This window comes from Streptomyces jeddahensis (assembly GCF_001642995.1).
In the GTDB taxonomy this organism is placed as follows: Bacteria; Actinomycetota; Actinomycetes; order Streptomycetales; family Streptomycetaceae; genus Streptomyces; species Streptomyces jeddahensis.
This window is the reverse complement of record NZ_LOHS01000108.1, coordinates 1-56846: the sequence shown is the minus strand read 5'-3', so window position 1 is coordinate 56846 and position 56846 is coordinate 1. Positions and strand designations below refer to the sequence as shown.

Annotated in this window: 51 protein-coding genes and 6 pseudogenes (1 of these 57 running past the window's edge); 19 read left to right on the top strand and 38 right to left on the bottom strand. The window is 67.6% G+C overall.

The genetic code is table 11. The features are described 5' to 3' along the window. Window positions 1-37, bottom strand: the 5' portion of a protein-coding gene (iolM, locus tag STSP_RS25430; RefSeq protein ID WP_198547434.1) for a scyllo-inosose 3-dehydrogenase. The gene continues 1124 nt to the left of window position 1, outside the view; 37 of the gene's 1161 nt are visible here — the first part of the coding sequence; it begins with the start codon at window positions 35-37; its stop codon lies off the left edge, out of view. A gap of 122 nt (window positions 38-159) precedes the next feature. On the opposite strand from iolM, the gene STSP_RS25425 reads away from it, so the two are divergent. Then, complete coding sequence (locus STSP_RS25425; protein ID WP_232789784.1) at window positions 160-882, top strand: FadR/GntR family transcriptional regulator; 723 nt, start codon at window positions 160-162, stop codon at window positions 880-882. Window positions 883-902: 20 nt separating this feature from the next. Here the strand turns inward: STSP_RS25425 and STSP_RS25420 are convergent, their stop codons facing one another. From STSP_RS25420 to STSP_RS25375, 10 genes are read right to left on the bottom strand one after another with little or no spacing between them, the layout of a single operon-like run. Continuing rightward, window positions 903-2144, bottom strand: coding sequence for an acyl-CoA dehydrogenase family protein (locus STSP_RS25420; RefSeq protein WP_067282573.1), 1242 nt, complete (start codon window positions 2142-2144; stop codon window positions 903-905). A gap of 10 nt (window positions 2145-2154) precedes the next feature. Beyond that, entirely contained in the window at window positions 2155-3150 is a 996-nt protein-coding gene (locus STSP_RS25415; RefSeq protein ID WP_067282570.1) for an acyl-CoA dehydrogenase family protein, read from the bottom strand. Next, window positions 3147-3923 carry an enoyl-CoA hydratase-related protein gene (locus STSP_RS25410; protein WP_067282616.1) on the bottom strand — a complete coding sequence of 259 codons (777 nt, stop codon included), beginning with the start codon at window positions 3921-3923 and terminating at the stop codon, window positions 3147-3149. Before STSP_RS25410 ends, STSP_RS25415 begins: the two co-directional genes overlap by 4 nt. A gap of 5 nt (window positions 3924-3928) precedes the next feature. Then, the gene (locus STSP_RS25405; protein WP_067282568.1) at window positions 3929-4804 is read right to left on the bottom strand and encodes a 3-hydroxyacyl-CoA dehydrogenase family protein; all 876 of its coding nucleotides are present in this window, start codon (window positions 4802-4804) and stop codon (window positions 3929-3931) included. Window positions 4805-4825: 21 nt separating this feature from the next. After that, a complete protein-coding gene (locus STSP_RS25400; RefSeq protein WP_067282614.1) occupies window positions 4826-5704 on the bottom strand; it encodes a 3-hydroxyacyl-CoA dehydrogenase family protein in 879 nt (292 codons plus the stop codon). A gap of 32 nt (window positions 5705-5736) precedes the next feature. Next, window positions 5737-6495 (bottom strand): SDR family NAD(P)-dependent oxidoreductase, encoded by a 759-nt coding sequence (locus STSP_RS25395; protein ID WP_067282566.1) that lies wholly within the window; start codon window positions 6493-6495, stop codon window positions 5737-5739. After that, on the bottom strand, window positions 6495-7721 hold the full coding sequence (locus STSP_RS25390; RefSeq protein WP_067282564.1) for an acyl-CoA dehydrogenase family protein: 1227 nt from the start codon (window positions 7719-7721) through the stop codon (window positions 6495-6497). The genes STSP_RS25395 and STSP_RS25390 overlap by 1 nt, the downstream gene beginning before the upstream one ends. Continuing rightward, window positions 7721-8524, bottom strand: coding sequence for an enoyl-CoA hydratase/isomerase family protein (locus STSP_RS25385; protein ID WP_067282561.1), 804 nt, complete (start codon window positions 8522-8524; stop codon window positions 7721-7723). Before STSP_RS25385 ends, STSP_RS25390 begins: the two co-directional genes overlap by 1 nt. After that, window positions 8517-9737: a CaiB/BaiF CoA transferase family protein gene (locus tag STSP_RS25380; RefSeq protein WP_067282558.1), complete on the bottom strand. Its 1221-nt coding sequence runs from the start codon at window positions 9735-9737 to the stop codon at window positions 8517-8519. The genes STSP_RS25385 and STSP_RS25380 overlap by 8 nt, the downstream gene beginning before the upstream one ends. Then, on the bottom strand, window positions 9734-10651 hold the full coding sequence (locus tag STSP_RS25375) for a VOC family protein (RefSeq protein WP_067282556.1): 918 nt from the start codon (window positions 10649-10651) through the stop codon (window positions 9734-9736). Before STSP_RS25375 ends, STSP_RS25380 begins: the two co-directional genes overlap by 4 nt. A 145-nt stretch (window positions 10652-10796) precedes the next feature. Here STSP_RS25375 and STSP_RS25370 point away from each other — a divergent pair, with 145 nt between their 5' ends. After that, complete coding sequence (locus STSP_RS25370) at window positions 10797-12785, top strand: acetoacetate--CoA ligase (protein ID WP_067282553.1); 1989 nt, start codon at window positions 10797-10799, stop codon at window positions 12783-12785. A 164-nt stretch (window positions 12786-12949) separates the two neighbouring features. On the opposite strand, the pseudogene STSP_RS41325 reads toward STSP_RS25370, so the two are convergent. The 3 genes and pseudogenes from STSP_RS41325 to STSP_RS41430 all read right to left on the bottom strand — a co-directional run. Next, window positions 12950-12994 (bottom strand): annotated as a pseudogene (locus STSP_RS41325) (hypothetical protein); the annotation flags it as partial. A 332-nt stretch (window positions 12995-13326) separates the two neighbouring features. Further along, window positions 13327-13491, bottom strand: a pseudogene (locus STSP_RS41435) (helix-turn-helix domain-containing protein); the annotation flags it as partial. Window positions 13492-13508: 17 nt separating this feature from the next. After that, window positions 13509-13706 carry a helix-turn-helix domain-containing protein gene (locus tag STSP_RS41430; RefSeq protein WP_456300509.1) on the bottom strand — a complete coding sequence of 66 codons (198 nt, stop codon included), beginning with the start codon at window positions 13704-13706 and terminating at the stop codon, window positions 13509-13511. Here STSP_RS41430 and STSP_RS25365 point away from each other — a divergent pair. Next, window positions 13684-14945: pseudogene (locus STSP_RS25365) on the top strand (IS256 family transposase). The gene STSP_RS41430 and the pseudogene STSP_RS25365 overlap by 23 nt on opposite strands. 140 nt (window positions 14946-15085) lie before the next feature. Here the strand turns inward: STSP_RS25365 and STSP_RS25360 are convergent. The 7 genes from STSP_RS25360 to STSP_RS25325 all read right to left on the bottom strand — a co-directional run bounded on the left by STSP_RS25360 (window position 15086) and on the right by STSP_RS25325 (window position 22362). Then, window positions 15086-16552: an aldehyde dehydrogenase family protein gene (locus STSP_RS25360; RefSeq protein ID WP_067282551.1), complete on the bottom strand. Its 1467-nt coding sequence runs from the start codon at window positions 16550-16552 to the stop codon at window positions 15086-15088. A 19-nt stretch (window positions 16553-16571) separates the two neighbouring features. After that, window positions 16572-17555, bottom strand: coding sequence for a hydroxyquinol 1,2-dioxygenase (locus STSP_RS25355; protein WP_067282548.1), 984 nt, complete (start codon window positions 17553-17555; stop codon window positions 16572-16574). Between the two features lie 54 nt (window positions 17556-17609). After that, on the bottom strand, window positions 17610-18158 hold the full coding sequence (locus tag STSP_RS25350) for a cupin domain-containing protein (RefSeq protein ID WP_067282545.1): 549 nt from the start codon (window positions 18156-18158) through the stop codon (window positions 17610-17612). A 138-nt stretch (window positions 18159-18296) separates the two neighbouring features. Then, window positions 18297-18914, bottom strand: a complete 618-nt coding sequence (locus tag STSP_RS25345; protein ID WP_067282543.1) for a hypothetical protein — start codon at window positions 18912-18914, stop codon at window positions 18297-18299. Window positions 18915-18939: 25 nt separating this feature from the next. Further along, complete coding sequence (locus tag STSP_RS25340) at window positions 18940-20313, bottom strand: VWA domain-containing protein (RefSeq protein WP_157902898.1); 1374 nt, start codon at window positions 20311-20313, stop codon at window positions 18940-18942. A 31-nt stretch (window positions 20314-20344) separates the two neighbouring features. Further along, the gene (locus tag STSP_RS25335; RefSeq protein WP_067282537.1) at window positions 20345-21229 is read right to left on the bottom strand and encodes an AAA family ATPase; all 885 of its coding nucleotides are present in this window, start codon (window positions 21227-21229) and stop codon (window positions 20345-20347) included. Window positions 21230-21582: 353 nt separating this feature from the next. Continuing rightward, window positions 21583-22362: a FadR/GntR family transcriptional regulator gene (locus STSP_RS25325; RefSeq protein WP_067282531.1), complete on the bottom strand. Its 780-nt coding sequence runs from the start codon at window positions 22360-22362 to the stop codon at window positions 21583-21585. A 109-nt stretch (window positions 22363-22471) separates the two neighbouring features. Here STSP_RS25325 and STSP_RS25320 point away from each other — a divergent pair, with 109 nt between their 5' ends. The 3 genes and pseudogenes from STSP_RS25320 to STSP_RS41425 form a co-directional block, all read left to right on the top strand. Continuing rightward, window positions 22472-23413, top strand: coding sequence for an AraC family transcriptional regulator (locus STSP_RS25320; protein ID WP_067282529.1), 942 nt, complete (start codon window positions 22472-22474; stop codon window positions 23411-23413). A 196-nt stretch (window positions 23414-23609) separates the two neighbouring features. Next, entirely contained in the window at window positions 23610-25100 is a 1491-nt protein-coding gene (locus STSP_RS25315; RefSeq protein ID WP_067282526.1) for an MFS transporter, read from the top strand. Between the two features lie 17 nt (window positions 25101-25117). Further along, window positions 25118-25449, top strand: a pseudogene (locus STSP_RS41425) (IS1634 family transposase); the annotation flags it as partial. Here STSP_RS41425 and STSP_RS39285 read toward each other — a convergent pair. Next, window positions 25436-25618 (bottom strand): hypothetical protein, encoded by a 183-nt coding sequence (locus STSP_RS39285; protein WP_157902897.1) that lies wholly within the window; start codon window positions 25616-25618, stop codon window positions 25436-25438. The pseudogene STSP_RS41425 and the gene STSP_RS39285 sit on opposite strands and share 14 nt — an antisense overlap. A gap of 435 nt (window positions 25619-26053) precedes the next feature. On the opposite strand from STSP_RS39285, the gene STSP_RS25310 reads away from it, so the two are divergent. The 8 genes and pseudogenes from STSP_RS25310 (at window position 26054) to STSP_RS41320 (ending at window position 31247) form a co-directional block, all read left to right on the top strand. Beyond that, window positions 26054-27109: a maleylacetate reductase gene (locus STSP_RS25310; RefSeq protein ID WP_067282612.1), complete on the top strand. Its 1056-nt coding sequence runs from the start codon at window positions 26054-26056 to the stop codon at window positions 27107-27109. Then, window positions 27106-27993, top strand: a complete 888-nt coding sequence (locus STSP_RS25305; RefSeq protein WP_067282523.1) for an intradiol ring-cleavage dioxygenase — start codon at window positions 27106-27108, stop codon at window positions 27991-27993. The genes STSP_RS25310 and STSP_RS25305 overlap by 4 nt, the downstream gene beginning before the upstream one ends. Before the next feature lie 333 nt (window positions 27994-28326). Next, window positions 28327-28866 carry a cupin domain-containing protein gene (locus STSP_RS25300; RefSeq protein WP_067282520.1) on the top strand — a complete coding sequence of 180 codons (540 nt, stop codon included), beginning with the start codon at window positions 28327-28329 and terminating at the stop codon, window positions 28864-28866. 125 nt (window positions 28867-28991) lie between these two features. Beyond that, window positions 28992-29384 carry a hypothetical protein gene (locus STSP_RS39760; protein ID WP_067282518.1) on the top strand — a complete coding sequence of 131 codons (393 nt, stop codon included), beginning with the start codon at window positions 28992-28994 and terminating at the stop codon, window positions 29382-29384. Window positions 29385-29845: 461 nt separating this feature from the next. After that, the gene (locus tag STSP_RS39755) at window positions 29846-30031 is read left to right on the top strand and encodes a hypothetical protein (protein WP_067282515.1); all 186 of its coding nucleotides are present in this window, start codon (window positions 29846-29848) and stop codon (window positions 30029-30031) included. A 485-nt stretch (window positions 30032-30516) separates the two neighbouring features. After that, window positions 30517-30624, top strand: a pseudogene (locus STSP_RS40415) (DNA-binding response regulator); the annotation flags it as partial. Continuing rightward, window positions 30621-31110, top strand: a pseudogene (locus STSP_RS25285) (DUF7134 domain-containing protein); the annotation flags it as partial. The pseudogenes STSP_RS40415 and STSP_RS25285, both read left to right, overlap by 4 nt. Before the next feature lie 5 nt (window positions 31111-31115). Continuing rightward, window positions 31116-31247: an acyl-CoA dehydrogenase family protein gene (locus STSP_RS41320; RefSeq protein WP_408646357.1), complete on the top strand. Its 132-nt coding sequence runs from the start codon at window positions 31116-31118 to the stop codon at window positions 31245-31247. Between the two features lie 8 nt (window positions 31248-31255). Here STSP_RS41320 and STSP_RS25280 read toward each other — a convergent pair whose 3' ends face one another. The 12 genes from STSP_RS25280 to STSP_RS25230 all read right to left on the bottom strand — a co-directional run bounded on the left by STSP_RS25280 (window position 31256) and on the right by STSP_RS25230 (window position 45613). Beyond that, complete coding sequence (locus STSP_RS25280; protein ID WP_067282508.1) at window positions 31256-32068, bottom strand: nuclear transport factor 2 family protein; 813 nt, start codon at window positions 32066-32068, stop codon at window positions 31256-31258. 23 nt (window positions 32069-32091) lie between these two features. Then, entirely contained in the window at window positions 32092-32403 is a 312-nt protein-coding gene (locus STSP_RS41315; protein ID WP_408646356.1) for an oligopeptide/dipeptide ABC transporter ATP-binding protein, read from the bottom strand. Between the two features lie 672 nt (window positions 32404-33075). Then, window positions 33076-34611, bottom strand: coding sequence for a sensor histidine kinase (locus tag STSP_RS25275; protein ID WP_067282505.1), 1536 nt, complete (start codon window positions 34609-34611; stop codon window positions 33076-33078). Then, entirely contained in the window at window positions 34608-35351 is a 744-nt protein-coding gene (locus tag STSP_RS25270) for a response regulator transcription factor (RefSeq protein WP_031480891.1), read from the bottom strand. The genes STSP_RS25275 and STSP_RS25270 overlap by 4 nt, the downstream gene beginning before the upstream one ends. A gap of 51 nt (window positions 35352-35402) precedes the next feature. Then, the gene (locus tag STSP_RS25265; protein WP_067282503.1) at window positions 35403-37649 is read right to left on the bottom strand and encodes an ArnT family glycosyltransferase; all 2247 of its coding nucleotides are present in this window, start codon (window positions 37647-37649) and stop codon (window positions 35403-35405) included. Between the two features lie 17 nt (window positions 37650-37666). Further along, window positions 37667-38956: a bifunctional glycosyltransferase family 2/GtrA family protein gene (locus tag STSP_RS25260; protein WP_078067489.1), complete on the bottom strand. Its 1290-nt coding sequence runs from the start codon at window positions 38954-38956 to the stop codon at window positions 37667-37669. 152 nt (window positions 38957-39108) lie between these two features. Beyond that, entirely contained in the window at window positions 39109-39579 is a 471-nt protein-coding gene (locus STSP_RS25255) for a fumarylacetoacetate hydrolase family protein (RefSeq protein ID WP_157902895.1), read from the bottom strand. 398 nt (window positions 39580-39977) lie between these two features. After that, entirely contained in the window at window positions 39978-41549 is a 1572-nt protein-coding gene (locus tag STSP_RS25250; protein ID WP_067282497.1) for a sensor histidine kinase, read from the bottom strand. Beyond that, window positions 41546-42292 (bottom strand): response regulator transcription factor, encoded by a 747-nt coding sequence (locus tag STSP_RS25245; protein WP_067282495.1) that lies wholly within the window; start codon window positions 42290-42292, stop codon window positions 41546-41548. The genes STSP_RS25250 and STSP_RS25245 overlap by 4 nt, the downstream gene beginning before the upstream one ends. A gap of 86 nt (window positions 42293-42378) precedes the next feature. Next, window positions 42379-44118, bottom strand: coding sequence for a CotH kinase family protein (locus tag STSP_RS25240; protein WP_067282493.1), 1740 nt, complete (start codon window positions 44116-44118; stop codon window positions 42379-42381). After that, entirely contained in the window at window positions 44118-44795 is a 678-nt protein-coding gene (locus tag STSP_RS25235; RefSeq protein ID WP_031480877.1) for a DUF4956 domain-containing protein, read from the bottom strand. The genes STSP_RS25240 and STSP_RS25235 overlap by 1 nt, the downstream gene beginning before the upstream one ends. Continuing rightward, a complete protein-coding gene (locus STSP_RS25230; protein WP_107441394.1) occupies window positions 44792-45613 on the bottom strand; it encodes a polyphosphate polymerase domain-containing protein in 822 nt (273 codons plus the stop codon). Before STSP_RS25230 ends, STSP_RS25235 begins: the two co-directional genes overlap by 4 nt. A 384-nt stretch (window positions 45614-45997) precedes the next feature. Here STSP_RS25230 and STSP_RS39275 point away from each other — a divergent pair, with 384 nt between their 5' ends. Beyond that, window positions 45998-46171 carry a hypothetical protein gene (locus STSP_RS39275; protein ID WP_157902894.1) on the top strand — a complete coding sequence of 58 codons (174 nt, stop codon included), beginning with the start codon at window positions 45998-46000 and terminating at the stop codon, window positions 46169-46171. A gap of 1509 nt (window positions 46172-47680) precedes the next feature. After that, on the top strand, window positions 47681-47917 hold the full coding sequence (locus STSP_RS25225; RefSeq protein ID WP_157902893.1) for a hypothetical protein: 237 nt from the start codon (window positions 47681-47683) through the stop codon (window positions 47915-47917). A 63-nt stretch (window positions 47918-47980) separates the two neighbouring features. On the opposite strand, the gene STSP_RS25220 is transcribed toward STSP_RS25225, so the two are convergent. Together STSP_RS25220 and STSP_RS25215 are read right to left on the bottom strand one after the other, a co-directional pair. Then, window positions 47981-48406, bottom strand: coding sequence for a carboxymuconolactone decarboxylase family protein (locus STSP_RS25220; RefSeq protein ID WP_198547432.1), 426 nt, complete (start codon window positions 48404-48406; stop codon window positions 47981-47983). Then, complete coding sequence (locus STSP_RS25215; RefSeq protein WP_078067486.1) at window positions 48391-50031, bottom strand: FAD-dependent monooxygenase; 1641 nt, start codon at window positions 50029-50031, stop codon at window positions 48391-48393. The genes STSP_RS25220 and STSP_RS25215 overlap by 16 nt, the downstream gene beginning before the upstream one ends. Window positions 50032-50211: 180 nt before the next feature. On the opposite strand from STSP_RS25215, the gene STSP_RS25210 reads away from it, so the two are divergent. Beyond that, a complete protein-coding gene (locus STSP_RS25210) occupies window positions 50212-51735 on the top strand; it encodes an FAD-binding oxidoreductase (RefSeq protein WP_067282490.1) in 1524 nt (507 codons plus the stop codon). Window positions 51736-51805: 70 nt separating this feature from the next. On the opposite strand, the gene STSP_RS25205 is transcribed toward STSP_RS25210, so the two are convergent. Next, entirely contained in the window at window positions 51806-53329 is a 1524-nt protein-coding gene (locus STSP_RS25205; protein WP_067282490.1) for an FAD-binding oxidoreductase, read from the bottom strand. A 180-nt stretch (window positions 53330-53509) separates the two neighbouring features. Between STSP_RS25205 and STSP_RS25200 the strand changes: the two genes are divergently transcribed. Together STSP_RS25200 and STSP_RS25195 are read left to right on the top strand one after the other, a co-directional pair. Then, window positions 53510-55150, top strand: coding sequence for an FAD-dependent monooxygenase (locus STSP_RS25200; RefSeq protein WP_078067486.1), 1641 nt, complete (start codon window positions 53510-53512; stop codon window positions 55148-55150). After that, complete coding sequence (locus tag STSP_RS25195) at window positions 55135-55560, top strand: carboxymuconolactone decarboxylase family protein (protein ID WP_198547432.1); 426 nt, start codon at window positions 55135-55137, stop codon at window positions 55558-55560. The genes STSP_RS25200 and STSP_RS25195 overlap by 16 nt, the downstream gene beginning before the upstream one ends. A gap of 63 nt (window positions 55561-55623) precedes the next feature. On the opposite strand, the gene STSP_RS25190 is transcribed toward STSP_RS25195, so the two are convergent. After that, entirely contained in the window at window positions 55624-55860 is a 237-nt protein-coding gene (locus tag STSP_RS25190) for a hypothetical protein (RefSeq protein ID WP_157902893.1), read from the bottom strand. Between the last annotated feature and the right edge of the window lie 986 nt (window positions 55861-56846).

The following is a 56846-nucleotide window of genomic DNA, read 5'->3' as shown; positions in this document are numbered from 1 at the left end:
TTGGAGACCACTCCCCATTCACTACCAGGGCACGCATCGCACCTCTCCTTGGATGTCTGACAAAAGACCGTCTGATAGCATGCGGAGAGCCCGGGGTTGGATGGCGGAAGACCAGACCATCCACAGACATGAAGTCCGATGTTGGATAGTATGAGGGCCATGTCGTTTACCCCTGAGCCGGTGCGCCGACCGCGCGAGCAGGTCGAGAAGCAACTCCGCGACGCGATCGTGTCCTCCTCGTTCAAGGGGGGCGATCGCCTTCCGAGCGAAGCCGAGTTGGCACGAGAGTTCCAGGTCAGCCGCTCCACGGTACGCGAGGCACTTCGCGTCCTCGTTTCGGAAGGCCTGATCTCCAAAGTGCCCGGGGCGGGTGGCGGCAGTTTCGTCCAGAGCGTTGACCACGACTCGCTCAAGAGCCTTCTCTCCGGGTCGCTCGAGACGATCCTGAAGTTCGGCAAAATCTCGATCGACGAGGTCAACGCCGTACGCCGCATGCTTGAGGTTCCCGCGGCCCGGGAGGCTGCGGAACACCGCACCGACGCCCAGGCCGCGGAGCTGGAGCGTCTCGTCCAGCGGCAGGACGAGATGGCCCGCGCTGTAACCGACCGCAGGGATCCGGCACTCTACGAGCTCGGCCAGTCGATCTACAGCCTCGTCGCCGAGGCGAGCGGCAACCGCCTGCTGGCTTCTTTCGTCTCGGCGATGGCCGGCGTGACGATCCCTGTCTACATGCGCGACCTGCCGCTGGAGGACGCCGAAGCGGCGCGCGAGGGTACGCGTGCCCTCGTCGCGGCGATCGTCGCTCGCGATGCGGAAGGTGCGGAGGCGGCCATGACCGCCCAACTCGACATGGTTCAGCGCCATCTGTCGCCGGCCGGCTAGGCCGGCCGGCGACGCAAGGCTCATGCCAGCGTCTGACTGGACCACGCGCGTGCCATGGAGTCCTCGATGATCATGTTGACGTGTCCCCACGCCTGCGAGAGGTCGCGGTAGGCGCGCTCCATGCGCTCCCCGTTGACCGCCGCGGACGAGCCGGCCGTTCGGTAGATGATGTCCTGGACCGCGCTCCACGCGAGACGCGTCGCCTCGCGGCACATCATGTTGAGCATCATGTCGTCGGCCGTGCCGAAGGGCTCTCCTCCGGCGGCAACGCGGTGGCAGATCTCCATCCAGCGCTCGGCCGTGTCGAAGACAATGGCTTGGGCCGCGTTGAGGCGCGCCGTCGCCAGACCGAACCAACGCTGGTAGTCCGGGTCGTGCAGGCGTGCGCGCGGGGCACTGCCGGCGTCTCCCGCGGTCTTCCGCTCACGCATCAGGCGCTCGTACTCGTCGAGTGCGCCGAAGGCTCCACCGACGAATACCGTGGAGAGGTCCAGACCGAAGAAGCCCTGGCCTGGCGCGAGGTGCATGGGGTTGCCGTGCAGTTCGAACCCGGGAGAGGTGTGGGAGCTGCGGATGTCGACCTGCATCGTCCCCTCGAGGACGTGGTCGGCGGGCAGGAACGAGTCCTTGAACACGATCGTGTTCGAACCGCTGCCCTTGAGGCCGAGTGTGTGCCCCCAGTCGTCCTGGATCTCGTAGGCCCTGCGAGGAGCAACGAAGAGCATCTGCTGCAGCGGGGCACCCCCCTCGGGGCCGTACTCAAAGGCCTGCCCGACGTAGTGGGTGGAGTACGGCGAGCCGGAGGAGTAGGGGTGGGTCGTATTCAGAACCCAGCCCCCGTCGGCTCGAAGTGCCGGCCCTCCCGGACGTGCGGTCGAAGGGATCACCACATGCCCGCCGTCGGCGAAGACAGCGTCCTGGACGCTCTTCGGCCACAGCGAACTGACCAGCAGAGCATGGCTCGCGCCCAGCGTGAGGCACCATCCGGTGGACATACAGCCCCGCGAGACCTCTCCCATGAGCCTGATGAAGTCGGGCATCGTCCATGCGAGCCCCCCGTACATCTCAGGCACGAGCAGACGGTAGAAGCCGGCGGCCTTGAAGGTCTCGTGCAACTCCGGCGAGTACGTCGTGCGGCGCTCCACCTCGGCTTGCTCGGCGACCAGCTGCGGCCGCAAGGAGCGGGCGATATCGATCGCCTCGGCCAGGGTGAGGTCCGTCGAGGGAGCCGAGGCCAACAGAGTGGCAGTGGTGTCAGACATTATGCGCTCACTATATTTGTAGGATCGATACCAGGCTAGAGGTGCCGAGGGAGGCGCCCAGGGAGACCGCATCGCGGACGAAGCGCTCGACGGGGTACTCCTTGAGGTAGCCGTAGCCGCCGTGGACCTGCAGAGCAGCGTCGGCGACGCTGAGCGCCGCGTCGCATCCCTCACGGGCGATCGCTGTCGCGCCGAGCGGGTCGGGCGCGTCGGCGAAGAGGGCTCGCAGGAGGTTGGCGGTTCGCAGGGCTTGGTCCTCCAGCAGCCTGCGTACGGCGGGCAGCGCGCTGATCGGGCCACCGAACTGGTGCCGGCTGCGCGCGTACGCCGCGGCTGCGTCAAAGGCCGCACCGGCGATGCCGGCTGCGACAGCGGCAGTTCCGCCGAGCATCTGCGCTCTGACGAGGCTTGCGGGCGCTGAGAGCGTCACGACGTCGTCTCCCGGGCGCCCGTCGACCGCGACGGCCGCCGTCTGGAAGCTGTCGAGACCGGTGGTGCGCTGCCGGGATTCGACGCGTAGCGCCGAAGGCGCCAGCAGCACAGCGGAGTCCCCCAGAACCACGACACCGGCCTCGTCGAGGGTGAAGGCGTCGAGCCGGTCGATCCGCCCGTCGACTCGCGTCGCCTGCCGTCGAAGGACTACGTGCGGAGCGGCGGACTCCACGATGACGAGTTCCGTGTCGGCTGTGTGCAGTCCGGCGAGCAATTCGCCGTGGGCTGAGCCGCCGAGCGCGAGAGCCGCAGCATGGGCGTGGGCGCAGGCGATCCCCAGCTCGGGGGCGGTGCGGCTCAAGCGCTCGATGACGAGAGCCGTCGTCGACCACCCAGCGCCGCCGCCTCCGAGTTCCTCGGGGACACCGACCGTCCACAGCCCCAGGTCGGCCAGGTTCTTGCGGGCCAGAGCCAGCGCGTCCGTATCCCCCGGCGAGACGTCGGCGAGCACTCTGGCGACTACCTCGACCACGTCGCGCTGGTCCTGGTCCAGCGGGGGTCCAAGCCAGCTCATGACCAGAACCTCGAAGGATCCGGAGCCCTTCGCTCCGCGAATGCGGCACCTGTCTCATGGGCTTCCTCTGTGCCCAGATACAGCGTCAGAAGCTGGTCGTGGGCAAGGCGGGCCTGCCCGGCGACTCCGTTGTGCCGTCCGGAGAAGGCGGCCTTGAGCCCGGCGATCGCCATGGGGCTCCGGCTGGCGATCTCGGCAGCCACTTCGTGCGCGGCCTCAAGCAGGTCGTCTTTCGGGACGACCTCGTTGACAAGACCCATCGCAAGGGCCTGCGCTGCGTCGTACTTGCGGTTGAGGTACCACATCTCCTTGGCCCGCTTGCGACCGATCGTGTCCTCGAGGTACCAGGTGCCGTAGCCTGCGTCGAAACTTCCGACCATCGGACCGACCTGCCGGAAGACCGCGTTCTCGCCTGCGATCGTGAGGTCGCAGACAGTGTGGAGCACGTTGCCGCCGCCCACGGCGAAGCCGTTGACCGCCGCCACGACCGGCTTCATCGTCGTGTCGATCGCCTGGTAAAGATCGATGATGGGCAGGACCTGAGACTGGTCGAGACCTTTGAGCGGCTCGTGCTCCCCGCCGATGCAGAAGAACTTGTCTCCCGCGCCCGTCAGCACAGCCGCCCGCAATGCGGGATCCAGCCGAAGGCGCTGGAGAGCGTCCGTCAGCTCCAGACACGTCTGAGCCCGGAGCTTGTTTCCCGAGGAAGCGCGGTTGATCGTCAGTGTGAGAACCGGGCCGTCGATCGTTGCGACAATGTCCTCGTAGTCCATCTTCGTCATCGAGATCCCGCCTCTCCGACCCGGAATCCGCGGCCGTTCTTGTTGCCGAGGAAACCCGCAGCGACCATCTGCCGGAGCAAAGGCGGTGAGGCGTAGCAGGGGTCCTGCGTGGCTTCGTAGGCACAGGTCGTGGCGTGATCGTGAACGTCGAGACCGATCAGGTCGAGCAGTTCGAGCGGGCCGAGCTTGTAGCCGAGACCCAGCTTGAGAGCAGTATCGATGTCATCGGCCGAAGCCAGGCCATCGTCGTACTCCCGGACGACGTCATTCAGGTACGGCATCAGCAGGTGGTTGACCAGGAACCCGGGCCGGTCCTTGACGACGACCGGGTCCTTGCCGAAGGAGGCGACCAGTCCCGCGAGCCGGTCGACCACTGCCTCGTCGGTCTGCAGAGCGGCGACGATCTCGACCACGCGCATCAACTGCGCCGGGTTGAAGAAGTGCAGACCGGCGAACCGGGTCGGGTTGGTGACCGCGGTCGCCAGATCCGTGACCGAGAGCGCCGAGGTGTTGGTGACGATGACTGCGGCTTCGCCGACCACTTCGGCCACCTCGGCGAGGATCGAGCGCTTGATCGCCTGGTTCTCGGTAGCGGCCTCGATCACCAGGTCGGCACCCGCGAGGTCTCCGACGTCGGTGACACCTTTGATTCTGCCGAGGATGGCGTCTCGCTCGGCGGTGTCGATCTTGCCGCGAGTGACGCTTCCGTCCAGGAATGCCGCAGTGGCGCCGATCCCTCGCGCGACTCGGTCGGCGTCCACGTCCAGGACGGTCACTTGCCGACCGGACTGTGCAGCCACCTGCGCGATCCCTGAGCCCATCGTGCCGGCACCGACGACGGCGACGTGGGCGAAGTCGACCTTGTTGGTCATCTCATTCTCCTGACATGTGGCTCACGAGCCGAACAGACGGGTGTCGTCGTAGGTGTAGAAGCCCCGGCCCGTTTTGCGGCCCAGGTCACCCGCGGCGACCATCCGCTCGACCATCGGCGGAGGAAAGAAGCGTGGGTCCCTCAACTGCTCGTAGAGCCGGGTCGCCACCTGCTGATGGATGTCCAGGCCGACCACGTCGAGCAGCCGGAAGGGGCCCATCGGATGGCCGAGCGCGCCGGTGACCGCGGTGTCGATCGACTCCTTGGTGCCGAGGCCCGATTCCAGTGCCGCGATGCACCGGTTCTCCCAGGGAATGAGGAAGCGATTCACGATGAACCCAGGCCGGTCCTTGGTGACGACCGTCGTCTTACCGACCGATCCGAGAAAGTCCAGGGTTGCCTTGTGCGCCCAGTCGGCGGTGTGGCGGCCGTGGGCGACCTCGACGAGCTTCATCAGCGGCGCCGGGTTGCAGTAGTGCGTGCCGACGACTCGCTCAGGGAGGCGCGAGCCCGAGGCAATGCCCGTGACCGAGAGCGTGGACGTGTTGGTGTGGAAGAGCGTGCTCGGCGAGACGATGTCGTCGAGTCTGCCGAAGAGATCCTTCTTGAGCGCAAGGTCCTCGTAGACCGCTTCGACCACGACCTCGGCCGAGGCCAGGTCGCTCAGCGCGGTCACTCCGACGAGACGAGACTTCGCGTTCTCTGCGGTGGCCGCGTCGAGCTTGCCAAGGCTCACACTCTTGTCGAAGAACCCGTGAACGGTCGCGATGCCCCGCGACAGGCCGTCCTCGTCGACGTCGAACAGCAGGGTTCGATGGCCGCCGCGGGCGATCACGGTCGCGATACCGGAGCCCATGGTGCCGGCGCCGAGGACGGCGACGGTCTTCGGTGTGGTGGTCATGAGGGCGCTCTCTTCTGCGGCGGTCGTCGTGATCACTGGATGGACTGGCCGCCGTCGATGACGACGACCGAGCCGGTGGTGTAATCAGAGCCTGGTCCGACGAGGGTCAGCACCCACGGCGCCAGCTCCGCGGGGTCGCCCATGCGTCGGGCCGGAATGGTCTTGAGGACCTTGGCTGTGAACGCGTCGCTGGCTCGCACCTCCGCGTTGATGTCGGTGACGAAGTATCCGGGAGCGATGGCGTTGACCTGGACGTTGTAACGCGCCCATTCCACCGCCACTGACGTCGTGAAGGCCATGACCGCAGCCTTCGACGAGCAATAGGCCGCGTGGTGAGGGGTGCCCTTGAGCGCGAAGCTCGAGGCGACGTTCAGCACCTTTCCCGAGCGCTGCGCGACGAAGTGCTTGCCTGCGGCCTTGGTGGCGAGGAACGTGCCACGAAGGTTGGTGTCGAGAATGCGGTCCCAGTCGTCAGCAGGCTGATCGAGCAGCGGCGTGGTGGTGAGCACACCCGAGTTGTTGACCAGGATGTCGATCCGGCCGAAGGTCTCCACCGTGGCTGTGATCATGTGTTCGACGGCGGCCTCGTCCGTGACGTCGGTCGGGCAGACCAGTGCCCGTGCGCCGGCGGTCTTGACCTCAGTGGCGACGCCTTCGAGGTCTGACCGGGTACGGCCGGCCACCGTGACATCGGCTCCGGCTCCGGCCAGTGCCAGCGCGATGGCCCGGCCCAGACCACGCCCCGCTCCCGTCACGACGGCCACCTTGCCGTCGAGGTGGTGCTCGAACATCACATCTCCTTCAACGAAGTGCTGATCTCGCGGCCGATCAGCATGCTCTGGATCTCGTTGGTGCCGTCATAGATTCGGGTGACCCGGGCGTCCCTCATGCATCGCTCGACGCCCAGTACCGAGAGGTCTCCGTAGGGACCGAGCAGGCGCACTGCCTCGACGGAGATGTCCCAGCCGAGATCTGTGCACGACTGCTTCATCAGACCGATCTGGCCCGGGCTCACCGCGGCGTCCCCGTCGACCTGCCGGGCGACGGCGTGGAGCAGCAGGCGCCCTTGGAGGATCCGGCCGCGCCATCCCGCGAGTACTTGCAGATACTCGGCCGGGATGAGATTGCCGTAGAGCCGCTGGAGCACGGAGAGTGTGCGCGCGTATGCCGAGCGGGCAAGTCCGACACCCTGGGCTCCGGCGCTGATCCGTGACTTGATCACCGAACTCATCACGATCGGCCAACCAGCTCCCTCTGTCCCGACCCTGTTGCCGACGGGAACGGCAACCTCATCGAAGAACAGCTCAGCTGTCGAGGAGCCGTGCATACCGAGCTTCTCGAACGCTGTGCCACGTCCGACTCCAGGCCAATTGCCCTCGACAACGAAGGCACTGACTCCCTCTCGCTTCGATGTCCGGTCCGTGGTGGCGAAGCACACGATCGTGTCGACCCGGTCACCGGTCGTGATGAAGGTCTTGCTGCCGGAGAGCCGGTAGAACTCCCCGGCAGGGGCGGCCGTGGTGCGCAGGCTCGACACGTCGCTGCCGGCGTCCGGCTCGGTGATGGCCATGGACCCGTACGCACTGCCCGAGAGCAACGGCGGAATGTAGCGCTGCTTGAGGTCCTCACTGCCTGCCAGGTAGATCGGGTATGCCGCATGCGTCTGCGTCATGAAGACGAGGCTCGTCGCCGCACAACCTGCCGTGATCTCCTCCATCACCACGGCGTAGGCCACATGCGAGTCAGCGCTGCCTCCCAACTCGGTGGGGAAGATGATTCCCGTGAGTCCTGCCGACGCGAGGGCCATGTAGCCGGCCCCGGCGAACTCGTGGCTCGCATCCAGCTCCGGCGCTGCCGGCGCTACCTCTCGGGCGACGACATCGCGGGTGTAAGCCCTGAGTTCACGTTCCCGCTCCGTGAGCGCCTGGTCGGCGGCCTGTTCATCGAGCAGCCCGTGAAGACCGACGTACTCGGCGGGATCGAGATCGAGAGGCAGCGGGTCCAGGGCACGGCTCATTAGAGGACCTCCCGTGCGAAAGCCGGGGGGCGCTTGGCAAGGAATGCCTCGACACCCTCCGTTCCCTCGTGCCCGGTGACGGCGATGGCCGCCAGGCCGGACTCGATGGCGAGCGCGGAGTCCAGTGGAGCGTCAGGCCCCAGGTCGAGCGCAGTGAGGATCGACCTGATGGCGAGCGGGCCGCGGGCGGCCACGCGCTCGGCCAGCGCCATGGCCTCCTGGAGGAGCCGATCGCCGGGGACCGGGGGGACGGGTGTGAGGCCGAGTTCGTGTGCTCGCACCGCGTTCACCCGCTCTCCGGTGAGCATCAGGTACGCCGCCGAAGCACGGCCGATCACGCGTGCCAACCGCTGCGTGCCTCCGTACCCCGGAATGAGGCCGAGCCCGGCCTCAGGAAGGGCCATGCTCGCGTGGTCGGCAACCACACTGAAGGTCGACGCCAGCAGGAGCTCGAACCCGCCGCCCAACGCGAGTCCGTTGACCGCAGCGATCACCGGCACGCCGGCTGTCTCGATCGACCGCATCACTGACTGGCCTTCAGCCAACGCCGCGTAGGCGCCGGCAGGGTCATGGCGGGCGAGCTCCTTGAGGTCGGCACCTGCGCAGAAGGCCTTCGTGCCCGTGCCGGTGACGACGACGGCCCGCACGCCTTCGTCGCCCGCAGGCACGATCGCCTGGCGCAGCCCTCGCAGGACTTCGCTGTTGAGGGCGTTGTGCGCTTCGGGGCGGTTGATGCGGACGACGCGGAGCGGTCCGTGGTTCTCCACGACGACTGCGGGTCCGGAGCCGGAGGTCTCAGGCATGAGCCACGTCCTGCTGGGCCCTCGCAGCGCCTGTCCTGAGGAGATCGGCGCGATCGTCGTCGGAGTAGCCGAGTTCCGCCAGGATCTCGACTGTGTGCTCACCTACGTCCGGGAACCGGACGTTCACCGGATCCGCAATCGAAGTGAGCCGGAACGGGCTGCGGATGGAGACGAGTTGACCGTTCGAGCCGGGGACCGGCAGCAAGGAGCCACGATGCGCGACCTGGGGATCGGCCACAACCGAGGAGAGGGACTGGACAGGGGCCGCGGGCACCTGCGCAGCGGCCAGCACGCCCAGCCAGTGTTCGACCGGACGGGTCCGCAGAACGTCGGCGATGCGGCCAGCGATCTCGCTGCGCCGGGCACGACGGCCCTCGTTGTCCGACAGCGTCTCGTCGGCGGCGAGGTCGTCGAGACCCAGTGCAGCACACAGGCGCAGCCACATCTGGTCGTTTCCGACAGCGACAACCATGGAACGGTCCGCAGCTTCGAACGGCTGGTACACGGCAAGCACCGAATCGGTGCCTCCGCTTGGCCGCGGTTCAGGCTCACCGGCGTGGAAAGCGGCAAGCCTGGGTGCCATCAGGGCGAGGTCCGTGTCGAGCAGGGACACGTCGATCGTCTCTCCTTGCTTTGTGGTTGCCTGTCTGACCGCTGCCGCCGAAATCGCAAGGGCGGCACACATGCCGGTGACGATGTCCGAGAGGGCCGTTGAAACCCGCTGAGGAGTGCGGCCGGCCTCGCCGGTCACGGACATCAGTCCGGATCGGGCCTGCGCAACGAGGTCATAGCCCGGGAGGCCGGCATCAGGGCCGTCCAGTCCGAAGCCCGACAACGCGCAGTAGATGAGCCGCGGATTCCGGGACCGCACGCTCACGGGGTCGATGCCGAGCTTCTCGAGTTTCGACGGGTTGGCGTTCTGGATGAACACGTCGGCGGAGTCCAGAAGCTTCGTCAGCACCTCGCGGCCCCGAGGCAGCCGCAGATCCAAACAGATCGATCGCTTGTTGCGGTTGGCGGAAGCGAACCACGCCGAGGTCCCACTCGCGAACGGAGGACCCCACGCCCGGGCGTCGTCGCCGCCGGGACGCTCGATCTTGAGTACGTCAGCACCGAGGTCGGCCAGGTACATCGACGCCGTCGGCCCGGCGTATGAAGTGGTCAGGTCGACGACTTTCAGTCCTGCGAGCGGGCTGACGGATCGCGCGCTCACATCCCTGCCGGCATGCCGTCCGGCGGCGCACCCGGCATCCGTCGGTGTCCCCACACGTTCTCGGTCGTGTGAACGGTGGGCTCCCAGACCGAGTCGTCGATGGTGATTCCTCCGACGCCGTATTCGACCTCACACTTCGAGGGGGTCTGGCAGTAGAAGGACACCATCAGGTCATTGATGTGCTTGCCCAGCGAGCTGTTGAGCTTCGCCGCCCCGTCATTGACCTTGTCCAGCGCGTGGCCGACCGTGTCGAGGTCGTCGACCTCCACCATGAAGTGATGGAGGCCGGCCTCCAAACCGGTCTTCGTGGGCATCATCGCAAGGCTGTGGTGCCGCGGATTGCAGTGTGTGAAGAGCACGTCGAACCGCGGCGTACGCACACGGTCGGATTCGAGGAAGCCGAGCGTCTCGAGGTAGAAGTGCTCAGCCTCGGCCATGTCCGGCACGACGAGAACGGCGTGCCCGAGGCCGAGCGCCCCGGTCACGAACGTGGCTCCGGTCGGCGACTCGAACGGCGTCGCGGGCAGTTCCGGGCCGTGGAAGAACTCCAGGTGGATGCCGGCCGGGTCCACGACCCGCACGAGGTCGGCCACACGTCGCTCCTTGGCGAGGACGGAGTCACGGGCCGGCTCCGCACCAATCGACTCGAGCGCAGCCACGACGGCGTCAAGCGCCGCGGCGTCCGCCACCTCCCAGCCGATGAAGTCGCAGGTGCCGTCTCCGGGCCTGACCGAGACGCGCCAAGCGCGCTCGTCGGCACGCAGCAGAAGCTGGGCGGGCGTCGACTCGACGGCCTCAAGACCGAGCACACCGGTCCCGAACTTCTCCCATGCGGCCAGGTCCACGGCCGTCACGCCCACGTACCCCAGGGCTGAAACAAGTGGCGCAGGCTTCTGCGCGGTGGGTGCTGCCACAGCGTTCACCTCTCTTCGCGAGCATCGAACGACAATCGTGATTGTCTGATATTTAGCAGCTCTGATTTTGTCTACCATCAGGCTATGCGTCAAGAGGAGCTCGTCGTATGTTTTACATCGATCCGTCATCTGCCCTGGAGACCTGATGTCCGACACCCCGACCAGCAACCACCCGCAGCCCACGATCGAGCCGGTCTGGGTACCGGACCCGAGGGACATCGACCGGAGCCGGATCGCTGCGTTCACGAAGTACGTCGAGAAGACGCACGGTGTCTCTCTCCCCGAGTACGACGATCTGTGGGCCTGGTCGGTCGAGCACCTGGAGGATTTCTGGTCTGCGGCCTGGACCTTCTTCGACATGCGCTCCTCCACCGCGCCGACGACCGTCCTGCTCGCGGACCAGATGCCCGGCGCCAAGTGGTTCCCGGACGTCCTTGTCAACTACGTCAGCCATGTCTTCCGCGGACGTGACGCGGAATGCATGGCGATCGTCGAGGTCACCGAGCCCGGCGTAAGCCGTGCGATCACGTGGGGAGATCTGGAGGATCAGGTCGCCGCCGCGGCAGCCGGCCTCAAGGCGCTGGGAGTCGAGGCGGGCGACCGTGTCGTCGCCTATGTGCCCAACAACGCGGCGGCGGTCGTTGCCTTCCTCGCGACTGCCAGTCTCGGCGCCGTGTGGTCGTGCTGCGGTCCGGACTACGCCGCCGAGGCGGCAGCCAAGCGACTCGCGCAGTTGGAGCCCAAGGTACTGATCGCGGCAGATGGGTACTTCTTCAACGGCAGGACCTACGACCGCCGCGAGGAGGCTGTGGCACTGCTCGGCCTTCTGCCGTCAGTCGAGCAGGTGCTCCAGGTGACCCACGTCGGGCTCCCCGCACCGCACATCGATCGGCCGGCGACGGCATGGGAGCGCCTGCTGCAGACCGAGCACGGCATGCTCGAGCCGGTCCAGGTGCCGTTCGACCACCCGCTATGGGTGCTCTACTCCTCCGGCACCACAGGGATTCCGAAGGGACTCGTCCATGGGCACGGCGGTGTGACGCTGGACTACCAGAAGCACGTCGGGCTTCAACTCGACGTCACTGAGCACGACCGGATGCTCTGGTACACCTCGACGAACTGGATGATGTGGAACTTCACGGTCAACATGCTCTTGCTCGGGGCGTCGATCGTCCTGTACGACGGCAGCCCTGCCCATCCGTCGCCGGCACGGCTCTGGGAACTCGCCGCGGAGCATGACGTCACGATCCTGGGTGCGAGCCCGGGGTACCTGCACGCGTGCGAGCGGCACGGCACGAAGGTGCCCGCCGGCAACCGGCTCCGGATGGTAGGGGCGACCGGGTCACCGGTTCCGCCCAGCGCATTCCACTGGATCCGTGAGCAACTGGGCGAACGGACGCCGTTGGTGTCCATGTCCGGAGGTACCGACATCGTGTCCGCCCTGGCTACCGGCGCCCCGAACAAGCCGATCTGGCCAGGGGAAATCTCCGCACGCCCGCTCGGCGTCGCGGTCGACACATGGGACGAGAGCGGTCGACCGGTCCGCGGGAGTGTCGGCGAGCTCGTCGTCACGAAGCCCATGCCGACCATGCCGCTGCATCTGTGGAACGACCCCGACGGCGCCAAGTACCAAGCCGCCTACTTCGACGTCTTCCCGGGCGTGTGGCGACACGGTGACTGGGCGACCATCACCGAGCGTGGCAGTGTCATCATCCACGGCCGCTCCGACGCCACGCTCAACCGCCATGGAGTCCGGCTCGGCAGCGCCGACATCTACGAGGTGGTCGAGAAGATCCCAGGTGTCCACGAGGCGCTCGTGGTCGGCATCGACCTGTCCGACGGCGGCTACTGGATGCCCCTGTTCGTGACCCTCGAAGAGGGCCACGCCCTCGACGACACGTTCCGCCGCCTGATCGCGGACCGTCTCCGCACCGAGGCCTCGAAGCGGCACGTGCCCGACGCGATCCTCCAGGTGCCCGCGATTCCGCATACCCGGACCGGAAAGAAGCTCGAAGTGCCGATCAAGCGGATCCTGCAGGGTGCCGACCCGGACTCAGTCGTCAGCCGGGACGCTGTTGACGACCCTGCAGCGTTGGACGCCTTCAGGCAGTTCGTCCCGACAGGCCACCACTGACGTTCGAGGGGTGATGTCGTCAGGGTGAGACCGGTGCCGACGAGGCATCCGTCGATGATGTCGGGTCGGTACTGAGCCTGGCGAAGGCTCCGTCGGAGGGCACGCATCAGGTGGGCGGGATCAGTGAAGTCGGTGTTGGCCTGGCAACGGCGCCGGAGCACTGACCAGATCCCCTCGACCGGGTTGAGCTGCGGCGTGTACGAGGGCAGGTAGTGGACGATGAACGGTGATCCAGTCGTGGGCCGGACTTGTGGTCTGGGTGGACCATCGGCCGCCAGATCAGCCGGGAGCGTTCCCCAGGCTTGTAGCAGGCCAGGGCCGCGATGGAGATCCGTCGCTGGGAACGACCGCGGACGCGAACGACCGGCGTGACGCCGCTAGGGACCAGGTGCGGCTGGTGGGCGGCGTCATCGAGAAGCCTGCCTCGTCCTCGAAGACGAGGCAGGCATCGAGCGCCGCCGCGGCGCTTCACGGACGGCCAGGTCTCCTTCACCCATCCGGCCACCGCCTGCTCGTCCCGCTCGCGCGCAACTTTGGCCGGGACCTGATGACTTGAGCCGTGGCGGCGGAGCATCAGCGAGATGCCCGACACCGTGAACGGCTTGTGGAACCGCCGTCCGATCAGCGTCTTGATCCGGGCCAGGGTCCATGTCTGGTCCGGCCGGCCGTGCGCGACCGCGCCCTTGGCCAGCTCGATCTCCAGCACAGCGAAGAGGGTGTCACTCAGCCTCGGCCTGGAGACGGGCCCTGTGGATCGGACCCGTCAGCGCCCGCCTCCTGCCAGACCCGATGCCACCGATGCACCGAGCGCACGCTGACCCGTATGTCCTTGGCGACCTCCCCGTTGGTGGCCCCGGCGGCAAACCGCTGGGCTGCCTCCAACCGGCAACGCCGGCGGCTGGGCGGGCGGAGTGACCTCACCTCGGCGAGTCCCGACCTGCTGCGCGCGATGGTCAAGACGCTCGCCGACGCGCTGATGTCGGCCGAGGCGGACGCCCTCTGCAACGCCGAGTACGGCCAGGTCAGCGACGAGCGCGTCAACCACCGCAACGGCTACCGCCCGCGCGAGTGGGACACGCGCGCGGGAACCGTGGAACTGGCCATTCCCAAACTGCGCCAAGGCAATTACTTCCCCACCTGGCCGCTCGAGCGCCGCCGCCGGGCGCAGCAGGCCCTGATCAGCGTGGTCGCCACCGCCTACCTCCTCTGCCTCTCCACCCGACGCGTCGAGAAACTCGCCGAGTTCCTGGGCGTCACCCAACTGTCCAAGTGCCGAGTCTCGGAGACGGCCAAGCACCTGGACGCCCGCGTGGCCGAGTTCCGCAACCGGCCGCTCGACGCCAGCCCCTACACCTTCGTCCGGCTCGACGCGCTGACCCAGAAGGTCCGCGAGGGCGGCCGCGTCGTTGACATCGCCTGCCTGGTCGCCGTGGGCGTCAACAACAAGTGCCAGCGCGAGGTCCTGGGTCTGGACCTGGCCACCGTCGAGGACGGAGCCGGCTGGACCACATTCCTGCGCTCCCTGGTCGCCCGCGGCCTGACCGCAGTGCAGCTGGTCGTCTCCGACGCCCACACCGGCCTGGTCGACGCCGTCGCCGGTGTCCTCCCCGGCGCGAGCTGGCAGCGCTGCCGCACCCACTACGCCCGCAACTTGCCTTCACAGGCGCCGAAGTCGGCCCGGCCCTGGGTCGCCACCCTGCTGCGTACGGTGTTCGAGCAGCCCGACGCCGACGCAGTCCGCCACCAGATGACGCAGGTCATCAACTCGCTGCACGAGAAGTTCCCCGCCGCCGGCGAACACCTCGACGCGGCCCTCGAGGACCTGCTCGCGTGCACCGCCTTCCCCCGCACGGTCTGGAAGTCGATCTGGTCGAACAATCCGCAGGAACGGCTGAACAAGGAAATCCGGCGCCGCACCGAAGTCGTCGGCATCTTCCCCGACCGGACCTCGGTGATCCGCCTGGTCGGCGCGGTCCTGGCCGAGCAGAGCGACGAATGGGCCGAACAACGCCGCACATCGGCTCCGAGATCCCCGGCCGCTTCCGCCTCCACCCGATCGAGGGGCCATCGATACACCACTCCAGCGGACGTGACCCTCCAGCGCCAAGACCAGCCTGGGCGACTCAGTACGTACCCGTCGGGTGTATCCAGCGGAACTGAAGGAGCGGTTCGAACTGAAAGCACGCACGAAATCACCGGATCCCGAGCGGCTGCACTTGAGTCCGGACACGGCCAAGACGCGCAGCGCCTGTACCCCGCCGAGGTGCGGCTCGGCGGGGTACAGGCACTTAGGACCGCGCTCAGCCGCGCGGATAGAATGGCGGCAGCTCGGCGTCGACGTTGATCCAGGTGGCCTTGGGTTCGGTGTACTCCCGCATGGCTTCGAAGCCCATCTCGCGGCCGTATCCGGAAATCCCCACGCCGCCGAAAGGCGAACCAGGATTGACCCGCTTGTAGGAGTTCACCCAAACCATACCGGCGCGGAGCTCCCGGGCGGTCTTGTGAGCCCGCGCGAGATCCGAGGTCCACAGGCCGCCGCCGAGGCCGTAGTCGACGCTGTTGGCAATCTCCAAGGCCTCCTCGTCGGTCTTGAAGGTGTGCACGACCATGAAGGGACCGAACACTTCTTCGCGGGCCGCGCGCGCGTCAGGGGACGTCTCCACGATGGTGGGTCGGATGTAGTACCCGTCGGCCAGAGCCGGGTCGCTGGGGGCTTTGCCGCCGGCGAGGACGGTGCCGCCTTCCTGCGCCGCGACATCGAGGTAGGAGATCACTCGGTCCCAGTGCAGCTTCGAGGTGAGCGGCCCCATCTCGGTGGTCCGGTCCTTCGGGTCCCCCAGCCGGATCGAGTCGGCCAGGGTGACGAGGCGGTCCAGGAACTCGTCCTTGAGGGACTCGTGCACGATGAGCCGGCTGGCTGCAATGCAGGCCTGGCCTTGGTTGTGGAAGATGCCGAAGGCGGTGCCGTTCACAGCCGCCTCCAGCTGCGCGTCGGCGAAGACGATGTTGGCGCCCTTGCCACCCAGTTCGAGGTGGACCTGCTTGAGCGTGTCCGCAGCGCGCATGGCGATCTGCTTGCCCACATTGCTGCTGCCAGTGAAGGAAAGCTTGGTGATGTCGGGGTGCTCGACGATTCGCTGGCCGGCTGTTTGACCGTAGCCGGGCACCATGTTGATGACGCCCGGGGGGAAGCCCACCTCGGCAGCCAGCTCCGCGATCCGCAGCGCGGTCAGCGGAGTGACCTCCGACGGTTTCATCACCACGCAGTTGCCCGCAGCCAGCGCCGGCCCCAGCTTCCAGCCCACAAACATGACCGGGAAGTTCCAGGGGACGATCTGCCCGATCACTCCCAGCGGCTCGGGGACCACGTAGTCGAGGAAGCCCGCTTCGACAGGGACGACCGTGCCCTGGAACTTGTCGGCCATGCCACCGAAGTATCGGAACGTGGCGGCAGTGCGCGGGACGTCGAGGCCGAGGGTGTCGCGAAGCGGGTGCCCGGTGTCGCGGGTCTCGAGCAGCGCGAGGTTCTCGGCGTCGGCCTCGATGGCGTCGGCCAGCTTCAGCAGGAGGCGACCACGATCGGCAGCCGGCATGCGGCTCCAGTGCGGGAACGCCTTCCTCGCCGCGGCGACGGCGCGGTCGACGTCTTCCCGCCGGGCCTCGGCGACGTGGGCGAGGACAGATCCGTCGTGGGGGTCGATCGTGTCGAAGGTTGCCCCGTCGGCAGCATCGACGAAGTCGCCACCGATAAAGAGTTTGGTCTGCACGGTGATTCTCGAATCTTGCTCAGAAGTCGACCGGGTAGGTGGGGGCCTGACCCGACGCGATGGCCTCAGGGATCTTGTCGGAGTTGTTCTCCCAGACCAGCAGCATCGAGCGCTTCGGGGAGTAGCCCTGGTGGCGGATGTCGGCGGGCATGGCGCAGACGTCGCCGGCCTTCATGACGACGCGGGAGCGCACAGCCCCGGTGTCCCGGTCTTCAACCTCCCAGGTGATCTGGTCGGAGAGCTGGACGAACCATTCGACCCGGTCGTTGCCGTGGATGATCGGCAGGATGTACTCCTCGGTCGTGGGGCAGGCCAGCGAGTCCTTGCAGACACTGACCACCGAGGGGTTCCACGTGACGTCGGAGCGCGAGAGGTAGGCGAACAGGCTGAAGGCTGCGACCTCGTCCTCGAAGCCGGGCTCGACCTCGATGACCGGTTCGGCCTGGTCGACGTCGGCGAACATCCGGTTGACGGGGTAGCCCGACTCGTCGGTGCGGGGCTGCTGGTCGCCGGGCAGGCCCACCATCCGGTTGGCCGCCACGCGCTCGCGGGTCACCGCGGCGTCGTTACCGCCGTTCTTGACTCCGAACGCCGAGCCGGTCTCGTGCGGCGAGGCGAACGGGTCGAAGGACTCGTTGGTCCAGTCCGAGAGGATCGCCTTGAACGTCTCGCGGATGGCGGGGGTCTCGACGGTCTCGCTGTAGTCGAGTTCCGCCTTGCGGTAGGAGTCGTTGTAGCGGCCGGCGAAGATGTCGACGGTGCCGTAGTGGTTCACGGTGCCGAAGACGCCGTCGAAGTTGACGATGCCGTAGAAGAAGTCCCACGCCACATCGCGCTGCAGCGCACGCAGGAACGCGTCCACGCTCATCACGTGGCTGCCGGTCGGCCAGGAGATGTAGACGAAGAACTCGTCCCGGCGGAACGAGAACTCACCGAGCTTGAAGTCGTGGTAGCCGTCGGCGCTCACATCGGCGGAACGGACTATGTCGAGCGGAGTGGACATCGATGGCCTTCTTTCGCTGAAGTCGGTCGGGTCGGGCAGGACGTGCAGAGCAGGTCAGACGGTCTGGCAGATCTCGGCCCAGCGGTACTGACTGAGCGGGCCGCCGATGGTCTGCAGCAGCAGGACGCCGGGGGCGCCGTCCTTGACGAAGCGGTACGCCGAGCCCTTCGGCAGCAGCGCCTGGTGGCCGCGCTTGAGATGGATGCGGCCCATACGGCGACCGGCCGGCTCGCCTTCGAGGAGGACCGCGCCCTCGTCGCCCTCGGCGACGACCGGCGAGTCGAGCTTGACCAGTTCCACCAGCACCTCGCTGCCGGAGTCGTCCATGCACAGGGCGAACTCGTCGTGGGAGGCCGTGTACCAGGGCGAAGTGCCCTCGGCACGCACCGTTTCGAGGACGTACTCCCAGTTCTTCGCCACTGCCACGCGGTCCCAGGCAGGCATCTTCGCGGCGACCTCGAAGATGTTGGAGAAGGCGTAGTGGCGCGCGTCGTCGGCGATCAGCTCGACGCCGCCCTTCTCGTACGCTGTCAGCGACCCGAATGTGGTCGAGTAGCTGGCGTGCTGGACCGCACCGCCCTGGGCGGGACTGGTCTGGGTCATCTCAGTTGCTCCTCGAGTTCGAAATTGCGGGGGCCAAGTGCGACGGCTCGTAAAGGCTGGCCGCGACTTTGAGTCTCAAGTACTGATCACGCTCGAAGAAGGCCTCACCCCGCAGTTGGCGGATTTCCGAAGCCTTCACTACCGGGAGTGCGTGGGGCTGTAGAAGACGGTCTGCGGTGGTGCGGTCCGGCCGTTGGCCAGCGGAGCGTCGACCAGCTGCGGGGTGGCGCCGACGACCAGGGCCCGGATCTGCGCCAGGACATCGGCGACGTCCCGCTCCAGGGGCACCTCGAGCAGCAGCTCATCGGCTCCGGCGCGGGCCAACGCCAGGACCTGGTCCTGAGCTTGCTCGAAGGTTCCGAAGATCCCGACATGCCGCGGGTGCCGGTCTCCTTCGAAGCGCGGCTCGAGTGCAGCACGAGCCTCCGCCTCGCTCATCGTCCGCCCGATCGAGATCGGAACGCAGACCCGCAGTGGCCGTTCGACCCCCTCGGCATCCATCTCGGCCCGAGCCGCCGCAACCGTGACGGGGTTGTTGACCCACACGACGCCAGTGGCTCCGCTGGGCGGGGGGACCAAGACCTGGGCCGGGGCTGCTGCATGGACAAGCCGTTCGAGCTGATCCTGCGACGGAACCTCAGTCAGGTACGCGGCGGCGAACCCGAGCCGACCGGTCATGGCTGCGATATTGATCGCGGTGTCGGCGGGCAAGCTGCCTGGCAGCATGATCCCCACGCTGAGCAGCAGGCGGGTCATGGGTCCTCCTCAGGGAGTATGTGGTTCACAGGATCTGGGCCACTGCGGCGGTCAGCTGCCGGATCGTCGAGACCTCGAAGGCGCCGGTGCAGTGCGCGGTGTATTCCGTGGCGCGCGAGTCGAGGGTGTCCCACTCGCCGCGGGGCTCGGGATTGAGCCAGTACAGCCGTCGCGCGCGGTGGCGCAGTTCGGCAATGAGGGAGGTGGCAGGCTCACGGTCATGCGAACGGGCGTCCCCGGCGATGATCACGGTCGTCTTCGCGGTGACCGCGGATCCCCACGTCGCCAAAAAGGTCGTCAGTGCGCGGGCATAGTCACTACGGCCGTCCTTGGCCACCAACCCGCGCTTGGCAAGCAAGTGATGGGCGTCGATCACCCCCGGGCTCGACTCCAGAAGCTCAGTGATCTCGACGATGCCGTCGATGAAGACGAACGAGCGGACCCGGCGGAACTCCTCGTGCAGTGCATGCAGCAGCGTGAGGGTGAAGGGCGCGAACTGCGCGGTGGAGCCCGAAACGTCGCAGAGGATCACCAGGTCCGGTTTGCTCGGTCGGCGGCGGCGGACCACTGGAGTGACTGGCACACCGCCGTAGCCCATCGAGGCGCGGATCGTCCGGCGCATGTCCACCCCCGAGCCGCCCCGTCGGCGCAGCGCGCCGAGCTTCGAGGCCAAGTGCCGGGCCAGTGGCCGCATCGCCGTTCGCATCGCTGCCAGCTCGTCGGCTCCGGCCCGCAGCAAAGGACGGTCCTGCAGGTCCTCAAGCTGCTGGGCCGCGACGCCGTCTCCCTCACGCAGGCGACCGGACAGCATATCGGTGAGCCGACGGCTCATCTGCTCGATGGCGGCACGGGCTTCGGCGGCGCCGACGCCTCGACCGAATTCGGTGCTGTCGCGGTCGGCTTCGAGGTAGCGCCGGTACAGGTCGGGCACATTCATGCGACGCAGGACCCGCTGGGCGTGGTGCCCCGCCGATCGTCCGTCGTCGTGGTCGCCGGCGAACCGGTTGATCGCCTCGTCGAGGGCGTGGTCGATGTCGTCGGCCTCGTCTGCCTGTAGGGCCCGGACGACGGAGTCGAGCAGTTGCTCCTCGTCATCGGCTCGGCCGGCCGTGGTCGTCGATGCTGACGGCGCGTCGTCAGGGCGCGGGCGAAACAGGGGGAGGACCGCGTCGAATGACCGTCGGAACAGCACGTCGTGTGAGGCGTCCTTGACGAGCGTTGCGCGCAGCGCCGCTCGCATCTTCGACCGTGAGGTGAGATCGGTGTGCACCAAGGCCGAGAGTGCGTCGAGCACCTCGCTGGTCGATACCGAGACGCCACCCGCCCGTAGCCGGGCGACGATTGCGACCACGAGCAGCGGGCCGACGTCGCTCAGCGACGGCTTGTCGTTCTGTGGCATGGGGTTCTCCGCCGGTTTCATGGGGAGTGCCTCAGGCCGGGCGGGCGGCGAGGTGGAGCTGATCGCGGACCTTCGCCTTGTCCTGGTCGTTCTTGAGCACGACGCCGAGTGTCTGCCGTGCCACGGTGTCGCCGAGTTCGTGGTGACCGAGGGCCGCAACCGCCCGCGCCCAATCGATGGTCTCGGCGACGCTGGGGGGCTTGCGCAGGTCGAGCGCTCGCATGGCGCGGGTGGCTTTCACGATCTGCCCGGCAAGCTCCTCGCTGACCTCGGGTATGCGGCTGCGCACGATAGCGCGCTCCCGGGCCGCGTCCGGGTACTCCACCTGGGCGTGCAGGCACCGCCGGCGCAGTGCTTCGGACAAGTCCCGGGTGGCGTTGGAGGTCAGGACGACGAACGGTCGCTGGACGGCGGTGATCGTGCCGAGTTCGGGGATGCTCACCTGGTAGTCGCTCAGCAGCTCCAGCAGCAGCCCCTCCACCTCGACGTCCGCCTTGTCGGTCTCGTCGATGAGCAGCACCAGCGGCCCGTCGTGCCGGATTGCCGCGAGCAACGGACGCTCAAGGAGGAACTCCTCGCTGAAGATGTCGTCGTGCAAGTCGCTCCAGGCATGCCCTTCGTCTCCGGTGGCCTGTGCCGACTGAATCCGCAGGAGCTGCTTGCGGTAGTTCCACTCGTACAGGGCCCGGGCCTCGTCCAGTCCCTCGTAGCACTGCAACCGCACAAGCTTGGCACCCGTGCCGGCAGCGACCGCCTTGGCCAGTTCGGTCTTGCCCGTACCAGCCGGGCCCTCGAGCAGCAGGGGCTTGCCGAGGGCGTCGCCGAGGAAGACGACGGTCGCCAGCTCCTCGTCCACGAGGTAGCCAGTGGCGGCCAGGGAGTCTCGCGCGTGCTCGACGGAGGTGAAGAAGGCCATGGCATGTCTCTCTTGTTCGGGATCTGTCGGTGCGGGTGCTCAGCGGTTCGGCGCTGAGTGGTCCGAGGGAGCCAACACGATGTCGAACGTCGTCCGTGACCAGCTCTCGTCGACGACCCGCCCACCCGGAGTGGGGGTGCCCGCCGGCTGCCGCTCGAAGTCGCGAATCAGGGAGTGCTTGACTCCGAACACCGCGTCAGAAACGCAGCAGCTCGTCGCCCCGCACGACTTCAGCGCGGCGGGCGCCGGGTGCGTGAAGGAGAGCACGTAGGACAGCACCGTGGCATGAGCATCGTCCAGCTCCTTGTCTCAGACTGACCGGCTACGCCGACGCCTGGCCTGACCTCATGGAATCAGATCTTTGGCAGATGCGTCAATGTCAGACAATTAAGAAGTTGGAGATACCAAGAAGCCGCCCAGCCAGCGACGCCGGCTGGGCGGCAGGAGCTCTCCGTGATCGGACGGCTCGACGACTCGGTCTGCCCCATCTCTCCGAAGTAGGAGATGTGCGACGCCATCACCGTGCCTGCGGTGTCCACCTCGCCCCCGCTGCCGTGGTACTTGATGGGAGGCGGAGGGGCGCTTCCCCGCAGGGCGCGAGCAAGCCCCGTGAACAAGGCGTGCAGAACCCGGTTTCCGCTGGCAGCCGCGATCTTGCTGTGGAACTCGAGGTCGAAGGCGCCGACATGCGGATCGTCCGGGTCGAGCCCCCGCTCGCCTTCGAGCAACCACTCCAGCCCCGCGATCTGCTCGGCCATGCGATTCTTGGCGGCCAGCTCAGCCGCTGGCACCTCGAGGGCCTGACGCACGTACTCGGTCTCTGCCTCGATGATCCTTCCGAGCCGGAGGATCGCGTCCATTGACACCGACGGGCCTGCGGCCGGCGACTCATGGTCGAAGGTCTCCACGAAGCTGCCACCGCTCGACCCCCGCCGCTTCGAGATCAGTCCGTTGCCTCCGAGGGCGCGCAGCGCCTCACGCACCGTGGCTCGACCAACCTTGGAGTCGCTGGACAGCTGCGCCTCACTCGAAGGCCGTGCACCGGGCTTCAGCGAAGACGACATGATCACCTCGCGCAGTTGCTGCTCGCCCTGCCCTCGAGGACGGCTGAGCGGCTCGGCTTTGAAGCCCATGGCTATCTGGCATTTGCCGCCCCACAGCGGTTGATCGTGCAGCGTCAGTCTCCTCTCGACGGGCAGGCAATTGCTAGACAGAATCAGGTTACGGTGTTATGTCTGACGTATGACGGCAGCCACCCTTCCCCGTCCTGAGGTCTTCTCCACAGAAGCGGCTGGCCCCGAGCGCGTCAAAGCGTGGGAGGCCCACAATGCGGCTCAGCTCATCGCCCTGAGCTGTGATGTCCCATGCAATGCGGAGTTCGAGGCCGCCGAGGTCAACCTGGAGTTGACAAAGGCCCACCTCGCCCGTGTGAGCGGGTCCAAGCACAAGGTGATCCGCACACGCGATCTGATCGAGTCCGACCCGGCTCACGCTTACGCGGTATATGCGACCCTGCGTGGCAACGCGACGTTGGAGTACTCCGGACACACACGTGTCCTCCATCCCGGTCAGGTGATGGTGTGCGACGCGGATCTGCCGATCGCTCGCGGCTTCGCCCATGGGTTGGAGGAACTGGCGATCAGGGTCCCGAAGGAACTCATCCACACAACCACCGGGCTGGATCTCCTCGCCGAGCCTCTCATCTTCGACGCCCGCGCGGACGGTCACGCTCGAGCACTCATGCACATGCTCGGGACCGCGCTCGATGCCGGGATTCCTGTCCCGCCGGACGAGCAGGGATTGATCGAGCTCGTCTCCGTGCTGGCCGCAGGCCCCCGGACCAGCAGCGCCCTGCGCCATCGGGTGGCCGCACGCACTTACATCGCGCAACGCCTCCACGATCCGTCGCTCTCTGCTGCCGGTGTGGCTGCCGCAGTCGGGCTGAGCGAACGAACACTTTCCCGCGTCTTCGCGGCCAGCGGGATGAGCGTGCCGCAACAGATATTGGGCCGCCGGCTCGACGTTGCCTACGCCCTGCTGAGGGCACGACCTGAGCTCACCACAGCCGCGGCCGCGGCCAGGTGCGGGTTCTGGTCGTACGGTTACTTCAGCCAGACGTTTCAACGGCGCTTCGGTGTGACTGCCGGCGAGGTCAGGCGTCTGGCCCACGGTTCATCTGTATGAGGCACTTCCCGACGGTTGGCCGCAGCCCGCGGAGAAAGGCTGCATCGATCCGGAGACCAACCTTCCGAAATCCGCCACCCGGGTCGGGGCTCTTGGATTTGGGGACGTGCGGGGATCACCCTCGGACCTCAACCAATGAGGCACAGGCCGCTGGCCTCACCGTTCACGGCATCCAGGTCCTCAAAGGAGTGGTCCCATGTCCGTCCCACCCGCTGCCCGAACCGACACATCCAGCCCGAACCAGGGCAACCCAGGGAAGTGGATCGCCGCCACCGGCTTCCTGGTGCTCCTGACCGAGCTGACCGCGCTGGGCCTGTCCCTCGTCTCCCCCGCCCTCGGCGCATTCGCGGCGAAATACAACACCACACAGATCTCCTGGATGATCGCGATCTTCCTGCTGGTCGGCGCCGTCCTCACCCCGGTGCTCGGCAAGCTCGGCGACCGCGTCGGCAAGAAGAAGATCCTGGTCGCCACCGCCTTCGCCGGCGTCGTGGGATCCGTGGTCTGCGCGCTGGCCCCCAACTACGGCATCATGCTGCTGGGACGCGCCCTGATGGGCGCCTCGGGAACCTTCGTCCCCCTGACCTTCTCCCTGGTGCGCGACGTCTTCCCCAAGAAGTACCGCAGCCTCAGCATCGGCCTCGCCACCAACGGCGCCGGCGTGGTCACCATCCTCGGCCCCTTCCTCGCCGGCTTCCTCATCGACCAGATCGCCCCCGAGGCCATCTTCTGGTTTTACGCCGCCCTGTCCCTGCTCGGCGCGATCGGAACCATCCTCTTCGTCCCCGAGACCCCGATCCGCAACCGCTCCGCATTCGACGTGCCCGGCATCATCGGCCTCGCCGTCGGACTGCTCGCCCTCATGTACGGACTGACCAACATCAGCACCTGGCACCTTCTCAGCGGCCGCACCCTGACCTACGTCGGCGGCGGCGCCGTCATCCTCCTCGCCTGGTGGATGTGGGAACGACGCGCCGCGGCACCCTTCCTCGACACCCGGATCATGGCCAGCCGCCCGGTCGCCACCGTCGTCCTGTCCTCCAGCCTCATCGTCTCCACCACGATGCTCGCCACCAGCTATCTGCCCACGATGCTGCAGACATCCCGCAGCCTCGGCGGCGACTACGGCTTCGGCCTCGACGCGACCGGCGTCGCCGTCTACTGCATCGCCGGCGGCATCACCACCGTCCTGGCCGGCGTGGTCGTCGGTATCGGCTCCAAGCGCTACGGCCTCCGCCCCTTCCTGCTCCTGTCCGGCGTCTTCGCCGTCGCCGGCACAGTCACCCTCGCTCTTCTGCGCACCCAGCCGTGGATGCCCATCGTCGGATTCGCACTCGTCGGAGCAGCATCCATGTCCATGGCCGCGGGAGCCGCCCTGATCATGCAGCTCGCCCCCGCCAAGAGCCGCGGCGTCTCCGCCGGCATCCAATTCGCGGTCCAAGGTGTCCTCGGCAGCGCCATCATCCAAGCCGGCGGCCTCATCCTCGCCGGACACGTCAAGGCCGTCGCCCCCACCGGAGCCCCTGTCTACAGCAGCACCGGATGGATCCTCGCTATCGGCGCCCTCGGCGCCCTGATAGCACTCGCCGGCATCGCCATCGCCGCCCTCATCCCCAAACAACCAAAGGAAGCCGAAGCCGCCACCGAGACGAACGAACTCGTGGCCCAACCCCAACCCAGCTTCTGATCCGTTTACCCCGCGCGGAGCGTGACGGCATCCCGTTCCGCGTCTGGTCGTGGCCCGGGTCGACCGCCGATTCCGGGCTGATCCGGCAGGTCAAGCGCGATCTGCGGGAGTGGTCGTGGTCCGCGTGGTGTGGATCGCCGACCGCGGCTTCACCTCCGCCGCCAACCGCCGCGCGCTCATGCGAGGAGGCGGCTACATCATCGGCGGGAAGCTCCGCTCCGGCTCCGACGAGGCCAAGGCCGCTCTCGCCCGCGCCGGCCGCTGCCAGGTCGTCCGCGACAACATGCAGGTCAAAGAGGTCAATATCGGATCCGACGACCGGCTCATCATCTGCTTCAACCCCGACCATTGCCGTCCAGCTTCTCCTCTGCGGCGAACTTCTTCTGGTCCCGTTTCAGGCCGGGCTTGGTGGACAACTGCCCGGCCAGGTGAGCGCGTTCGGCCGCGTTCAGCTTGTCGCTGCCGGTGATGGCCTCAGTACCTTCTGCGCTCCAGCGACCCACACCTGTCCGGCGCATCGCCCTGGGGTACAAGCAGCTCCTTGAGGTGGAGCGAGGCTGGAGGGGGCATGAAGCAACTGCTGGCAGCCGTAGGCGGGCTGCCCAAGGGGGTGGTAGCGCGGGGGGCGGCACGGATTCACAGCCCGCCAGGCCTCCCGCAGCTTCACGTCGGTCGCGTACTTCTCCCGCGCCTTCCGCGAGCGGTTCGGCGTCACCGCAGGCGAGGTCCGAGCCGGGTCCGCCTGACCGGGCCGCGGCCCGCCATCCTCCTTTCCGCCATCTCGGCCCGGATCTCTGGGTCCGCCCGGGCATGACCGCCGACACTCGTACGCACCAACCCGGTGCCCTTGTCCGGGACGAAGAAAGGTGTGGCACATGCCCGCGTTCGACGATCGTCAGCCCGAGACCCGTCCGCCCGCGTCGTCGGTGGTCGAGAGGCAGGGCGTGAAGGGCGTGCGCTTCGACCACGACACACTCGCGCAGCGCGTGCGGTTCGCCTCGGCCTCGGCGGCGGAGATCCTCGCGGACGAGATCAAGGAGCTCGGCGCGGCCCGGGTCATGGTGATCGCCGCCGAGGCCGAACGGGAACTGGCGCACCGGATCGCCGCGCAGCTGCCCGTGGCGCACTGGCACCACGAAGTGGCCATGCATGTGCCGGTCGAGGTCGCCGAGCGGGCCAGAGAACAGGCCGCGGCCCATCGCGCCGACGCCCTTGTCTGTATCGGCGGCGGCTCGACGACCGGCCTGGCCAAGGCCGTGGCACTCACCACCGGTCTGCCCATCGTCGCGGTGCCGACCACCTACGCGGGCTCGGAGGCCACCAACGTCTGGGGACTCACCGAGCACGCCCGCAAGACCACCGGCACCGACCCCCGGGTGCTCCCGCGAACGATCGTGTACGACGCGACGCTCATGCTCACCCTGCCGGTCGACCTGAGCGTGGCATCCGGACTCAACGCCCTGGCACACTGCGTCGATTCGATGTGGGCCCCACGAGCCGACCCGATCGACCGGGCACTGGCCGGCGAGGGCATCCGGGCCCTGCGCATCGGACTGCCGCTGGTCGCCGCCGAGCCGGACGGCCTCGATGGGCGTGAACACGCCTTGTACGGCGCCTACCTCTCCGCGGTGGCGTTCGCCTCAGCGGGCTCAGGGCTGCACCACAAGATCTGTCACGTACTCGGCGGCATGTTCGACCTTCCGCACGCCCAGACCCATGCCGTCGTCCTTCCCCATGTACTCGCCTTCAACGCGCCGGCGGCGCCGGACGCCGAGCGACGTATCGCCGCCGCCTTCGACGCCGAGTCCGCGACCGGCGGCCTCGCCCGGCTGCGCACTCGGCTCGACGCGCCCCGGTCTCTTCGCGACTACGGCATGCCGGAGTCCGGCATCGGCCCCGCCGCGGAGGCGATCCTCGCCGCTGTTCCGCCGGGCAATCCGACCCCTGTGACCGCCGACAACATCACCGGGCTGCTGCACGCGGCCTGGGAAGGAGCAGAGCCCCGATGACCTACACCGTCTCCGCCGAACAGGAGCGTCGCGAGGCGGACCTGGTCGAGCGCGTCGTCCGTTCGTTCGACGGTTGTTCCGACCCGCGACTCAAGCAGCTGATGACCTCGCTGGTGCACCATCTGCACGCCTTCGCCCGCGAGGTCCGTCTGTCCGAGGAGGAGTGGACCAAGGGCATCGAGTTCCTGACCGCCGCCGGGCACATAACGGATGACAAGCGCCAGGAATTCATCCTGCTCTCCGACGTACTCGGCCTTTCCATGCAGACCATCGGCATCAACAACGAGGCGTACGGCGACGCGACCGAGGCGACCGTCTTCGGCCCGTTCTTCGTCGAGAACAGCCCCGAAATCCCCCTCGGCGGCTCCATCTCCGGCGTCGCGTCCGGGGAACCGTGCTGGGTGGAGGGCACCGTCTCCGACAGCGAAGGACAGCCGGTCGCCGGTGCGCGCATCGAGGTCTGGGAGGCCGACGAGGAGGGCCTCTACGACGTCCAGCACGACGACGGCCGGACCGCGGCCCGCGGGCATCTGTTCTCCGACGCCGAGGGACGCTACTCGTTCTGGGGCGTCACGCCGACGCCCTACCCCATCCCCTCCGACGGCCCCGTGGGCAAGATGCTCGCGGCCGTTGGGCGATCCCCCATGCGGGCCTCGCATCTGCACTTCATGGTCAGTGCCGAGGGGCAGCGCACGCTGGTCACCCACATCTTCGTCAGCGGTGACGAACTGCTCGACGCGGACACGGTGTTCGGGGTCAAGGAGTCCCTGGTGAAGAAGTTCGAACGCCAGGCCCCCGGCTCCCCGACGCCGGACGGCCGCGTGGTGGACGACTCGTGGTCACGGGTCTCCTTCGACATCGTGCTGGCACCGGCCGGTAGCTGATTGTTCGTCACAAGCTGAAGGGGTCGGGCCTCGACGCGGTAGCGGGTGCGCCCGGCCCCCTGGGCACACCAGTGCTCTCCACCCCGGCCGGTACGTGGCTCCCGAACGAGTGCGGCCGCGATTCGCGTAACCGTGCCATAGCCGTCCTGGCGGGACAGGTGGACAAGCGGCGTGTACCGGGTCGCTCAGATCCGCGCCGGGACGAGGTGCCCATTCGGCGTCGATCACCAGCGCTCGCACCCTTCCTCCCATACAGCATGACATCAGTCATTAGCCCCTAATGGGCGGGGGTGACATCTGACTTCAAACAAACGACAGGAAAGGAGCACAGTCATGCACGTGCGCCGCATAGTCACCGGGTTCGACGAGAAGGGGCGCAGTTGCGTCGTCTCCGACGGGCCGGCCCCTCGCACCCACGACTTCGTACACATCCCCGGCTTCAGCAACACCCTGGTCTGGTCCATGCAAGACGTGACGGCTCCGCGCGGCACGCCGGCGGATCTGAGCGTGACCGCGGAGTCGCTCCTCCCCGGCCCGGGCGGTTCGGGGATGACGGTGGTCAGGTTCCCGCCGTCGTCGGTGTTCGCCTCGGCCGACGTCGCCGCGGCTGAGGCGGAACAGCGCCAGGCACTTCCCGGTCTGGCGCACAGGTTCGACCCGGAACGACCGGGCTTCCACACGACGCCGACCGTCGATTACGTGATCGTGCTCGACGGCGAGTTGTGGCTTGAATTGGACCACGGCCCACAGACATTGCTACGCAAGGGCGACGTGGTGATCCAGAACGGCACGTCTCACGCATGGCACAACCGCACCTCGCAACCCGCCGTCCTCGCCGCAGTGTCGGTCGGAACACATCCGGTCTCCGACTAGGGTCCGTCTTCAAGGACGTCAGATGGTGGATCATGGTGGCTGTGATACGCCGCCATGAACTCACTGACCAGGAATGACAGTTGCTTGCCCCGCTGATACCGCGAGCCAGGACGGGCCGGCCGCGGGTGGCGAACGGCAGGTCATCAACGGGATGGTCTACAAGATCCGCACAGGAATCCCTCCTCGACGCCGACGTCCTGGTCACGCTCGCACCGACCGAGGACCGCGCCAAGGTTCAGGTGACGGTCGCGGAGCGTGACTTCGGTGTGATCAGCGCGGCGTACCTGCGGCCCGACCTGCTGCATGCCCGGTTCCTTGACGCCGGAGCCGTCCCTGCCGGCCGTACGAGTGCCGAAGGACCTGTACAGGGTCTGGGCGGCGGTGCGGTGGAGCGGGAGCTTGCCGAGGCAGCGCTTCCCTACACGTCCGTTGCCCAGCAGGGGCTGCCGGCCTCCGTCACCCACGTGCTGGCGGCGACCCCGCAGCCCTCGCGGAACTCGGGCTTTCCCTCGTTGTGACGGCTGCGGCGCCGCCGCCATTCCCGGACACTGCCGAGGGACGCCGGCCCGCCTCCGCACTGCAGGCGTACGCCACCGCCGCGTCCGCAGGCACCACTGAGCTGCCCGAAACGAAGCGGCTGTCCAGCCCACCGCTGCCCGCGGGCACATCGCGGACGTCGACGAAGAAGACGACGGGGACGGTCTGGTACCGGGGGACGAGGAGGACGAACCGGAGGGAGCGGTCTTCCCCGCGCTGCGGATCCTCAAGGACGCGGTCGCCCGCTCGAAGACGCCCCCGGTCCCGGTCATCCGCAGCGAAGAACGTGACAGCGGCCCGTGGCCCCTGATCAGCGAGGACATGGACGGCGAGCCCCGCTGGGTGCACCCCGACGTCTCCCTCACCCGCGCCCCCGCGTCAAGGCGAACGGCAAGCGCGTCCGGCGCGACCTGCTCGAGGTGCTGACTCCTTCGGTGAGGGCGTGCTGTGCTTGATCGACCGCAACGGCAGCTACCCCTCGGCCTGCTCGGCCGTTCCCCTCGCCCCGAACAAGCTCCTGCACACCGGCCCCCTGGACGCCTTCGACAAGACCCAGGCGGGCACCTACCTCATCGACATCCCGCAGTGGAACCGAACGGAAAATGAACATCCCGCGCTCGTGACATAGACCATTGAGTGTTGGTCTGCCATGCGAGACGGGCGGGAATAAACGCCGCCTGAGCGGAATGGTTCGGATCTGGTCTGGGCGAACTCGTGAAACGGCCAGATAGCGCGATAGGACCGCCCGCCCCGCCACCCGGGCGAGAGCCGGGGCGACGGCGGTTTCCGCCGCGGCCCGGTCCTGCTCGGCCAGCCGGTTCAGTCCGGCGAGCTCCTGCATACCAACGCCCTCCCCGCGTCATCCCCCTACCGCCCCGGTGACGGATGGTAAGGGCGGCACGGTCCTCGGTACGGCAGAACCCGACAACGGCAACGGCAACGGCCGCCACGGCAGACGATCTTCGCCGTGGACACCCGCCGACGACCAGCATGAGTATCCCGCTCGCCCCTCACACCAGACCCTTGACCTGCGAACTTCACGTTGCACGGGCCTCACTGGAAGTTCGCAGAATTCCCAGGAGGGCATGACGGCATCATCTCCGCCCCAGGCCCAGCGCGATCCTGACGAAGCTGCGGGTGACGAGCCGGGTGCAGGCCGCGCTGCTGGCGCAGCAGGCCGGGCTGCTCGACGAGCGCCCGCGGTCGGAAGCCGGCCGATGAGCCGTTCACGTGCCGTGTGGCAGCGGGTTCCCGCGCCGGTCGTAGACATCGTCCTGGTGGCGGTGGCGGCGGTGGACGTATGGCTGAACATGTGGGAGCACACTCGTCCCGAGGTGGCGCTGGCCGCGCTCGGCTGCGCCGCGTTGGCGTTCCGGCGCAGGTTCCCGCTCGGCGTGTTCCTGCTCACCCTGCCCATCGCGCTGATGCAGGATGTCGCCGTCGCGGTGCTCGTGGCGCTGTTCACCCTGGCCGAACGCACCCGCGACCGTCGGCTCCTCGCGGTGTGCGCCGCCCTGTCCGCCCTCGCGAGCAGCACTCCGTGGCCCCTGGCCGAGGTCGACCGGACCATGACACTGGTCTTCTTCGTGTACGGCCTGGCCACCAGCGTGGCCCGGTCCTCTTCGGCCAGCTCCTCAAGCGCAACGGGACTTGGCGCGGCGGCTTGTCGAGGTCGAGGAGGCCAAGGAGCACGAGCCGGCCCTGCACAGGCCGTGGCGGCGAAGGCGCTCCAGGTGCACGGTGGATACGGCTACACCCAGGACTTCGCCGTGGAGAGGCTGTTGCGCGGCGCGATATCCCTACGGGCCGCCACCGGGGTCACGCACGCCGCTACGGGAGCGTGATCGTCACGTCACTGCCCAGCATCGACGGAACCGGGTCTGAGCGCCGGGATGTCCCAGTGCTCCACGATCCGGCGATCGACCAGTCGGAGGATGTCGACACCGAGGCCGGTCTGATTTCCGACGCGGACGCGCTCGAGGAACCACACCAGATCGCCTTCGGCGACAGTGGCGACCACCGTGAAGCTCGGTCTGAACTCATCCGGAAGGCCGCCGGTTTCCTCCAGGGAGCGGCGGATGGCCTCAGGACCGTCGGGGATGGTCTCGTTGTGCTGGAGGTAGACCTCGCCCCAGTGATCAGCCACGACGGTGTGGTCGAACTCGATGAATCGGGCGAAGGCCGCCGACGCGACCTCGCGGTTGATCGCTGTCATAGCGGCTTCCCCGTAGCCCGTACCGTGAGTGCGCTGGTAGGCATCGCTGAACACCGACCTTCCGCTGACCGTGCTCGACGGCACGGCGACGTGGAGCTGCCAGTGCTCCGCGACCTGGTCGCCGACGAAGCGGAAGAATTCACACCAGGACTCGCCGCTGAACTCGTCACGCGGATCCGTTGAGGCGTGCCAGTGCACGGCCACGAACTCATCATCAGAGACGGTTCGCTTCACCGTTGCGACGACTCCGGGAAGGCGAGTCTGCAGCTCGAGGTAGAGCTGACGCGCTCCGGCCGGCCCGTCGCTGAGCGGCTGGGAGGAGCGGTGATGGCGGGCCTCTGGCGAGAAGATCGTCTCGAGGACATCGTCGCTCTCGACGTGGAGGCGTCCGGCGGTCAGGGCGTCGTAGATGCGCAGTACCGACTGACGTCGGCGTTCGGATTCGAGCATGAGCTGTGATTCTCCGGTCGTAATCAGAGGTGCGGCACGAGGACTCCCGCAGTTGTGTCCGCGGCGGCGTCATAGCGGTGGCATGCAACGTGTCCGTCGTCGGCCGCGAGGTGGACCGGCGGCTGCTCGACCCAACACCGGTCTTCCGCGAACCCACACATGGGTGCGAAGGGGCAGCCTCCGCCCCGCGGTGGCTCGGGGCGAGGATCGCGCGCGGGGCGCAGCTGATCTGGCTTCGCCAGCCGGTCGAGCTCGGGCGACGCCGCGACCAGGGCTTGGGTGTGAGGATGGCGTGGGTGGCGGGCAACCGTCTGCGCGGGCCCGTCCTCGAGCACCTGGCCACGGTAGGGCACCACGATCCCAGTCAGACATGTAGCGCACGACGTCGAGGTCGTGACCGATGAAGCAGTAGCTGTGAGGACGCCGCACGGTGCCGGGTGATTTTGACGGACAAGCGGCACCTCTGTCTAATATTGGAGGTTTAGCGATCGCCAAAGTAACCTCGCTTGCAACCCGCGTCAATGGTCCGCGCATCAAGCCCAGGCCCACGCCCAGGTGACACTGTTCGCCCACCTGGAGGACCGTGCTGGACATTCGATCTCTTGTGAATGTCTGACAGATCACCGCCCAGCTGCTCAGCATCGCCGCACGCAGGACGGAATAGATCGAATCCGACCGCGACGGCGACCTCCTGCCCCCTGTACGAGGACGCCGCACTGATCACCGACAACGTCGGGCAGCGCCTGAACTGGGCTGCCCGCTCCCTCGACCCGTAAGGAGCCCCCGCATGACGTCGCTGCCGTATCCGAACCTGGACGAGAGCTCTGCACCAGCCCCGGCGGCAGGAGCCCAGCCGACGGCGGACCCGCCCGGGCCGCCCGCCGTCGGCGCCTGACAACCCTCGGCGCAGCCATGACGCGGCGCGGCCGACGGTCTGTCGGAACGTCGGCCGCCCGTACCGGCGCGAGCACCGCGCATCACCTCTGGCATCCGAAGACACCGACTCATCAACGGCCCTGCCCGAAGTCGGCTGCGGGGAGGACCAGGCGGAAGGTGCAGCCCTCGCCCGGGACGGTATCGAGTTCGAGACGGCCGCCGTGGCCCTGGGCGATGGCCGCGGCGATGGCGAGGCCGAGGCCGCTCCCGCCGTGGCTGCGGGAACGGGCGGGGTCGGCCCGGTAGAAGCGCTCGAAGACGTGCTCGGCGTCGATGGGGGCGAGGCCCGGTCCTTCGTCCGCCACCTCGATCACGCTGACCGGGAGGCGCTCCGGGAGCGGCGGCGAGGCGGAGGTGCGTCCCGGCCGGTCGGTGCCGCCGGTTCCGGGTCCGGTCTCTGTCGTGCCCACCCGTACGTGGACACGGGTGCCCGGCGGCGTGTGGATGCGGGCGTTGGACAGCAGGTTCTCCAGGATCTGGCCCAGTCGGCGCGGGTCGCCGACGGTCTCGGCCACGTCGAGTTCCTCGGTGCCGCCCGGATCTGCCGGAGTGGGCAGCGGGCCGAGGTCGACGGGGTGGGAGTGGCTGTGGACGGCGGCCGCGCTCACCGCGTCCGCCGCGAGCGAGAGCAGGTCGACCCGTTCTCTGCGGTAGGAGGGTTCGCGGTCCAGGGTGGCGAGCAGTTGGAGGTCGTCGACGAGCAGGCTCATGCGCTCCGCGTTCTGCGCGATGAACCGGTTGGCCTCCCGCAGCTCACGCTCCGGGCGCCGCTCCGGACGCAGCGCGAGCTGGGCGTACCCCTGGATGGCGGTGAGCGGAGTGCGCAGTTCGTGCCCGGCGTCCGCGACGAACCGGCGCAGCCGTGCCTCAGAGGTCTCGCGGGCCAGCAGGGCGGTCTGCAGTCTGTCGAGCATGGAGTTCAACACCCGGCCCAGTCGTCCGATCTCGGTGCGCGGGTCGGTGTCCGGCAGTCGCAGGTCGAGCCGGCCCGCGGTGATGTCCTGGGCAGTTCGTTCCGTCCTGGTCAGTGGCAGCAGCCCCAGCCTCACCACCCACCGGCCCAGGGCGAGCAGGCCGGCGATCGTGACAGCGAGCAGCACGGCGTTCAGCCACAACAGCTTCGAGGTGGCGCCGTCGACGGTGTCGAGCGGCAGGGTCACCACCGCGCTCATGCCGTCCGGGCCAGGGCTGAGCAGTACCCGCCAGCGGCCGTCACCGCTGATGGCGGACACGGTTTCCGGGTGCCCGTCCCTCAGGTCGAGGTCCTGCGCCTGATCGGCCAGCCGAGGCCCCGGCTTTGCCTCCATGCCGAGGGAGTTGTTCAGGCGCTGCCCGGAGGAGTCGTAGAAGTAGACGTGGAAATCCGACGGCAGTGCGTCCAGGTGTTCGGTCGGCGCGGGGAAAGCATTCCGGAGGGCGTCGCGGAAGGCCGGGGTCGGGGGGTGGAACTCCACCAGCTGCTGGTCGACGCGATCGAGCAGCCAGGAGCGGAGCACCACGTAGCCGATGGCCTGGGAGGTCAGTACCGCCGCCGTGGCGAGGACGGTGACGCCGAGGATCAGTCGTTGTCGCAGTGAGCCGGGTGGCCTGGGCAGGCGGGGGATCACTGCTCCGGCGTCCCCTCGTGGTCGCGGGGCAGCCGCAGGCAGTAGCCGACGCCGCGCACGGTCTGGATGAGCGGCGGCTCGAAGGAGTCGATCTTCCTGCGCAGGTAGCGGACGTACGTCTCGATGATCCTGGCGTCACCGGCGAAGTCGTAGCTCCAGACGTGGTCGAGGATCTGGACCTTGCTCACCACCTGGCCGGCGTTGGACAGGAGGTAGGCCAGGAGCTTGAACTCGGTCGGGGACAGGGCGATGTACTGTCCCGCGCGGTGCACCTCGTGAGCGCCCTCGTCGAGTTCGAGGTCGGCGTAGCGCAGGACGCTCGGTGGTGGGAGTGCCGCGTCCACCGGTGCCGTGCGGCGCAGGATGGCCTCGATACGCAGCAGCACCTCCTCGATGCTGAACGGTTTGGAGACGTAGTCGTCGCCGCCGACGCTCAGGCCCTGGATACGGTCGTCGGTGCCGGTGCGGGCGGTCAGGAACAGGATCGGACATTCGTCCCCCGCCGCCCGCAGCCTGCGGGTCACCTCGAAGCCGTCCAGGTCGGGCAGCATCACGTCGAGCAGCACCAGGTGCGGTCGCAGGCGTTCGACCTCGACGAGGGCGGACTGTCCGGTGTCGGTGCTGCTCACCTCGTATCCGGTCAGGCGGAGCGTCGCCTCCAGCAGGGTGCGGATGCTGGGCTCATCCTCGACCACGAGAAGCCGATGTCGCGGACGAGTCGTTGCGGACTGCTCGGTCATGACGTGATGCTGGTCCGTTCTCCCGGGTGGTACCCGTTGCTCCGGCGTCGCCTACTTGGCGGCGCAGTCGTAGAGCACGTCGGCTCCTGCTCCGAAGCCCATCGCACTACCGCTGCTCTTCGACGACGTGCCGCCGTACGCCGATACCGGAACCTTGGTGCAGTTGTCGGCGATCCAGTCGGAACGCTGCTTGCTGTAGTTGGCCGACCCGGTCATGGCCGGCCTGCCGCCGCTGTTCGTGTCGGAGCCCAGGACGTAGCGTAGTTCCCCGCTCTTCGTCCACTCCTTCAACTGGTCCACCGACGGCGCGTTGTCGCTGCCCATGAAACCACCCATGCCGATGACGGTCTCGTCCGAGCCCAGGATGAAGGAACTGGCGGCCATGGCACCGCCTTCGACGGAGAGCTTGATGCGGGCTTGAGGTGCGTGCTCCACGGCGTAGTCGAGGATCTTGCGCTGCTCGCTGGTGAGTTCCGCGCCGCCGCCGAAGCCGCCGCGTCCGCTCGGGGCCTTCCCGGAACCGCCGCCGGGAAATGACGGCATGTCGCTGTCTCCCGAAGTCGAGCCTCCGGACATGCCGGGCATGCCGTTCGCTCCCCCTGTGGGCATACCGGACGGCATGCCTGACGGCATTCCCGAAGGAACATCGCCGGAGGAGGGCTGACCGGACTGTCCCGAAGGGGTGTCACCACCAGGGAAGCCCGACGGCATCCCCGACGACGGAAGTTCGCCGTCGTTCCCGCTCTGCCGGGGCATCCGGCCGCCCCCGCCGAAGCCGAACGTCGTCGGACCGGCCGTCGGGTTGGACCCGCCCATAGCGGATGTCGAGCCCGGTACGCTGACCGCCCACGCTCCCGGGGCCACCAGGACCGACGCGACGGCGGCACCCACGGCGACCGTCAGCAGCCGGCCACGCCGCCGCGCGAGGAGCAGCAGGACGACCGCGGCGCAGCCGAGCAGCAGGACCGGCCACACCAGCCAGCCGTTCCAGTCGGAGTCGCGGCGGACCAGTGCCACGGCCCAGACCGCGCTGACCACGACCGCGGCCACGCCCACCAGGGGCGCCCAGCGCACGCCGGCACGGTGGACACGGACCAGGGCGGCGGTCAGTCCGCCGCACAGGGCGGCGATCGCCGGAGCGAGCTGAGTGGTGTAGTAGGGGTGGAAGATGCCCTTCTGTGTCGAGTACACGGCCGCGCAGACCACCAGCCAGCTCCCCCACAGCAGCCAGCCGGAGGCCGGCAGCAGGGCGTCGGCGGACAGCAGGCCGCGTCGGCGCATCACCACGCCGACCAGGGCGACGGCCAAGGCCAGTGCGCTGACCGGCAGCAGCCAGCTGATCTGGCCGCCCACCTGCGCGTTGAACAACCGGCCCAGGCCGGACGCGCCACCGAACCCGCCGCCGAACCCGCCCATGCTCTGGGACATTCCGTCGCTCGAGCCGAAGACCCGGCCCAGCCCGTTGTAGCCGACCACGAGATCCCAGGCCGAACCGTCCTTGCTGCCGCCGATGTAGGGGCGGTCGCCCGGCCACAGGGCGACCATGGCGACCCACCACAAGGAGGACGCCGCCAGGATGGCCCCGGCGCCCAACAGACGCCGCACTCGCGGTATCCAGGGGCCGCTTCCTCCCATGAGCCAGGCGAGAGTCAACGCGGGAATGACCATCCAGGCGGCGAGCATTTTGGTGAGGAATCCGCACCCGATCAGGAAGCCGCTCGCACACAGCCACCAGGTCGCGGTCCTGCCCTCGGCCTGCAACGCGCGGGTGAGCGCGTACGCCGCGGACACCAGCAGCAGGACGAGCAGCGTGTCGGGGTTGTTGTCCCGGTTGATGGCCACGGTGATGGGCGTGAGAGTGAACACCAGTGCGGCGACCAGCCCCGCCCCCTCCCCCGCCCAGCGCCGCACGGTGCGGTGCAGGACGAGGACCGCGGCCACGCCCTCGATCATCTGCGGCAGGACCAGCGCCCAGCCGTGCAGCCCGAAGATCTTGCTGCTGATCACCTGCGGCCACAGCGCGGCCGGCGGCTTGTCGACCGTGATCACCCCGGCCGGGTCGAAGGAGCCGAAGAGGAAGTTGGTCCAGCTCTTCCCCATCGATTTCACGGCCGCGGAGTAGTAGCTGTTGGCCCATCCCAGAGAACCCAGTGCCCAGCCGTACAGGACGGCCGCGAGCACGAGGATCGCTCCGAGTGCGGCCGGTGCCGCCCAGGCGGGCAGCGAGCGGACGAACGCAGGCGAATCTTCGGGTGTTGAGGCGGCCGGTACGGGCTTGAGGTGCGTGGGATTGCTCATGTCGGAAGTCGCTCTCGTCAACGGGTACGGCGGGGGGCGCTGGTGAAGACGGCCAGCCGCAGCACGGCGAAGCGCACGCAGGTGACCGCGACGGATGCCGTGGCGAGGATCGCGGTCTCCGCGGCTGTCGAGGCCCCGGGGTCGATCGACTTGAACCACAGCACCGCACCGGAGGTGACCAGGTACCCCAGGACGAACAGGCCCCCGGCGCCCAGGTGCGCCCGCGCGGGCGGAGCAGTGGAGTACCGGAAGGTGAGGCGTCGGTTCGCCTCCGTGTTGAGGACGGTGAGGACGAACAGCGAAACCAGGTTGGCGACAGCCGGGCTCCACCAACCGCGCAGCAGCCAGTACAGCAGCGCCTGCCCGACCGTGGAGACGACACCGATCGCCAGGAAGCAGCCGACCTCCCAGGACAACGCGCCACGTCGGGTAGCGGGTGCGAGGACTGCGTCGGGGTGCTCGGCGGCCGGTGCGGGGCGAGACGGTACGTCGACCCGGGCGCCGCCGGATGCCTTGAACCGCGCCATCCGCCACAGCCCTCGCAGGTCGTCCGTGGCGGTGCCCACGATGTCCACCCGGGTATCGACGTCCTCGACCCAGTCGACGGGGACCTCGTGAATCCGCAGTCCGTTGTGCTCGGCGAGCAGCAGCAGCTCCGTGTCGAAGAACCACGCGTCGTCGCGGGTCACCTGCAGCAACGGCTTCAGCACCTCGGTGCGGGCCGCCTTGAATCCGCACTGGGCGTCGGTGAACCGGACGCCGTGCGTGAGCCGGATGATGCCGTTGTAGCAGCGGGAGATGAACTCGCGGCGCGGGCCGCGCACCGTGCGCGACCCAGGTGCCAGCCGGGAACCGATGGCGACGTCCGAGTGACCGCTGGCCAGGGGCGCAACCAGCGGAAGCAGCCCGTCGAGGCCGGTGGACAGGTCCACGTCCATGTACGCGACGATGTCCGCGTCGCTGGCGCCCCAGACGGTGCGCAGAGCGAGCCCGCGGCCCTTGCGGTCGAGGTGGACCACGCCGACGCCCGGCAGTTCGTCGGCGAGGCGACGGGCGGTGGCGAGGGTCTCGTCGGTGCTGGCGTTGTCGGCCACAGTGATCCGCCACGGAAAGGGGAAGTCCGCCGCCAGTCGGGCGTGGAGTGTGCGCAGACAGCCGGGCAGGGCGCGTTCCTCGTTGTAGACCGGCACGACGATGTCGACCGTCGCGGTACCGGCCTGTGGATGAAGGGACCGCTCGACCTGCTGGAACGGGGCCAAGCGCTCCGGGCGGGCGGTGGTCTCGGTGAGGTGGGGGGTGGGAGTCATGGCTTCCTCAGGCGTGAGGGGACGGCAGACTGCGGCTCTGAGGCCCTGGTCCGGGCCGCGGCCTCACTGTTGCCGCCCTGCCTGTGGAGGCGGGGAAAGAATGCTGGGAACTGACGGGGAGTCAGATCTATGGCCGAAAGTGCTCCCACGGTTCACTGCGGACACGACCGCACCACGGAGTTCCTGAGTTCCCCGACACCCTTGATCTCGGTGACCATGTCCACACCGGGGTACAGAAGGACCTCGGGTTCGCGAACGGTGCCGCATCCGGCCGGTCTGCCCATCGTGATCAGATCTCCGGGCAGCAGCGTGATCACGGTGCTGACATGGGCGATGACGGTGGCGACGTCGAAGATCAGCTGCGAGGTGTTCGCCTTCTGGCGGACCCGCCCGTCGATGACACAGCTCATCGTCAGACCGCGGCCGCCCATCGGCACGTCGTCGGTGGTGACCATGGCGGGGCCCACCAGGGTGACGTCCGTGGACAGTCCCGACGCGAGGGCGCTTCCCGAGTCGCTCCGCGCGGCGACGCCGTTGACGACGGTGTAGCCCGCGACATGGCGCAGCGCCGTCCGGGCCGTGACCCCCCGGGTCCGGCACCCGATCACCAGGCCCAACTCCACGCCCCCAGTCCACGTTCCGTCCCTCGGCCGGCAGGCAGATGGCGTCGCGGGCACCGGCAACGCCTTGGGCGCCTTGCCGCACGGAGAACACCGGAACGGTGGGGAAGGAGGTGCCTGTCTCTTGTACCCGTGCGGCGTAGTTGGGCCCAACACGAACGATCTTGCTCGGCCGGGTGATGAGGGGCGCGTAGGAGATGTCGTCCAGCCTGTGGCGTTCACCGGTTTCCTCAGCGGCTCGTTCCCGCCAGTCCTCGCCGGAGGCGATCAGCGCCCCGACGTCCGGGTAGGGCAGCACCACGCAGTGCTTCTTCTGCAGACGTGCGGCGGCTGTACGGCCTTGTCCCAGTCGTACGGTGCTGAGCTTCACCGGTGGCACTCCTTTGGGTAGCGATGCGGCCCTATACGCAGGTGTGGGGAGCCGGGGCAGCCGTCGCTGCAGCGGCGGGCTGATACGGCAGGAGCAGACGGAATGTGCAGCCTTCACCTGGCCTGGCCTCGAGTTCCAGACGGCCGCCGTTGGCCTCCGCGGCGCCGGCGGCGATCGCAAGCCCCAGGCCGGACCCCGCTGCCGCGGCCCGCTCGGCGGCATCGGCACGGTAGAACCGCTCGAACACCCGCCGCGCGTGCGACTCGGCAAGGCCGGCCCCGTCATCGGCGACCTCGACGGCACAGACCCGAGTGCCGGGTATGAGCGGAGCGTTGGCGCTGGTACGGCCCGGTCCAGTCGTGCCCGGCCCGTGTGGGCGGACTCGGAAGGTGCCGACGCGCACCTGGATGTGTGTTCCGGTCGGAGTGTGGACGCACGCGTTGGTGAGCAGATTCGACAGGATCTGCGCCAGCTGATGCGGGTCGCCGACGGCCTCGACGACGTCCAGCTCGTTCACGCGGGCGTCGTCCTCGGGGTCGGCGAGAGTGCCAAGGCCTATGCTGCGCCCGGGGTGTCGCACGGCGACGGCAGCGATACCGTCGGCCACGAGAGAGAGGAGGTCGACTGGTTGCCACCGCGTCGCGGGTACCTCACCGAGCCTGGCCAGTTGGGACAGGCTCTCGATGAGACGGCTCATCCGGTCGGCGTTCCGCACGATCAGCTGCTGTGCCTCCTGGCGTCGTTCCAGGCTCATCTCCGGCTCCTGCACCAGGAGTTCGGCGAAGCCCTGCAGAGACGTGAGGGGAGTTCGCAGTTCATGGCCGGCGTCCGCCAGGAAGTGGCGCAGCCGTTGCTCCGACGCCTCGGTGCGACGCAACGCGGTACGCAGCCGGTCGAGCATCGTGTTCAGGGCACGGCTGAGGTGGCCGACCTCGGTGACCGCATGCCGGTCCGGAACGCTCAGTTCCAACTCACCTTCGGCGATGCGCCTTGCAGTGCGCTCGACTCCGACCAACGGCCGCAGTCCCAGCCGCACAGCGAGGGTGCCGAAGAGGACGACCCCCGCTGCGACGGCCACCCCTATAGCGAGGCTGAACCACAGCATCCGGGAGGTCGCCTCGTCCACCTCCTTCAGAGGCAGCGCCACCACGACCCGGGTGCCGTCGGTGCCGGACCTGGCGATCACCCGCCAGGTGCTGCCGCCGTCGGTCGCGGCGACCGTGGCGGGTCGGCCGTTCTTGAGGCCGAGTTCCGCCTCCGACTTCGGGAGTCGCGGCCCGGCACTGCCCCCGTCGCCGCTCAGCGACATGGCAAGCCGGTGGCCGCCTCTGTCGTAGAAGTACACCCGGTAGTCCGAGGGGAGGCCGCTCGTCCTGCCGGCCTCCCCTGACGCCGTCCGGCCGTCGGCCACGTCCTGATACAGCTGGGGCACCGGCTGGAAACGGGTCAGTCGCCCGTCGACCTGGTCCGTCAGCCAGGAGTGGAGCAGGGCGAGCCCTGCCGCCTGACAGAGCAGAACCGCCGAGGTGGCCAGCAGCGTGACGCCAAGCACCAGGCGGGCGCGCAGCGAGCGCGGTTTCAGCCGGCGCAGCCACCGCCTCACAGCGCCGCCGCCCCCGGTCCAGGGCGCGCGGCCCGCAGGCAGTAGCCGACACCGCGGACCGTCTGGATGAGCTGGGGCTCGAACCGGTCTATCTTGCGCCGCAGGTTGCGTACGTAGGTGTCGACGATGCGGGCGTCACCGGCGAAGTCGTAGTGCCAGACCTCGGACAGGATCTCCTTCTTGCCCACCACGCGTTCCGGCTGCGCAAGCAGGCAGACCAGGAGCCGGAACTCGGTGGGCGACAGCTGGATGGGCAGACCGGCCCTGCGCACCTCGTGGGTCTGCTGGTCCAGCACCAGATCCGCGTACCGCAGCGGCGGCCTCCTGGTCCCTCCGCCCGATGGCATGTCACTGCGCCGCAGGATGGCACGGATGCGCAGCAGCACCTCCTGCACGTGGAACGGCTTGGTGACGTAGTCGTCGCCGCCGGAGCTGAGGCCGATGATGCGGTCCTCGACGTCCGTACGCGCCGTCAGGAACAGCACCGGCGTATAGACGCCCTCAGCCCGCAGATGACGGGTCACCGCGAAGCCGTCGATGTCCGGAAGGCCGACGTCCAGCACGATCAGGTCGGGCTGGCTGCGACCGGCCTCGAACATGGCGGTCTGGCCTGTGTCGGCGGTGCTCACGGAGTAGCCGGCGGCGTGCAGGGCGGAAGTGAGCAAGGTGCGGATGCTGGGGTCGTCCTCGACGACGAGCACATTGTGTTGGGGTGGCGCGGGCGCCGACGGCGCGACAGGCATGGACCTTCCTTTGCTGGTGAGGCGTTCGCGGTGCGCCGAACGCCCGGACGGCGCCCCACGGGGGACTGCCGTCCGGGCGCCGGTGATCAGCCGGTCACCTCCTTGTTCTTGGCCAGCGCCGCGGTACGCTCGGTGACCGTCTTGCGCAGCTTCTCGACGGCGGAGTCCAGCTCCTTGCCGTCGGCACCGGCCTTCCCCGCCTGTTCGGCGATGGCGTTCAGCGCCTTCAGTGCGGTCCCGGAGCCGTAGAACTTCTGGTACAGCTCCTTGTACGCCTTCTTGTAGACGGGATCGAAGGTGTCCGAGTCCAGGAAGCGCTCCTTCAGCGGGTGGCCCCTCATGCCGGCGAACCCACCGCCTTCGCCCTCACCGCCTTGGCCGTTCTGACCGCCCGGCAGACCGGAAGGCATCCCGGACGGCATGCCTTCCGGCAGATTCTCGGGCATCCCCGAAGGCATTCCTTCGGGCATTCCTGACGGCATCCCGGAGGGCATGTTCTGCGCGGCTTGGCCACCTGTGCCCTGGCCGCCCTGGCTGCTCTGCCCAGTGGCACCTCCAGTGCCACCGCCGAAGGCACCACCCATGCCCGTGTCGTCGTCCGGGCCCGAGGTCGCATCGCCGGTGAAGGTGAAGTTGTAGTCCCATCCCAGGACCGAGAACTTCTTGGTGTCCAGGTCGTACCACAGCAGATAGTTCTTGCCGGGTCCGGCCATGTCGTCGAAGTTCATGAGCAGGTTCTGCGCGGCGAGGTACGTCGCCAGGGACTCGACGTCCACGTACTGGTCGAGTTCCTTCTCGAACTCCTCGTCCGACGCCTCGTTTGCCCACTTGATGAGCTTCATGACCGGCTCCAGATCCTGACTGCCCACCTTGTTGAGCTGCTCGAACGACTCCTCGTAGTCGGTCGGGTCGTCGCCCTTGTACTCGAAGCTGCCGCCGGCCCGCGCCTTGTAGAGCACGCCGTTGCCGTCAGCGATGGACTCCGCGTACTCCGTGTCCGGGCTCTCGACCATCAACCGGGTGGCGACCGGGCGGGTGTTGACCTTTACCGACGTGAAGGCGTACCGCTCATTCTTCTGACCGGTGGTGTCCGTCAGGCTCAGCGCGAGGGCCTCGTTCACCGGAACCTGGCCGTTGCTTCCGGGGCGCAGCGAGATCTCACGCTCGCCCTGATAGGCGCGGCCCTCGATGAACTCGTCGATCTTGATGAGCCAGGGCAGTTCCTCGGGCTTCTTCTCGGACAGGTTGTACTGCGTGATCCCGCCCCCGATGCCACCGGCCCCGCCGGGACCGCCGCCATTGGCCTGGCCGCGGTCCCGGCCCCCGGTCGCGCCGTCCTGCTGCGCCTCCGGGGCGCCCTGCTCGGCGCCTTCGGGCATGGTCCGGCCGCCACCGGGCCTGCCCTGGCCGCTTCCGCGCAGGGACGACAGTGTGGAGTTGCCCTTGAGACGAATTCCGACGTCCTTGAGGTACACCCCGTCGATGGTGAGGTCGGCCTCGATGTAGTCCTTGGTCCCGTCCTCGCGGAACTCCTTCATCATCTTGGTGAAGTCGGTCTGGTCGTACTCCAGTTGGATGGAGTGGGAGACCGAGGTCTCGTACAGGTCGACCATGCCCTCGACGTTCTGCGTGATGGCGTCCGCCTCCACGCGGGAGGAGGAGGTGACGTACGGCGAGACTCGGGCGTCGCCGAAGAAATAGACCATCACCACCAGTCCCGCGCAGAGGGCGCCGGCCGGCTTCCAGTGGTGCCGCAGCCGTACGGGGATCCGGTCGCGGAGCCGCCGCGGCCTGCGCCGGGGAGCCGCCTCGCTGCCGCCGGCCATCACAGGTCGGTCGAGTCGTAACCGGTCAGCACGGTCACCCGCTGGCCCGATGTCCGCTCCTGCAGCGCGGCCACCAGGTCGCCGGGCTCGGTGCCCTTCTTCATGCGCACCGTGTAGAACACCTCGGTCAGCGCGCCGCCGCGGATCGTCTCGGTGCTCACCAGCTCGAACTCCGTGGTGTACCGGATGAGGACGTCACGGATGGCCGAGGTGTAGTCCTCGCCCGCGGGAACCTGGACCTTGACGACCTGGCGCTGGACGCTCAGGGCGAACCAGTTGAACTTGAACATCACGACGACGACCACGGAGATCACCACGGCCGCGACGGCGGCGAGGGTGTAGAAGCGGGCACCGCAGGCCATGCCGATGGCCATGGCCAGGAAGACGAAGCCGACGTCCCTGGTCTCCTTGATGGCATTCCGGAACCGGATCACCGACAACGCGCCGACCAACGAGAAGGCCCGGGCCAGGTTCGATCCAACCACCAGCATGATCAGGGCGACAACCATCCCGACGATGATGAGCGTCTGGACGTAGGACTGGCTGTAGGAGACGTTGCGGTGCGTGTACCGGTACACGTGGCCGATCAACGTGCTCAGAATGAACGACAGCGCCATGGCGACGACGACGTCGGTGACGCTGAACGTACCGCTGAGTTCCTGCAGATCGAAGTTCACTGTGCTCCTGCTTTCAAGGGCGCTTCGTGCGCCAAATACGTACGGGTGTGCGGCGGCTGGTGGTCCGCCTCGTGGATGTGGAACACGGACCGGGGTGCCAGGCCGAACGCCTCGATGGACTGCACGTACTTGGAGACCCGGATCAGATTGAGGTTCCGACGCGCCGCGAGGTCCGTGATCCAGTACGGCGTGCGCTCGTTGACCTTGATCTCCATCACCGACAGGTGCGGCGGGATGGTGAACCGGTTCTCGGGGGTCGGTGTCCCGAAGTGGAAGTCCCGGTCCCGGCCACGGATACGCCGGTCGAAGGTCACCCGCAGTCCGGTGTCCGCGTCTCGGCCGACCAGGGCCTCGCGCTGGTAGCCGGTGATCGCGGTGGGTTGGAGATTCAGCCGTACGACGAGTTCGAGCACCTCCTGGATGAAGGCGCTCTCCTTCGCGGAGTGCTCCACCATCTCCCGGCCGTCGCACAGCCGGCGGGCGACGCCGTACGGAAGGGTGATGCGGCGCTTCTGTGTGACCCGGTTGACGCGCTGCTTGATCTCCACGCACACAGGGGCCTCGTCGGTGACCCCGTCCAGGTTGCCGTAGTGGCGGATGCGCAGCTTTCGCCGGAACTTCAGGCCCTCGATCTTCTCCCAGTAGAACCGCAGCTGCGGGGTGTCGTAGTACAGGCTCCACACGCCGTACCCGCCGACCGGGCTGTTCAGATCGCGGTCCATCCGCTCGGCCAGCTCGTCCCGGATCTCGGCCGCCTCCTCGACCGGTACGAGGTACTTGAGCTCGAACCGGTTGAACGAGTGCAGCCTGCTGGCCACGTGCAACGGATGTTCCTCTGCCTGGCTCTGCTCCTCCTCCCGGCTCTCGGATTTCCGCCACGTGGTCACCGGTAGTGCCACCATGCGCCTCCTTCGTCGTACGGCCCGATCGGGCGACGCAGGACACGAAACCAGTGGGATGTGAGAAGCAGCTGAGAATTGTGGGGTAATTCCAGGAGTACCTAAGATGTCTAATAGATGAACTGCGCGCGTTGACGCGGCGTCGTCACAGTCCGGGACAGCTCTTGTCGGTGCGGACCGTGAAGGAGAAAGTGATCGGCTCTGCTTCGACGTGCTTGCCGTGCAGTGCCGTCTGCTCCGCTCCACGCGCTCATCGCGACTCGAACGCGGAGCAACTTTCAGGCGACAGGCCCGGACGCCGAAGTGGTGGTAAGCAGCTACTACGACCTCGACCAACTCCGGGCGGCGATGCAGGACGTCGAGGGCGTCTACATGATCACTCCGGCCCTCGACATCATCCGCACCGATGCCTGGCTGACCGGGACGCCACTCGCGAGCACCCGCACCTCCCGCTTCAGCCGCCTGAGCCCCGGATAGACAACGCCGAATTCGCCAACGGTGTCCTACAGGGGACATGACCTGCTTCGCGGCCCTTGCCAGTCTGTTCCTTTCCTTGTGGCCTCAACACGGCCTCAATGAGGCCCATTACGCCCGGAACGAAGGCAAGGGTGGACGGTCACTCCAGCTCGCGAGTGGGCCTCGAACCCTGTCCGCAGCGGATTCCCCTTCCAACGCGCAGAGGCCCGCCCCCGGTGTCGGGCCGGGCCGCCGAGACCCAGAGCAGTCGGCCCCGGTCGCCGGTGAGCGGATAGGACCGCGCGCCCCGCCACCCGGGCGAGAGCCGGGGCGAGGGCCGGGGCGAGGGCGGTTTCCGCCGCGGCCTGGACCTCCTGCGGCTGCTCGGCCAACTCCTCGGCCAACACGTCCAGTTCAGCGGCGAGCTTGTAATCCGCTCCAGCTCCGGCATACCAACTCCCTCCCCCTACCGCCCCGGTGACGGATGGTAAGAGCGGCACGGTCCTCGGTACGGCAGAACCCGACAACGGCAACGGCAACGGCCGCCACGGCAGACGATCTTCGCCGTGGACACCCGCCGACGACCAGCATGAGTATCCGCTCGCCCCTCACACCAGACCCTTGACCTGCGAACTTCACGTTGCACGGACTGGAAGTTCGCAGAACTCCCAGGAGGGCATGACGGCATCATCTCCGCCCCAGGCGCAGTTGCCGCACTGCTCGAGCCCCTTGTTGCCTGAGCATGCCTGAGGCGGATTCGGCCGGCCGGCGGAGGTGGTCGGCGATGCCCGGTGCGTCACCCATGCTCGACTCCGGCGGGCCGAAACGCAGGTCAGGCTTGGGCACCAGATCACCAACCGAGGAAGATCGGACTTAACGTCCACTTAGGAGTGGCAGAGCTGAAAGGCGATCTCCTGTGGCCGCGACCCGAATCCCAGCCGTACCTGGGCTCCGACCTGCGCCCTGTGCAGGGGCTCGGCACTGACCCTGGCGCGGAGGCGGAACCCTTCCCGCATTTCGATGATGGCCATAGCGCGAGGCCTGCCTACGCTGCGACCAACGACGGTGACTTGACGGATGACGCCGATGCCGTCACTGCGCTCCGTGGCCAAGTCGGTGGAGCCGCAGACAGGACAATACAGGCAGCGGAACGCTGACGTGTGACACCAGCGGCAGCGCTGGAAGTACAGAAGGCCGTCGCGGAGTCCGCCCGTTGGGACTGAGCTCTGGTGGTCTGAATCGGCCTGTGGATCGGCAGTTGAAATGCCGTCCCTCTCAGCGGGGTCGTTGTGTGCGGTTTCAATCACTGATTGGGACATGGCGAATCTCCCTGTCCGCTGCCGGGGGCGGCGGAACGGTTCCGTGGCAGGCAACGAGGCCGGCTCCGGTGATGGATGCGGCAGATCAGGGCCATTTGGACCTTCAGCTGAGTCAAGACGACTGTGTCGCGAGATCACCTGCATGGCGTCAGCGGCCCCGGCCTCCGTCCCGGGACCGCCCCGGGACGGAGGGCTGAAATGTCGTCAGTCCTTGATCTCGCAGATGGCGGCGCCGAAGGTGACGGAGGTGCCCTTCCTGGCCTTCCTCGACGAGGAACGTCCGCTTCGGACCGACGCGATCGCCCACCTTGCCGTACATCGGCATGACCACCGTCGCCGCATAGACGTACGCCGTCGTACCCACAGCATGTCGTCCAACCCGCCCAGGTCTCCGACGATCGTCGGAAGGGCTGTGCTGAAGACCAAGCCCACCCTGGGCGGGCCCTGACTGTCGGCGATGTCTTCGAGCGATGTCCGCGTCGGCGCGCCGTCTCACCGGGACTGTGCCGGGTCAGTGCTCACTGCGGCCGCCGTCCAGCGCGCCCAGCCTGTCGAGCGTTCTTTCTGCAGCCTGCATCGCGCCCCGTGCCAGGGGGACGCCGGCGTAGGCCGCGCTGTGGAGGATCACCTCGGCGATCTCCGACGGACCCAGCCCGTTCCGGACGGCGACCTCGGTGTGCAGTTCGATCTCGTCCTGACGTCCCAGCGCCGTCAGGATCGCAAGGGTGATGCAGCTTCGAGTGCGCCGGTCGAGACCGTCTCGGCCCCAGACCTCGCTCCAGACCGATCGTGTTACGTAGTCGTAGAAGGCTGCGGCGAAGTCACTGCGCCGGGCAAGCGAGGCGTCGACGAACTCGTCGCCGAGGACCGAGCGACGCACTCGCATTCCTGTGTCGAGTTGGCCGTCGGATGCATCGGCGGTCACCGCGAGCTCCACGACGCGTGACCGGTGATCACGTCGAGGAGGTGTTCGACGTCCGCAGGGAGCTCGTCGCCCCGCCATACGACGTGGTGATCGGATCGGACCAGCGCCGCATCACGCTCGTACAGAGCGCGCAAGGCCTCGCGGTCCTCGTCGACCGGGGTGAAGACCTGGAGCGGGATCCCCCGCCTCTCGGCGTGCTTGAGCAGATCACTGGTGTCGCAGTCGCCGAGATCGAGGAGAGTGAATCCGAGACCCAGATGGTCGTAGAGCGAACTTCCGTCGGCCAACCACAGGTGCGGAGCCCGGTTGCCGGGCGCTGCGCTTGGCGTGTAGTCGGCGAAAGCAGGCGGCGGCTGCTCAGTGCCGTCCCGCACGATGACGGGTGAACTCGAGTACCGATAGCCCAGCTGGCCTCCCATCCGCTTGAACTGGACCAGCTTCCGCTCGAGGATGTCGGTCTTCACCGCCTCTCGGACGGCGTCCCCCGCCGGACCGTCCTCCTCGATGCCCGGCCGCACCAGCTCGATGGCGCCGAGCGCGTGATTCGCCTCGGATCCGAGTTGAATGAAGCGGACTGCTTCTCGCCTGTCGATGCTGTAGCTCGGGATCAGCATCGGGCCACCCCAGCCCTGCACGAGCGCCGCGAGTTTCCAGCCGAGATCGGCGGCATCGCCGATACCGCTGTTCATCCCGAAGCCGCCCTGCGGTGAGACCATGTGGGCAGCGTCGCCGGCGAGCATCACGCGGCCGTAGTCAAGGCGGGGCGCGAGCAGGGAGTTCTCGCCGAAGGCGCCGCCGCTGAGCGGCTCGACGTCGATTTCCTGGCCGACCGCTTTGAAGATGAGCTGCTTGACCTGCTCCCAGTCGTCACCGTCCACGCCCTCGGGCGCCGGCCCGGCGAAGTACTGCCATGTGTCGGGGCCTTGCGGGGTGATGAGGTCGCTACCGCGGTCCTCGTTGTAGATGTAGACCATCGACACGACGGGACCCGCGCTCCAGACTTCCTTGAGCTGCTTGGAGCGGAAGTGCCACGACAGGCTCTTCGCCAGGGTCCGGCCTTCGTGCCGAACGTTCAGCACCCGGCGCAGATTGCCGCGGCTGCCGTCGGACACCACGAGATAGTCGCCGCGCAGCTCGTAAGTCGTGCCGTCGGCGCGCGCGACTTCGACGCTCACACCGTCGTCGTCCTGGGTGAACGTCCGGACCTCGTTCTCAAAGCGGTAGTCGATCAGCGGAAGCTGCTCGACCCGTTCCCACATCGTCTTCTCGATGCCCTCGTTGGGCGCCCACTCGGCGACCTCGGAAGCGAACGGCAGTGGCTCGCTCCACTCGTAGGTGCGGGGCAGGTTGAGGAGGAGGTGCCCGTTGAGCCGGGTCACGAAGGAGACATCCCGCTGGATGTCGTCCGGCACTGGATCGTTCCTCCGCAGCGCATCCGCCATGCCCCAGCGTCGGAAGTGTTCCATCGAGCGCACGTTGGTCATGTTGGTCCGCAGCAGGAAGGGCTTCCCCTTCTCGCGCCGCTCGAGCACGATGCTCGGCACTCCGCGAAGTGCCAGGTCAATCGCCAGCGAGCTGCCAACGGGGCCGCCTCCCGCGATGATCACCGGAGCATCTGCCGGCCTGTCCGTGCCCATCGTCGACCTCTTTCCTCACACCCGAGCCCTTCGGCCCATGCCTCTTCCGGGGCGATGGAACCGACAAGGCGATGTCGGTCCTCAACCTATTCTTAGTCTGTCATGCTTTTACAGTCTAGATAAATGTCAGACCGTTTGCTACAACTGCCCCGAGATCTACTCGATGAAGAGGAGCAGTGGATGGACACGCAGTTCGTGGGGTCGGACGCAGTCGCCGACGCCCTGGAAGCCATGCGGAAGGCGCTGGGCGATGACGCCGTCCTCACTGCGCGCGCCGACCTGGACGAGTTCCGAGACCCGTTCTACGTCCTCGGCTCCGCCGAGAACGATGTCTCCGCGGCCGTCATGCCGACCTGTGTCGAGGAGGTCCAGGCGGTCGTCCGCATCGCCAGCGCGCACGGCGTGCCGCTGTGGACGGTGAGCACCGGCCGCAACTACGGCTATGGCGGGGCCGCTCCCCGCGTGCCGGGCTCGATCCTCGTCAACTTGTCGAAGATGAACCGCGTCCTCGAGATCAACGAGGAGCTCGGCTACGCCGTCGTCGAGCCCGGCGTCCGCTGGTTCGACTTGTGCGAGGCACTCGAAGCCTCGGGCGGCAAGTGGTGGTCGTCCATTCCCGATCTCGGCTGGGGCTCGGTCGTGGGCAACAGCCTCGAATACGGTCGCGGTCACACCCGGATCGGTTCGCATGCGGAGAACGTCGCGGGTATGGAGGTCGTCCTGCCCAACGGCGAGCTGATGCGAACGGGCATGGGTGCCATGACCGGCAACAAGGCCTGGCACGCCTACCCGTTCGGCTTCGGCCCGATGGTCGACGGGCTGTTCTTCCAGTCCAACCTGGGCATCGTCACGCGGATCGGCTGGCGCCTCATGCCACGACCGGAGAAGTACGCCTCGTGCTGGGTGCACTTCGACGGCGATGACATCATCGTTCCCGTTATCGATGCGATGCGCGATCTGATGCTCGACGAGACGATCAACAACTACCCGTTCCTGGGGCGCGGGGTGGCGGCGAACACCGAGGGCCAGCCTGACCTCGACCCGAAGAGCGAGAAGTGGGCGCTCCGCTTCGCCCTGTACGGGTACGACGAGATCGTCGAGGCCAAGTGGAAGATCGTCGAGCGGGTGCTCGGCTCGATTCCGGGCGTGACCCTCGGTCGCAAGATGTTCGACGGCACCGACCGGGTCGGGCCGCAGGAGGGCATCCACGACGACAAGGTGCAAGCCGGGATCCCGGGCATGGAACTACTGGACCTCTACAAGGTGCCGTTCGGTCCCGATACGGGACATCTGGACTTCTCGCCTGTCGGGCCGCTGATCGGCAGCGAGGTGCTGAAGATGGTTCGCCTCGTCCGAGGCATGTACGAGGAGTTCGGCGAGCCCTACGCAGCCGGCATGATGCTGCTGCCCCGGAGCATCCTGGTCGTCTCCGTGATGTTCTTCGACCCGAAAGACGCCGAGAAGACGAAGAAGATCTACGAGAACTACGACCCCATGCTTCAGCGGATCGCCGCAGAAGGTTACGGCCTGTACCGCGCGCACATCTTCAAGATGGACGCTGTCGCCGCGACGTTCGACTTCAATGACCACGCCTACCTGCGGTTCGTCGAAACGGTCAAGGATGCCGTCGACCCCAACGGAATTCTCCAGGCCGGCAAGCAGGGCATCTGGCCGAAGTCCTTGCGTGGGAAGGCCAAGTCCTGAGCGCAGGGTGAACGCGGGGCGGTGGACCGGTCGGATCCGACCGGTCCACCGCCCCGCGTTCACCCTGCGCTCAGGACTTGGCCTTCCCACGCAAGGACTTCGGCCAGATGCCCTGCTTGCCGGCCTGGAGAATTCCGTTGGGGTCGACGGCATCCTTGACCGTTTCGACGAACCGCAGGTAGGCGTGGTCATTGAAGTCGAACGTCGCGGCGACAGCGTCCATCTTGAAGATGTGCGCGCGGTACAGGCCGTAACCTTCTGCGGCGATCCGCTGAAGCATGGGGTCGTAGTTCTCGTAGATCTTCTTCGTCTTCTCGGCGTCTTTCGGGTCGAAGAACATCACGGAGACGACCAGGATGCTCCGGGGCAGCAGCATCATGCCGGCTGCGTAGGGCTCGCCGAACTCCTCGTACATGCCTCGGACGAGGCGAACCATCTTCAGCACCTCGCTGCCGATCAGCGGCCCGACAGGCGAGAAGTCCAGATGTCCCGTATCGGGACCGAACGGCACCTTGTAGAGGTCCAGTAGTTCCATGCCCGGGATCCCGGCTTGCACCTTGTCGTCGTGGATGCCCTCCTGCGGCCCGACCCGGTCGGTGCCGTCGAACATCTTGCGACCGAGGGTCACGCCCGGAATCGAGCCGAGCACCCGCTCGACGATCTTCCACTTGGCCTCGACGATCTCGTCGTACCCGTACAGGGCGAAGCGGAGCGCCCACTTCTCGCTCTTCGGGTCGAGGTCAGGCTGGCCCTCGGTGTTCGCCGCCACCCCGCGCCCCAGGAACGGGTAGTTGTTGATCGTCTCGTCGAGCATCAGATCGCGCATCGCATCGATAACGGGAACGATGATGTCATCGCCGTCGAAGTGCACCCAGCACGAGGCGTACTTCTCCGGTCGTGGCATGAGGCGCCAGCCGATCCGCGTGACGATGCCCAGGTTGGACTGGAAGAACAGCCCGTCGACCATCGGGCCGAAGCCGAACGGGTAGGCGTGCCAGGCCTTGTTGCCGGTCATGGCACCCATGCCCGTTCGCATCAGCTCGCCGTTGGGCAGGACGACCTCCATACCCGCGACGTTCTCCGCATGCGAACCGATCCGGGTGTGACCGCGACCGTATTCGAGGCTGTTGCCCACGACCGAGCCCCAGCCGAGATCGGGAATGGACGACCACCACTTGCCGCCCGAGGCTTCGAGTGCCTCGCACAAGTCGAACCAGCGGACGCCGGGCTCGACGACGGCGTAGCCGAGCTCCTCGTTGATCTCGAGGACGCGGTTCATCTTCGACAAGTTGACGAGGATCGAGCCCGGCACGCGGGGAGCGGCCCCGCCATAGCCGTAGTTGCGGCCGGTGCTCACCGTCCACAGCGGCACGCCGTGCGCGCTGGCGATGCGGACGACCGCCTGGACCTCCTCGACACAGGTCGGCATGACGGCCGCGGAGACATCGTTCTCGGCGGAGCCGAGGACGTAGAACGGGTCTCGGAACTCGTCCAGGTCGGCGCGCGCAGTGAGGACGGCGTCATCGCCCAGCGCCTTCCGCATGGCTTCCAGGGCGTCGGCGACTGCGTCCGACCCCACGAACTGCGTGTCCATCCACTGCTCCTCTTCATCGAGTAGATCTCGGGGCAGTTGTAGCAAACGGTCTGACATTTATCTAGACTGTAAAAGCATGACAGACTAAGAATAGGTTGAGGACCGACATCGCCTTGTCGGTTCCATCGCCCCGGAAGAGGCATGGGCCGAAGGGCTCGGGTGTGAGGAAAGAGGTCGACGATGGGCACGGACAGGCCGGCAGATGCTCCGGTGATCATCGCGGGAGGCGGCCCCGTTGGCAGCTCGCTGGCGATTGACCTGGCACTTCGCGGAGTGCCGAGCATCGTGCTCGAGCGGCGCGAGAAGGGGAAGCCCTTCCTGCTGCGGACCAACATGACCAACGTGCGCTCGATGGAACACTTCCGACGCTGGGGCATGGCGGATGCGCTGCGGAGGAACGATCCAGTGCCGGACGACATCCAGCGGGATGTCTCCTTCGTGACCCGGCTCAACGGGCACCTCCTCCTCAACCTGCCCCGCACCTACGAGTGGAGCGAGCCACTGCCGTTCGCTTCCGAGGTCGCCGAGTGGGCGCCCAACGAGGGCATCGAGAAGACGATGTGGGAACGGGTCGAGCAGCTTCCGCTGATCGACTACCGCTTTGAGAACGAGGTCCGGACGTTCACCCAGGACGACGACGGTGTGAGCGTCGAAGTCGCGCGCGCCGACGGCACGACTTACGAGCTGCGCGGCGACTATCTCGTGGTGTCCGACGGCAGCCGCGGCAATCTGCGCCGGGTGCTGAACGTTCGGCACGAAGGCCGGACCCTGGCGAAGAGCCTGTCGTGGCACTTCCGCTCCAAGCAGCTCAAGGAAGTCTGGAGCGCGGGTCCCGTCGTGTCGATGGTCTACATCTACAACGAGGACCGCGGTAGCGACCTCATCACCCCGCAAGGCCCCGACACATGGCAGTACTTCGCCGGGCCGGCGCCCGAGGGCGTGGACGGTGACGACTGGGAGCAGGTCAAGCAGCTCATCTTCAAAGCGGTCGGCCAGGAAATCGACGTCGAGCCGCTCAGCGGCGGCGCCTTCGGCGAGAACTCCCTGCTCGCGCCCCGCCTTGACTACGGCCGCGTGATGCTCGCCGGCGACGCTGCCCACATGGTCTCACCGCAGGGCGGCTTCGGGATGAACAGCGGTATCGGCGATGCCGCCGATCTCGGCTGGAAACTCGCGGCGCTCGTGCAGGGCTGGGGTGGCCCGATGCTGATCCCGAGCTACAGCATCGACAGGCGAGAAGCAGTCCGCTTCATTCAACTCGGATCCGAGGCGAATCACGCGCTCGGCGCCATCGAGCTGGTGCGGCCGGGCATCGAGGAGGACGGTCCGGCGGGGGACGCCGTCCGAGAGGCGGTGAAGACCGACATCCTCGAGCGGAAGCTGGTCCAGTTCAAGCGGATGGGAGGCCAGCTGGGCTATCGGTACTCGAGTTCACCCGTCATCGTGCGGGACGGCACTGAGCAGCCGCCGCCTGCTTTCGCCGACTACACGCCAAGCGCAGCGCCCGGCAACCGGGCTCCGCACCTGTGGTTGGCCGACGGAAGTTCGCTCTACGACCATCTGGGTCTCGGATTCACTCTCCTCGATCTCGGCGACTGCGACACCAGTGATCTGCTCAAGCACGCCGAGAGGCGGGGGATCCCGCTCCAGGTCTTCACCCCGGTCGACGAGGACCGCGAGGCCTTGCGCGCTCTGTACGAGCGTGATGCGGCGCTGGTCCGATCCGATCACCACGTCGTATGGCGGGGCGACGAGCTCCCTGCGGACGTCGAACACCTCCTCGACGTGATCACCGGTCACGCGTCGTGGAGCTCGCGGTGACCGCCGATGCATCCGACGGCCAACTCGACACAGGAATGCGAGTGCGTCGCTCGGTCCTCGGCGACGAGTTCGTCGACGCCTCGCTTGCCCGGCGCAGTGACTTCGCCGCAGCCTTCTACGACTACGTAACACGATCGGTCTGGAGCGAGGTCTGGGGCCGAGACGGTCTCGACCGGCGCACTCGAAGCTGCATCACCCTTGCGATCCTGACGGCGCTGGGACGTCAGGACGAGATCGAACTGCACACCGAGGTCGCCGTCCGGAACGGGCTGGGTCCGTCGGAGATCGCCGAGGTGATCCTCCACAGCGCGGCCTACGCCGGCGTCCCCCTGGCACGGGGCGCGATGCAGGCTGCAGAAAGAACGCTCGACAGGCTGGGCGCGCTGGACGGCGGCCGCAGTGAGCACTGACCCGGCACAGTCCCGGTGAGACGGCGCGCCGACGCGGACATCGCTCGAAGACATCGCCGACAGTCAGGGCCCGCCCAGGGTGGGCTTGGTCTTCAGCACAGCCCTTCCGACGATCGTCGGAGACCTGGGCGGGTTGGACGACATGCTGTGGGTACGACGGCGTACGTCTATGCGGCGACGGTGGTCATGCCGATGTACGGCAAGGTGGGCGATCGCGTCGGTCCGAAGCGGACGTTCCTCGTCGAGGAAGGCCAGGAAGGGCACCTCCGTCACCTTCGGCGCCGCCATCTGCGAGATCAAGGACTGACGACATTTCAGCCCTCCGTCCCGGGGCGGTCCCGGGACGGAGGCCGGGGCCGCTGACGCCATGCAGGTGATCTCGCGACACAGTCGTCTTGACTCAGCTGAAGGTCCAAATGGCCCTGATCTGCCGCATCCATCACCGGAGCCGGCCTCGTTGCCTGCCACGGAACCGTTCCGCCGCCCCCGGCAGCGGACAGGGAGATTCGCCATGTCCCAATCAGTGATTGAAACCGCACACAACGACCCCGCTGAGAGGGACGGCATTTCAACTGCCGATCCACAGGCCGATTCAGACCACCAGAGCTCAGTCCCAACGGGCGGACTCCGCGACGGCCTTCTGTACTTCCAGCGCTGCCGCTGGTGTCACACGTCAGCGTTCCGCTGCCTGTATTGTCCTGTCTGCGGCTCCACCGACTTGGCCACGGAGCGCAGTGACGGCATCGGCGTCATCCGTCAAGTCACCGTCGTTGGTCGCAGCGTAGGCAGGCCTCGCGCTATGGCCATCATCGAAATGCGGGAAGGGTTCCGCCTCCGCGCCAGGGTCAGTGCCGAGCCCCTGCACAGGGCGCAGGTCGGAGCCCAGGTACGGCTGGGATTCGGGTCGCGGCCACAGGAGATCGCCTTTCAGCTCTGCCACTCCTAAGTGGACGTTAAGTCCGATCTTCCTCGGTTGGTGATCTGGTGCCCAAGCCTGACCTGCGTTTCGGCCCGCCGGAGTCGAGCATGGGTGACGCACCGGGCATCGCCGACCACCTCCGCCGGCCGGCCGAATCCGCCTCAGGCATGCTCAGGCAACAAGGGGCTCGAGCAGTGCGGCAACTGCGCCTGGGGCGGAGATGATGCCGTCATGCCCTCCTGGGAGTTCTGCGAACTTCCAGTCCGTGCAACGTGAAGTTCGCAGGTCAAGGGTCTGGTGTGAGGGGCGAGCGGATACTCATGCTGGTCGTCGGCGGGTGTCCACGGCGAAGATCGTCTGCCGTGGC

Excerpts from the sequence above, each read along its gene's own strand:
- STSP_RS25420 (WP_067282573.1), bottom strand. The coding sequence starts at position 2,144 with ATGTCTGACACCACTGCCACTCTGTTGGCCTCGGCTCCCTCGACGGAC.
- STSP_RS25245 (WP_067282495.1), bottom strand. The coding sequence starts at position 42,292 with ATGCCTGTCGCGCCGTCGGCGCCCGCGCCACCCCAACACAATGTGCTC.
- STSP_RS25320 (WP_067282529.1), top strand. The coding sequence starts at position 22,472 with ATGACGGCAGCCACCCTTCCCCGTCCTGAGGTCTTCTCCACAGAAGCG.
- STSP_RS25340 (WP_157902898.1), bottom strand. The coding sequence starts at position 20,313 with ATGCCACAGAACGACAAGCCGTCGCTGAGCGACGTCGGCCCGCTGCTC.
- STSP_RS25260 (WP_078067489.1), bottom strand. The coding sequence starts at position 38,956 with ATGACTCCCACCCCCCACCTCACCGAGACCACCGCCCGCCCGGAGCGC.
- STSP_RS25390 (WP_067282564.1), bottom strand. The coding sequence starts at position 7,721 with ATGAGCCGTGCCCTGGACCCGCTGCCTCTCGATCTCGATCCCGCCGAG.
- STSP_RS25265 (WP_067282503.1), bottom strand. The coding sequence starts at position 37,649 with ATGAGCAATCCCACGCACCTCAAGCCCGTACCGGCCGCCTCAACACCC.
- STSP_RS25305 (WP_067282523.1), top strand. The coding sequence starts at position 27,106 with ATGACCTACACCGTCTCCGCCGAACAGGAGCGTCGCGAGGCGGACCTG.
- STSP_RS25325 (WP_067282531.1), bottom strand. The coding sequence starts at position 22,362 with ATGGGCTTCAAAGCCGAGCCGCTCAGCCGTCCTCGAGGGCAGGGCGAG.
- STSP_RS25240 (WP_067282493.1), bottom strand. The coding sequence starts at position 44,118 with ATGGCCGGCGGCAGCGAGGCGGCTCCCCGGCGCAGGCCGCGGCGGCTC.
- STSP_RS25280 (WP_067282508.1), bottom strand. The coding sequence starts at position 32,068 with ATGCTCGAATCCGAACGCCGACGTCAGTCGGTACTGCGCATCTACGAC.
- STSP_RS25215 (WP_078067486.1), bottom strand. The coding sequence starts at position 50,031 with ATGGGCACGGACAGGCCGGCAGATGCTCCGGTGATCATCGCGGGAGGC.
- STSP_RS25345 (WP_067282543.1), bottom strand. The coding sequence starts at position 18,914 with ATGACCCGCCTGCTGCTCAGCGTGGGGATCATGCTGCCAGGCAGCTTG.
- STSP_RS25355 (WP_067282548.1), bottom strand. The coding sequence starts at position 17,555 with ATGTCCACTCCGCTCGACATAGTCCGTTCCGCCGATGTGAGCGCCGAC.
- STSP_RS25205 (WP_067282490.1), bottom strand. The coding sequence starts at position 53,329 with ATGGACACGCAGTTCGTGGGGTCGGACGCAGTCGCCGACGCCCTGGAA.
- STSP_RS25315 (WP_067282526.1), top strand. The coding sequence starts at position 23,610 with ATGTCCGTCCCACCCGCTGCCCGAACCGACACATCCAGCCCGAACCAG.
- STSP_RS25405 (WP_067282568.1), bottom strand. The coding sequence starts at position 4,804 with ATGACCAACAAGGTCGACTTCGCCCACGTCGCCGTCGTCGGTGCCGGC.
- STSP_RS25200 (WP_078067486.1), top strand. The coding sequence starts at position 53,510 with ATGGGCACGGACAGGCCGGCAGATGCTCCGGTGATCATCGCGGGAGGC.
- STSP_RS25370 (WP_067282553.1), top strand. The coding sequence starts at position 10,797 with ATGTCCGACACCCCGACCAGCAACCACCCGCAGCCCACGATCGAGCCG.
- STSP_RS25415 (WP_067282570.1), bottom strand. The coding sequence starts at position 3,150 with ATGAGCTGGCTTGGACCCCCGCTGGACCAGGACCAGCGCGACGTGGTC.
- STSP_RS25270 (WP_031480891.1), bottom strand. The coding sequence starts at position 35,351 with ATGACCGAGCAGTCCGCAACGACTCGTCCGCGACATCGGCTTCTCGTG.
- STSP_RS25385 (WP_067282561.1), bottom strand. The coding sequence starts at position 8,524 with ATGCCTGAGACCTCCGGCTCCGGACCCGCAGTCGTCGTGGAGAACCAC.
- STSP_RS25350 (WP_067282545.1), bottom strand. The coding sequence starts at position 18,158 with ATGACCCAGACCAGTCCCGCCCAGGGCGGTGCGGTCCAGCACGCCAGC.
- STSP_RS25410 (WP_067282616.1), bottom strand. The coding sequence starts at position 3,923 with ATGGACTACGAGGACATTGTCGCAACGATCGACGGCCCGGTTCTCACA.
- STSP_RS25300 (WP_067282520.1), top strand. The coding sequence starts at position 28,327 with ATGCACGTGCGCCGCATAGTCACCGGGTTCGACGAGAAGGGGCGCAGT.
- STSP_RS25425 (WP_232789784.1), top strand. The coding sequence starts at position 160 with ATGTCGTTTACCCCTGAGCCGGTGCGCCGACCGCGCGAGCAGGTCGAG.
- STSP_RS25335 (WP_067282537.1), bottom strand. The coding sequence starts at position 21,229 with ATGGCCTTCTTCACCTCCGTCGAGCACGCGCGAGACTCCCTGGCCGCC.
- STSP_RS25210 (WP_067282490.1), top strand. The coding sequence starts at position 50,212 with ATGGACACGCAGTTCGTGGGGTCGGACGCAGTCGCCGACGCCCTGGAA.
- STSP_RS25400 (WP_067282614.1), bottom strand. The coding sequence starts at position 5,704 with ATGACCACCACACCGAAGACCGTCGCCGTCCTCGGCGCCGGCACCATG.
- STSP_RS39285 (WP_157902897.1), bottom strand. The coding sequence starts at position 25,618 with ATGCGCCGGACAGGTGTGGGTCGCTGGAGCGCAGAAGGTACTGAGGCC.
- STSP_RS25395 (WP_067282566.1), bottom strand. The coding sequence starts at position 6,495 with ATGTTCGAGCACCACCTCGACGGCAAGGTGGCCGTCGTGACGGGAGCG.